At 66.6% G+C, this 43,155-nt stretch carries 39 protein-coding genes; 16 read left to right on the top strand and 23 right to left on the bottom strand.

Going from position 1 to position 43,155, the window contains the following annotated elements:
• Positions 1-315 precede the first annotated feature (315 nt).
• The 3 genes from prfA to rpmE all read right to left on the bottom strand — a co-directional run bounded on the left by prfA (position 316) and on the right by rpmE (position 2,600).
• Positions 316-1,389, bottom strand: a complete 1,074-nt coding sequence (gene prfA / locus MLE27_RS15855) for a peptide chain release factor 1 (protein WP_243313241.1) — start codon at positions 1,387-1,389, stop codon at positions 316-318.
• A 14-nt stretch (positions 1,390-1,403) separates the two neighbouring features.
• Positions 1,404-2,267: a DUF1385 domain-containing protein gene (locus MLE27_RS15860; protein WP_243313243.1), complete on the bottom strand. Its 864-nt coding sequence runs from the start codon at positions 2,265-2,267 to the stop codon at positions 1,404-1,406.
• 114 nt (positions 2,268-2,381) lie between these two features.
• Positions 2,382-2,600 carry a 50S ribosomal protein L31 gene (gene rpmE, locus MLE27_RS15865; RefSeq protein WP_243313246.1) on the bottom strand — a complete coding sequence of 73 codons (219 nt, stop codon included), beginning with the start codon at positions 2,598-2,600 and terminating at the stop codon, positions 2,382-2,384.
• A gap of 147 nt (positions 2,601-2,747) precedes the next feature.
• On the opposite strand from rpmE, the gene thiC reads away from it, so the two are divergent.
• Positions 2,748-4,049 (top strand): phosphomethylpyrimidine synthase ThiC, encoded by a 1,302-nt coding sequence (thiC, locus tag MLE27_RS15870; protein WP_243313248.1) that lies wholly within the window; start codon positions 2,748-2,750, stop codon positions 4,047-4,049.
• Positions 4,050-4,208: 159 nt separating this feature from the next.
• On the top strand, positions 4,209-4,955 hold the full coding sequence (gpmA, locus tag MLE27_RS15875; protein WP_243313251.1) for a 2,3-diphosphoglycerate-dependent phosphoglycerate mutase: 747 nt from the start codon (positions 4,209-4,211) through the stop codon (positions 4,953-4,955).
• A 310-nt stretch (positions 4,956-5,265) separates the two neighbouring features.
• Here gpmA and MLE27_RS15880 read toward each other — a convergent pair whose 3' ends face one another.
• Complete coding sequence (locus MLE27_RS15880) at positions 5,266-9,462, bottom strand: hypothetical protein (protein ID WP_243313253.1); 4,197 nt, start codon at positions 9,460-9,462, stop codon at positions 5,266-5,268.
• A gap of 69 nt (positions 9,463-9,531) precedes the next feature.
• On the opposite strand from MLE27_RS15880, the gene mutY reads away from it, so the two are divergent.
• Positions 9,532-10,623 (top strand): A/G-specific adenine glycosylase, encoded by a 1,092-nt coding sequence (gene mutY / locus MLE27_RS15885; RefSeq protein ID WP_279355876.1) that lies wholly within the window; start codon positions 9,532-9,534, stop codon positions 10,621-10,623.
• A 140-nt stretch (positions 10,624-10,763) separates the two neighbouring features.
• On the opposite strand, the gene MLE27_RS15895 is transcribed toward mutY, so the two are convergent.
• From MLE27_RS15895 to MLE27_RS15910, 4 genes are all read right to left on the bottom strand, one after another.
• The gene (locus tag MLE27_RS15895) at positions 10,764-12,983 is read right to left on the bottom strand and encodes a sensor histidine kinase (RefSeq protein ID WP_243313255.1); all 2,220 of its coding nucleotides are present in this window, start codon (positions 12,981-12,983) and stop codon (positions 10,764-10,766) included.
• 122 nt (positions 12,984-13,105) lie between these two features.
• Positions 13,106-14,140, bottom strand: a complete 1,035-nt coding sequence (locus MLE27_RS15900; RefSeq protein WP_243313257.1) for an ABC transporter substrate-binding protein — start codon at positions 14,138-14,140, stop codon at positions 13,106-13,108.
• Positions 14,141-14,192: 52 nt separating this feature from the next.
• Positions 14,193-15,107 carry a dihydroorotate dehydrogenase gene (locus MLE27_RS15905; RefSeq protein WP_243313259.1) on the bottom strand — a complete coding sequence of 305 codons (915 nt, stop codon included), beginning with the start codon at positions 15,105-15,107 and terminating at the stop codon, positions 14,193-14,195.
• Positions 15,108-15,116: 9 nt separating this feature from the next.
• Positions 15,117-15,896: an iron-sulfur cluster-binding protein gene (locus MLE27_RS15910; RefSeq protein WP_243313261.1), complete on the bottom strand. Its 780-nt coding sequence runs from the start codon at positions 15,894-15,896 to the stop codon at positions 15,117-15,119.
• 218 nt (positions 15,897-16,114) lie between these two features.
• Here MLE27_RS15910 and MLE27_RS18225 point away from each other — a divergent pair, with 218 nt between their 5' ends.
• From MLE27_RS18225 to MLE27_RS15940, 6 genes are all read left to right on the top strand, one after another.
• Positions 16,115-17,350 (top strand): cyclic nucleotide-binding domain-containing protein, encoded by a 1,236-nt coding sequence (locus tag MLE27_RS18225; RefSeq protein ID WP_243313263.1) that lies wholly within the window; start codon positions 16,115-16,117, stop codon positions 17,348-17,350.
• Complete coding sequence (locus tag MLE27_RS15920; RefSeq protein ID WP_243313265.1) at positions 17,347-18,126, top strand: motility protein A; 780 nt, start codon at positions 17,347-17,349, stop codon at positions 18,124-18,126. The genes MLE27_RS18225 and MLE27_RS15920 overlap by 4 nt, the downstream gene beginning before the upstream one ends.
• A gap of 9 nt (positions 18,127-18,135) precedes the next feature.
• Positions 18,136-18,948, top strand: coding sequence for an OmpA family protein (locus MLE27_RS15925; RefSeq protein ID WP_243313267.1), 813 nt, complete (start codon positions 18,136-18,138; stop codon positions 18,946-18,948).
• Complete coding sequence (locus MLE27_RS15930; protein WP_243313269.1) at positions 18,945-19,757, top strand: tetratricopeptide repeat protein; 813 nt, start codon at positions 18,945-18,947, stop codon at positions 19,755-19,757. Before MLE27_RS15925 ends, MLE27_RS15930 begins: the two co-directional genes overlap by 4 nt.
• A gap of 216 nt (positions 19,758-19,973) precedes the next feature.
• Entirely contained in the window at positions 19,974-20,600 is a 627-nt protein-coding gene (locus tag MLE27_RS15935) for an FMN-dependent NADH-azoreductase (RefSeq protein WP_243313271.1), read from the top strand.
• Positions 20,601-20,660: 60 nt separating this feature from the next.
• A complete protein-coding gene (locus MLE27_RS15940; RefSeq protein ID WP_243313273.1) occupies positions 20,661-21,863 on the top strand; it encodes a hypothetical protein in 1,203 nt (400 codons plus the stop codon).
• Positions 21,864-21,903: 40 nt separating this feature from the next.
• Here the strand turns inward: MLE27_RS15940 and MLE27_RS15945 are convergent, their stop codons facing one another.
• Positions 21,904-22,965 carry a tetratricopeptide repeat protein gene (locus MLE27_RS15945; protein ID WP_243313274.1) on the bottom strand — a complete coding sequence of 354 codons (1,062 nt, stop codon included), beginning with the start codon at positions 22,963-22,965 and terminating at the stop codon, positions 21,904-21,906.
• Between the two features lie 78 nt (positions 22,966-23,043).
• The gene (locus tag MLE27_RS15950; protein WP_243313276.1) at positions 23,044-23,790 is read right to left on the bottom strand and encodes an HD domain-containing protein; all 747 of its coding nucleotides are present in this window, start codon (positions 23,788-23,790) and stop codon (positions 23,044-23,046) included.
• A 145-nt stretch (positions 23,791-23,935) separates the two neighbouring features.
• Here MLE27_RS15950 and MLE27_RS15955 point away from each other — a divergent pair, with 145 nt between their 5' ends.
• Positions 23,936-24,334, top strand: a complete 399-nt coding sequence (locus MLE27_RS15955) for a response regulator (protein WP_243313278.1) — start codon at positions 23,936-23,938, stop codon at positions 24,332-24,334.
• A gap of 20 nt (positions 24,335-24,354) precedes the next feature.
• Complete coding sequence (locus tag MLE27_RS15960; protein ID WP_243313280.1) at positions 24,355-25,095, top strand: Tim44 domain-containing protein; 741 nt, start codon at positions 24,355-24,357, stop codon at positions 25,093-25,095.
• A gap of 78 nt (positions 25,096-25,173) precedes the next feature.
• Here MLE27_RS15960 and MLE27_RS15965 read toward each other — a convergent pair whose 3' ends face one another.
• The 5 genes from MLE27_RS15965 to MLE27_RS15985 are packed head-to-tail and all read right to left on the bottom strand — an operon-like array spanning position 25,174 to position 30,472.
• On the bottom strand, positions 25,174-26,076 hold the full coding sequence (locus MLE27_RS15965; protein WP_243313314.1) for an aminotransferase class IV: 903 nt from the start codon (positions 26,074-26,076) through the stop codon (positions 25,174-25,176).
• A gap of 42 nt (positions 26,077-26,118) precedes the next feature.
• Positions 26,119-27,138, bottom strand: coding sequence for an aspartate-semialdehyde dehydrogenase (locus MLE27_RS15970; RefSeq protein WP_243313281.1), 1,020 nt, complete (start codon positions 27,136-27,138; stop codon positions 26,119-26,121).
• A gap of 51 nt (positions 27,139-27,189) precedes the next feature.
• A complete protein-coding gene (gene metF, locus MLE27_RS15975) occupies positions 27,190-28,065 on the bottom strand; it encodes a methylenetetrahydrofolate reductase [NAD(P)H] (protein ID WP_243313283.1) in 876 nt (291 codons plus the stop codon).
• A gap of 32 nt (positions 28,066-28,097) precedes the next feature.
• Complete coding sequence (locus MLE27_RS15980) at positions 28,098-28,484, bottom strand: (deoxy)nucleoside triphosphate pyrophosphohydrolase (protein ID WP_243313317.1); 387 nt, start codon at positions 28,482-28,484, stop codon at positions 28,098-28,100.
• 23 nt (positions 28,485-28,507) lie between these two features.
• Positions 28,508-30,472, bottom strand: coding sequence for an ABC-F family ATP-binding cassette domain-containing protein (locus tag MLE27_RS15985; RefSeq protein ID WP_243313285.1), 1,965 nt, complete (start codon positions 30,470-30,472; stop codon positions 28,508-28,510).
• A gap of 129 nt (positions 30,473-30,601) precedes the next feature.
• Between MLE27_RS15985 and MLE27_RS15990 the strand changes: the two genes are divergently transcribed.
• Genes MLE27_RS15990 through MLE27_RS16000 form a run of 3 tightly spaced genes read left to right on the top strand, consistent with a single transcriptional unit; the run spans position 30,602 to position 32,917 of the window.
• Positions 30,602-31,822 (top strand): DUF2325 domain-containing protein, encoded by a 1,221-nt coding sequence (locus MLE27_RS15990; RefSeq protein ID WP_243313287.1) that lies wholly within the window; start codon positions 30,602-30,604, stop codon positions 31,820-31,822.
• A gap of 14 nt (positions 31,823-31,836) precedes the next feature.
• Positions 31,837-32,565 (top strand): acid phosphatase, encoded by a 729-nt coding sequence (locus MLE27_RS15995; protein WP_243313289.1) that lies wholly within the window; start codon positions 31,837-31,839, stop codon positions 32,563-32,565.
• Positions 32,566-32,590: 25 nt separating this feature from the next.
• Positions 32,591-32,917 carry a hypothetical protein gene (locus tag MLE27_RS16000; RefSeq protein WP_243313291.1) on the top strand — a complete coding sequence of 109 codons (327 nt, stop codon included), beginning with the start codon at positions 32,591-32,593 and terminating at the stop codon, positions 32,915-32,917.
• Positions 32,918-32,984: 67 nt separating this feature from the next.
• On the opposite strand, the gene leuB is transcribed toward MLE27_RS16000, so the two are convergent.
• From leuB to MLE27_RS16035, 7 genes are all read right to left on the bottom strand, one after another.
• Positions 32,985-34,058 (bottom strand): 3-isopropylmalate dehydrogenase, encoded by a 1,074-nt coding sequence (leuB, locus tag MLE27_RS16005; RefSeq protein WP_243313293.1) that lies wholly within the window; start codon positions 34,056-34,058, stop codon positions 32,985-32,987.
• Between the two features lie 63 nt (positions 34,059-34,121).
• Positions 34,122-34,619, bottom strand: coding sequence for a 3-isopropylmalate dehydratase small subunit (locus MLE27_RS16010; RefSeq protein WP_243313294.1), 498 nt, complete (start codon positions 34,617-34,619; stop codon positions 34,122-34,124).
• 220 nt (positions 34,620-34,839) lie between these two features.
• Entirely contained in the window at positions 34,840-36,099 is a 1,260-nt protein-coding gene (leuC, locus tag MLE27_RS16015) for a 3-isopropylmalate dehydratase large subunit (RefSeq protein ID WP_243313296.1), read from the bottom strand.
• Positions 36,084-37,619 carry a 2-isopropylmalate synthase gene (locus tag MLE27_RS16020; RefSeq protein ID WP_243313298.1) on the bottom strand — a complete coding sequence of 512 codons (1,536 nt, stop codon included), beginning with the start codon at positions 37,617-37,619 and terminating at the stop codon, positions 36,084-36,086. Before MLE27_RS16020 ends, leuC begins: the two co-directional genes overlap by 16 nt.
• Before the next feature lie 111 nt (positions 37,620-37,730).
• On the bottom strand, positions 37,731-38,492 hold the full coding sequence (gene pssA / locus MLE27_RS16025) for a CDP-diacylglycerol--serine O-phosphatidyltransferase (protein ID WP_243313301.1): 762 nt from the start codon (positions 38,490-38,492) through the stop codon (positions 37,731-37,733).
• 31 nt (positions 38,493-38,523) lie between these two features.
• The gene (locus tag MLE27_RS16030; RefSeq protein ID WP_243313302.1) at positions 38,524-39,168 is read right to left on the bottom strand and encodes a phosphatidylserine decarboxylase family protein; all 645 of its coding nucleotides are present in this window, start codon (positions 39,166-39,168) and stop codon (positions 38,524-38,526) included.
• Between the two features lie 96 nt (positions 39,169-39,264).
• Positions 39,265-39,885, bottom strand: a complete 621-nt coding sequence (locus tag MLE27_RS16035; RefSeq protein ID WP_243313304.1) for an HAD family hydrolase — start codon at positions 39,883-39,885, stop codon at positions 39,265-39,267.
• Between the two features lie 136 nt (positions 39,886-40,021).
• Here MLE27_RS16035 and MLE27_RS16040 point away from each other — a divergent pair, with 136 nt between their 5' ends.
• Complete coding sequence (locus tag MLE27_RS16040) at positions 40,022-40,984, top strand: YbgA family protein (RefSeq protein ID WP_243313306.1); 963 nt, start codon at positions 40,022-40,024, stop codon at positions 40,982-40,984.
• A 108-nt stretch (positions 40,985-41,092) separates the two neighbouring features.
• Complete coding sequence (locus MLE27_RS16045) at positions 41,093-42,289, top strand: anaerobic nitric oxide reductase flavorubredoxin (RefSeq protein WP_243313308.1); 1,197 nt, start codon at positions 41,093-41,095, stop codon at positions 42,287-42,289.
• 141 nt (positions 42,290-42,430) lie between these two features.
• Here MLE27_RS16045 and MLE27_RS16050 read toward each other — a convergent pair whose 3' ends face one another.
• Positions 42,431-42,811, bottom strand: a complete 381-nt coding sequence (locus MLE27_RS16050) for a hypothetical protein (protein ID WP_243313310.1) — start codon at positions 42,809-42,811, stop codon at positions 42,431-42,433.
• Between the last annotated feature and the right edge of the window lie 344 nt (positions 42,812-43,155).

Raw genomic sequence — 43,155 nt, forward strand, 5'->3', positions numbered from 1 at the left:
CAAGCCGATATATCGGAAGAATATCGTCATGCGCCGCCCCCGCCGCCCCACCAGGAAGACCACGTAGTTCACGGCGACAGGAAGGGGAACGCGATGAAAGCCCGGAAGCAATTCCGGTGATGGTCTCCGGGATCGGCGGGAAACGTCCAGGTGGATGGAACCGGGGTAGAACGCGAAGCTTATGTGGGATTGCAAAGGGAGTTCCTCCCTTTGCCCGCCGGAGGCCCTCCTCTCCACGCTCCTCCCGTTCCCAAAAGAAAACGCCCGCGCACTGTGCGTGCGCGGGCGTCCTGCTTTCGATTCCAACCGGGCGGGCTAGGCGTTGTCGGCCTGGGCCTTGAGCGCCTCGGTCTGGTAGTGGTTGATCAGGGCGTTCATCATGTCGTCGATGTCGCCGTCCATGATCTTGTCCAGGTTGTGCATGGTGAAGCCGATGCGGTGGTCGGTCATGCGGCCCTGGGGGAAGTTGTAGGTGCGGATGCGCTCGGAGCGGTCGCCGGAGCCGACCTGCTGGCGGCGGGTGGCCTCCACCTCCATGCGCTGCTTCTCCTGCTCCTGGTGCAGCAGGCGGGAGAGCAGCACCTTCATGGCCTTGGCCTTGTTCTTGTGCTGGCTCTTCTCGTCCTGGCAGATGACCACCAGCCCGGAGGGGATGTGGGTCACGCGCACGGCGGAGTCCGTGGTGTTCACGCTCTGGCCGCCGGGCCCGCCGGAGCGGTACACGTCGATGCGCAGCTCGTTGGGGTCGAGCTTCACGTCCACCTCGTCGGCCTCGGGCAGGATGGCCACGGTGGCCGCGGAAGTATGGATGCGGCCCTGGGTCTCCGTGGCGGGCACGCGCTGCACGCGGTGCGTACCGGACTCGTACTTCAGGCGGCTGTAGACCTTGTCGCCGGAGATGTTGGCGATGATTTCCTTGAAGCCGCCCGTATCGGAGGGGGACTCGCTGAGCACTTCCAGCTTCCAGCGCTGGCGCTCGGCGTAGCGCATGTACATGCGGAAGAGGTCCGCGGCGAAGAGCGCGGCTTCCTCGCCGCCGGTGCCCGCGCGTATTTCCAGGAGGATGTTCTTGTCGTCCAGGGGGTCCTTGGGCAGCAGCAGGATCTTGAGCTCCGCCTCCAGGTTGGGGATCTCCTCCTGGAGGGCCTTGATCTCGGCGGCGGCCATCTCCCGCATTTCGGGGTCGGAGTCCTCGAGGAGGAGCTTGTTCTCCTCCAGGTCTTCCCGGAGCTTCTTGTAGCGCCGGTACACGGAGACGACCCCGCCCAGGTCCGAGTGGGTCTTGGTGAGCTTGCGGTAGCGCTCCTGGTCGGCCAGGGCCTCGGGGGAGGACAACTCCTTCTCGAGTTCGACGAACCTGGTTTCAATGCTTTCGAGCTTGGCGAACATGACCTGCTTCCGGATTATTTGCGCCCGAGCGCCCCGTTGAGGGCCGCGATGGCCACCTCGATCTGGGCGTCGTCGGGCTCGTGGGTGGTGAGCATCTGCATGGCCAGCCCAGGGCAGGCCAGGGCCTTGCAGAGGATGTTCTTGTGGAACTTCCCGGAGAACTTGATGATCTCGTAGGATATGGCGCTGATGGGCACCATGAGCACGAACTTCACGCCGATGATGTAGGCCTGCTTGAGCACCCCGTTCTCCGGCGCCCAGAACTGCAGCAGCAGGGGCACCAGGAAGGTGTAGAGCACAATTGAGACCGCCAGCACGAACAGCAGGAAAGTCGTTCCGCAACGCGGATGCAGGCGGGAGAAGTCCCTGACGGCCTCGGGCGAGAGGGTCACGTTGTTCTCGAAGGCCCAGATGACCTTGTGCTCCGCCCCGTGGTACTGGAACACCCGCCGGATGTCCGGAATGAAGGAGATGCACAGGATGTAGCCCACGAACATCACCAGCTTGAACAGGCCGTCCCACATGTGGAAGGACAAGGCCTCGGCCCCGCCGGAAAGCCCCAGCCACTTCATGCCCAGCGAGAACATGTGCGGGGCCACCACGAAGAGCAGCAGCGCGAACCCGATGGCCGAAACCATGGTCAGCGTCATGGCCCAGGGGGAAATCTCCCCCTCCTCCTCGTCCAGCGCCTGCTGGGCGGAGAAGTTCAGGGCCTTGATGCCGTTGACCAGGGTCTCCAGCAATACGGGAAAGCCGCGCACGAAGGGCTTCTTGAGCCACTTCGCGTCGGTGAGGCTGAACCAGGGCCGCGTCTCGACGAATATCTCGCCGTCGGGGCGCCGCACCGCGATGGCCAAGCAGTTCTTGGAGCGGATCATGACCCCCTCCATCACCGCCTGCCCTCCTACGGTCTCATTGGCGCCAAGCGCATTGGGCATGGGCATACTTGAAAGAAAAAGCGGCGCACAAGGCGCCGCTTCGTGCTTGCTGGCCTAGGCCGTCTTTTCTTCGAACTTGGCGTATTTCTTACGGAAGCGGTCGATGCGGCCCGCGGTGTCGATCAGGCGCTGCTTGCCGGTGTAGAAGGGGTGGCAGTTGGAACAGATTTCCACGGAAACCGTCTCACCCTTGGTGGAAAGCACTTCGGACTGATAGCCGCAGTTGCACACGACCTTAGCCTTGAACGTCTTGGGATGGATGTCGCTCTTCATCAGAAGCTCCTTGATCTAATCGAAGAGGGGCTCTATACACCCGGGCATGCCACTTGGCAAGCGCAATCAGCCCCTTTTCCGCGCGATATTGTCGTGGTAGGAAATGGCGCACATCACGTCACTACCCCCACCTGAAGGATCACCCATATGTCTCTGACCCAGAAAAATAGCATCGTTTCCAACTATTTGAAAACGCACGGCCAAGCCCTTTCCACCCACGAGCACGTAAGCGTCGAGCAGATGCGCTCCGGCTTGGACGGAGGCACCATGGTCCTGCTGGGCAACCCCGCCCATAAGAATGTGTCCGTCACCCTGATCGGTCAACCCGGCCGGGTCAAGGTAAACGCAAACATCGGCACCTCCCCCATGATCAACAACGTGGAGATGGAGCTGCAGAAGCTGCGCCTGGCCGAGAAGGCCGGGGCGCACACCGTGATGGACCTCTCCACCGCGGGCGACCTGGACGATGTTCGCGTGCGCATCCTGGCGGAATCGGGCCTGCCCCTGGGCACCGTGCCGCTCTACTCCGTGGCCCAGCCCTACGTGGCCCGCGGGGAGGACCCCAGCGACTTCAGCAAGGCCGAGCTCTTCGAGGAGATCGAGAAGGAAGCCGAGCAGGGCGTGGACTTCATGACCCTGCACTGCGGCGTCACGGCCAAGGCCGCCCGCCTGGGCTCCGACGGCAGGCGCATCCTGGGCATCGTCTCGCGCGGCGGCTCCCTGCTGGCGCGCTGGATGAAGCGCCACGGCAAGGAAAACCCCATGCTCGAGCACTACGACGAGCTGCTCAAGATCTGCCTCAAGCACAACGTGACCATCAGCCTGGGCGACGGCCTGCGCCCCGGTGCGGGCGCGGACGCGGGCGACTCCGCCCAGTGGGAGGAGGTCGCCGTGCTGGGCGACCTGGCCCGCCAGGCCCTTGAATACGGCGTTCAGACCATGATCGAAGGCCCCGGCCACGTGCCCCTGCACCTGGTGCAGAGCCAGATCCAGGGCATCAAGCGCCTGACCAACAACGCCCCGCTCTACGTGCTCGGGCCCCTGACCACCGACGCGGCCGCCGGGTACGACCACATCGCCGGGGCCATCGGCGGCGCGCAGGCCGCCTACTTCGGCGCGGACTTCCTCTGCTACCTGACCCCGGCCGAGCACGTCACCCTGCCCGGCCCCGACGACGTCTGGGACGGCGTGAAGGCCAGCCTGATCGCCGCGCAGAGCGCCGAGACCGCCCTGGGCCGCCCCTGGGCCGTGGAGCGCGACCTGGCCATCTCCAAGGCCCGCGCCGCCCTGGACTGGGACGCCATGGCCGCCAACGCCCTGGACCCCCACACCCTGGCCAAACGCCGCAAGGACTTCCATAAGGAAAAGGAATGCGCCATGTGCGGTTCCTTTTGCGCCATCCGCATGTTAGAAGGCCTGGAGCCCGAAGGCGGCTGCAAGAAGTCCTAGCCGCCAGGGATGCAAGTCAGCGGCCCGCCTGGGCACAGGCCGGTACGATTGAGAAAAAAGCCAGGTCCGAAGCATAGTTGCCATATGTAAGGGCTTGGCTTTTTTTTCGTATCGCAACCAGTCTGGCTTCATGGGCGAGAAGTCCGCAAGGAGGCAGCCATGTTCAAGCTCGTGCTCGTGCGCCACGGCCAGAGCCAGTGGAACCTCGAAAACCGTTTCACCGGTTGGACCGACGTGCCCCTCTCCCCCCTGGGGGAGGCCGAAGCCGCCGCCGGGGCCAAGGCGCTTTTGGAGGCGGGCCTGGGGTTCGACGCGTGTTACACGTCCTACCTCAAGCGCGCGGTAAAGACGCTGGACATCGTGCTGGAGGCCATGGACCTCATGTGGCTGCCGGTGCACAAGTCCTGGCGGCTCAACGAGCGCCACTACGGAGCCTTGCAGGGCCTGAACAAGGCCGAGATGGCCGAGAAGTTCGGCGAGGAGCAGGTGTTCGTCTGGCGCAGAAGCTACGACGTGCGCCCGCCCGCGCTGGAGGCCGACGATCCGCGCCACCCGCGCTTCGACCCGCGCTACGCCGAACTGACCCAGGACGAACTGCCCGGGGTGGAGTGCCTCAAGGACACGGTGGCCCGCGTGCTGCCCTACTGGCATGAGGTCGTTGCTCCGCAGGTGCGCGCGGGCAAGCGCGTGCTCATCGCGGCGCACGGCAACTCGCTTCGGGCGTTGGTGAAGTATCTGGACGGCGTGAGCGACGAGGCCATCACCAAGCTGAACATCCCCACCGGCGTGCCCCTGGTGTACGAGCTGGACGAGGCCCTGAAGCCCGTCAAGCACTACTACCTGGGCGACCCGGACGAGATCGCCCGGCAGATCGAGGCCGTGGCCAGCCAGGGCAAGGCCAAATAGGGTCCGGCGGCAGGAAGAGAATACGAAAGGCCGGTGGAGCACAGCTCCACCGGCCTTTTTATTGGAATGGTGATGGAGAGCGTGGGGCTCCGCCCCACACCCCGCCAGGGGGATGATCCCCCTGGACCCCGCAATTAAAAATCCGGGAAGGCGACGCCTTCCCGGATTTTATTTACCTTGAGAACAACGAGACGCCCCCTGTGGGCGCAAAGCTATTGGGGGTGCAGGGGAGTCACTCCCCTGCCGGAGGGGTTTGGGGAGGCAGCGCCTCCCCAAGAATCTCCCCCGGAACCAATGCTCTACAGCCGGGCTACGCCCCTCCGCCCTTACCGCCTTCCTCCGTCGGGGCGGGCTGCCCTTCCTGGCCGCCCTGCCCTGCCTCGGCAGCGGCGGCTGGCTCTTCCGGCTTGCCTCCCTTGGAAGGTGCAAGGGGCTTCAAGGGCTTCAGCTTGAGATCGGGCTTGCGCCAGGCCCCGCCAACGCAGAAGCTGTCCCAGGCCCAGCGCAGCCAGCCCACCAGGGAGAAGGCCAGCCACAGGGACCAGGCCAGCATCAGCCCCCGGTACCACCACACGGAGACGGACCAGACCTTCGCCACGGGCAGGGCCGAGGGCGTGCGGTCGAACAGCCAGACCAGATGGTGCGGGTTGGAGCCGTTGCCCTGCACCATGCCCACCGCCGCGCCCAGCAGGCCGTCGCGCACGGCCTCGAACAGGCAGCTCAGCCCGGCCAGCACCAGGCAGACCAGCAGCACCTGCACCGCGTTGAAGGCGAACCAGCCCTCCCGGATCTGGTAGTTCCGGCGCAGGCCCAACGCCACGAGCCAGGCCGCCGCGCCAAGGGCCACGACGCCACCGGGCTGCACCAGCCCCAGCCCCAAGAGCATCCACTGCGCGAAGCCCAGCGGCGTCCACGGCAGGCGGGAGAACAGCGCCGCAACGATCAACACCACACAGAGCGTGCCCCAGAACACCACGGCTGGGCCCATGGGCGTGGCCCCGGAGACCCAGAGCACCCAGCGGTCCCGCGGCAGGTCCAGGGTGACCTCGGCGTTCACGGCCGGGTGCCCCACGTCCACGGTGGGGCTGGCCCCGGCGAAGAAGCCGTCCCTGGGCTGCCGCCAGTTCACCGTGACCTCCTGCACGCCGGGCGAAAGGGCGATGCCCACTTCTCCGGGCTTGTCGGACGACCAGGGCGCGGGCTGCCCCCCGATCTGCAACCCGGTGAGCTGCGCGTCGGCGGGCAATGCGAGGGTGTGCCGCCCCCCGAGGGAGGAGCGCAGGTGGAGCATGAGCCGCACCTCGTCCTGCCGCGCCCCCAGGGCGGAGCGTAAACGGACACGGTCGATGGTCAGGCTCTCGCCCGGCGCGGCCTCGGGCCTCGTGAGCTTGATGGAAGCCTTCTCGCCGGGCCAGGGCCGCCACATCGGGCTCCAGGCCCCGGATTCGTCCTGGCTGGCGGTGACCGGGATGCCCGAGAGGGCCACGTCCCACACGGGGGAGGCCCTCAGCCGCCAGGTCTCCACCCAGGGGGCGTCAGTCGGGGCTTCAAGGGTCACTTCGGGGGATATGTCCAGGCGGGAGCGCCAGGAGAGTTCCTGCCGACCGGCCGCCAGGGAGACGACGGCCTTGCCGTTCTCCACGGGCACGCCGCCCTCCAGCACGGATTCGCCGGGCATGAGCCCCACATGGACCAGCACGGGCTGGTCCGCCGGGGTCATGCGCCGCACGGTGGTCCGCGCCTGCCAGGCCAGCCCGAGCTCCAGCGTGCGCCGGACCTCCAGGAACGGCGGGTACACGGGCGTGAGCGAGGCCTGCTCCTTCCGGCCCGCCTCGCCTTGGCGCGTCAGGCGCAGGGAGCCCTGGAACACGCCGTCCTGGTCGATGCCCAGCACGGCCCAGCCCGGAGCCTCCACCCGGCAGGTTCTGGGTTGGAGCGGCGCGGAGATCGTGACGGCCACGTCAGCCGGTACGGGGCCGCTCATGACGACCTTGTGCGCGCCCTCCTCCAGCAGCGCCCAGAGCCCGGCCTCGGTGGCATACAGGGGGACGGGCTTGCCGTCCGCGCTCAGGGACGCGGGCCGCCAGCCGCTGACCACGGGCAGGGGCATGGCCAACTGCGTGGCCGCTCCGGCCTCCAGCGTGAGGGTGAGGCCCTTGGCGTCCAGATTGACAGCCATGGAGGATACGCCCGCGCAGGTGGGGAAGCACTCGGCAGGGGCCAGCAGGCGCGTGCGCAGCTCGTCCAGCACTTCCTTGGGGGGCGCCTCCCCGGCCTGGGCAGCCCCTGCCGAGGCCAGTGCGGCCAGGCAGAGCAGCACGGCCGCCACGGATTTGCCGGCGCGCAGGGTGGAGCCGATCATGCCCCCGGCCACCAGCCAGATGCCCGCCAGCAGCAGCGCCACCCGGACGAAGCAGAGGGCCGTGTTGCCCGCGGGCGGCATGAGCATCAGGCGCAGGGTCTGGTTGGCGTCCACCGGGCCGTTCCAGGTCAGGCGGACGCTGTGCCACCTCCAGGCGGGTATGCCTGGGCCGGTCTGCACCAGGCTGGAGGGGTCGGACCCAAGGAAGACCGCCCCGCCCTCCGCCTGTGTTCGGGGAGCCTTTTCCTTGGCCAGTCTTTCCATGGAGACGGACGGGGACACGGGCGGCGCGGCCTGCGGCCTGGGCACGGGGGATGCCTCCTGAGCCTCCATTTCGTCCGTCGCCTGCATGGGCGACATCTCCACCCTCTTCACTGAAGCTGGGCCTGGGGAAAAAAAGGACGGTGTGAACTGCGGATGCAGGCCCAGGCGGATCTGGTCCGCCGCGAAGGCCAGGGCCGCGAGGCACAGCGCCAGCACCGCGCCCGCCCGCAGGATGCGCAACGCCCCGGCCACGCGGGGCCAGTCCCCGGCTTTGGAGCTGGATTCGAATGCCCGGGACACTCCCAGCACCGCCAGCAGCACGAGCCAGGTGTCCACTGGCGCGCCGGGCTCGTGCTGCGCCAGCAACAGGAAGGCCAGCAGCGCCGCCCCGGCGGCCACTCCGCGCAGTTTCCAGGCCCCGAGCGCGGCCAGCATGGTGATGAAGATGTCCAGCAGGTTCCACTTCCCGGCCCAGGATTCGCTCAGGGCGTCCGGCCCGGAGGCGTCCAGCAGGGTCCAGCCCGGCGGCAGGTGCAGCACCGCCGACAGGGAGGAGACGCCCGCCTCCCAGCCTGTGGCCGGGATGGCGATGGAGGCGTCGGGGTAGCGGGCCTCGGCCGTGACCGCCAGGGGGGACTGGCGCAACTCCACGCCGCGCCGCTTCTCCGGCCCGAGCAGCACCACGGGCAGGTCACGCCCGCCCGAGCTCACCCGGCCCAGCTCGCCGGGCTCGCGCATGGCCAGCACGGGCGAGCGGCGCAGCGGCCCCGAGATGGTGTCCTGGGCGGTGAGGCCCTTGCCGTCGAAATCCAGCCAGAGCTCGCGGCCGACCTTCAGGTCGTCCCCCGGCGGCAGGGATTCCCCGCGCCGCACCAGTTGCAAGGCCACGGTGGCCCCCTTCTCCAGCACGTAGGCCGGGAAGCGCTTCCAGTCCTGGGGCAGGTCCGAGGTCTGGGGGTCGGTGGAGGGCGGGCCGGAGAGCTTCACCTCCCGCAGGGCCTTGTCGGCCTGGAAGGCCCAGGTCTCCCGCCCGAAAGGAGCCGCCACCGGACCCACGGACATGATCCCGCCGGGCAGGCGGCTGACGATCTCCACATCGTACCTGCCCGCCCCGGCCTGCACCAGCACCTTGCCGTCCGGCCCGAAACCCACGGGGATGGGCGAGTTGACGCCCAGCGGCTCGGAGCCGGGCAGCAGCAGGCCGTCCAGGGTCATGGTCCGGGAGCGCCCGGAGACCTCCAGGCGGGCCAGGGTGGTGAGGGTCATGGGCTGGCCGTCGCGCAGCAGGCGCATGACGGTCACGCCCAAGGCGTCGGCCTGGGCTTTGGCCGTGTCCGCGCCGGAGACGTCCAGCGCGCCGTCGGGGGTCAGGCGGGGGTTCTCGACGGGCTTGCCGTCCACGGTCAGCTCGATCAGCCCGGTCTGGGCGGCGATGCGCACGGCCTGAGGCTTGCGCTTCCAGGGCAGTTGGCCCTCCACCTGCCATTCTCCGGGCTGGAGCCTCAGCCCGGGCCTGCCGTTCATGTCCAGCACGGCGGCGGGCTTGCCGCCAAGCGTCACGGCGGCGGGCCAGAGCCCCTGCGCCCACGGCAGGGGCACGGTCTGGGGGGCGAAAACCCTGAAGTTCTGCTTGAAGGTTGCGCCGTCCGCGGCCACGGCCAGCTTCAGCCGGGTGGGATACGCGCATTGCCGCTGGGCGGGGTCCAGGGCCTGGGGCGGGCATTGGGCCGCGTCCTGCCGGTAGAGCGTCCAGCCGGCCCAGGGGGCGAGGTCCGGCGGCAACCAGGGCTTGTCCTGCGCGGGGGCGGACTGCGGGCTGAACAGTGCGGCGGCAGCCTGCAGCAGCAGGCACAGAGCGATGGCGACGGTCGGTCTCGGCATGGCCTCTCCTTCTATCGACGGCGTCCTTGCCCTGTGCTATAACCCAGCCTGCCCGAATTGGAAACGAACATGCCTGACGCATCCCGCTTTTCGTCCCTCCTGCTGGACTGGTTCCGGCAGGCCAAACGCCCCCTGCCCTGGCGCGACGGCTACGATCCCTATCAGGTCTGGCTCTCGGAGGTTATGCTCCAGCAGACCCAGATGGACAGGGCCGTGGAGTATTTCAACCGCTTCCTGGCCCGCTTCCCCGACGTGCACAGCCTGGCCCGCGCCAGCGAGGAGGAGGTGCTGCGGCTCTGGGAGGGGCTGGGCTATTACGGCCGCGCCCGCAACCTGCTCAAGGCCGCCCGGGCCATCGTGGATGTGCACGGCGGGGCGGTGCCCTCCTCCGCCGCCGAGCTTTCGGCCCTGCCCGGCGTGGGAGCCTACACCACCGGGGCGGTGCTCTCCATCGCCTACGGGCAGGACATGGCCGCCGTGGACGCCAACGTGGAGCGCGTTCTGGCCCGCGTGTTCGACATCGCCCTCTCACCCAAGGCGCCGGAAGGCCGCAGGCGCTTCGCCGGGCTGGCGCTCTCGCTCATACCCCAGGGTCAGGCCCGCGACTTCAACCAGGCGCTCATGGAGCTCGGCGCGCTGGTCTGCACCCCGCGCGACCCGGCCTGCCCGCGCTGCCCCCTGGCCTCCATCTGCCTCGCCCTGGCCAAGGACACCGTGGACCTGCGCCCGGCCCTCCCCCCAGGCAAGCCCGTGGTTCCCATTGGCATGGGCACGGCGGTCATCCTGCACGAGGGGCTGATCTACGTGCAGAAGCGCCTGCCCGGCGGCGTATGGGGTGGATTGTGGGAGTTCCCGGGCGGCCAGATCGAACCCGGGGAGGAGCCCGAGCAGGCGGCCCTGCGCGAAGTGCGGGAGGAGACCGGCTTCGTGGTGCGCAGCCTGGGCAAGCTGGCGGTCATCAAGCATTCCTACACCCGTTACCGGGTGACCATGCACGCCTACCTGACGGGCTTCCCCGAGGGCGCCGCGCCGTGCGAGCCCGTGCTCACGGCGGCCAGCTCCTTCCGCTGGCTGCCCCTGGCCAAACTGGAGGGCCTGGCCTTCCCCACGGCCATGCGCAAGCTGGCCGAGGCCATCGCCCGCGACCCGCGCCTGGCCTGAACCCAGCGCCATGGCCGCTGCGGCGCCGCCCGCAGCCTGGCTGGCCGGGCTGCCGGGCCGGGCATTCCTGAAAAATTGAAAGTGACGATTGAACAAACCGCGCCGGGTAGGCGCGGGATTCCGAACTGACGGGAGCGGTTCTACAGCCCCCGGCGGTAAGGGAGCCGGATCAGGAAGCGGGTGCCCTGCCCGGGGGTGGACTCCACGTCGATGCTGCCCTTGTGATTCTCCACCACGATGAAATAGGCCACCGAGAGCCCGAGGCCGGTGCCTTCGCCGATGGCCTTGGTGGTGAAGAAGGGCTCGAACACGCGGCGGCGGACCTCCTCGCTCATGCCGGGGCCGTTGTCCTCGATGATGACAAGGGCCGCGTTCTTCTCCGGCTGGGTGCGCAGGGTCAGCATGGGCGAGGCCAGGGACACGGCAGGGAGCGCGCCGTCCTGCGCTTCCGCAGGCGCGCCTTCGGGCGCGGGCAGGCCCTTGCGCCCCTCAGGCGCGGGCGCGGGCTTCGGCGGGGAGAAATCCTTTGATTTCAGGGCCTGGGCCGAGTTCTTGATGATGTTGAAGAAGACCTGCTCGATCTCCATGGGCTGGCATTCGACCTTGGGCATGTAGGTGCTGTAGTCCCGCACGATCCTCACGTGGCGGAAGTCGTACTGCTTCTTGAGGTCGTAGTCGCCCCCGGCCAGCTCCAGCGCTTTCTCCAGCAGGTCGCCGGGGTCGCAGGCGGCGTAGTCCCTGCCCGACTTGCGGGCGAAGCCCAGCATGTTGCTCACGATCCTGGAGGCGCGCACCCCGCCCTCGCGGATGCCCTCCAGGAACTGGTCCAGCCCCCGCAGCCGCATGTATTCGCGCATGGCCCCCAGATCCAGCCCGGCTTCCTGAGCCACCCGGATGTTGGCGGGCTGCTCCGGGTCCAGCCTGCGGGTGACGACCTGGAGCGCCTGAAGGATGGAGGCCAGGGGGTTGTTGATCTCGTGGGCCATGCCCGCGGCCAGTCCGCCCACGGACATCATCTTCTCGGTCTGGACCATGATCTCCTGGATGCGGGAGCGCTCGGTGATGTCCTCGAAGGCGGCCACCGCCCCGGTGACCTGCCCGCTCTCGCCCAGCAGGGGCGCGGCGTTGAACAGCAGGGCCTTGCGGTTGCCCGAGCCCAGGCGGAACCACACGTTCCTGCCCAGCACGGGCTTCTGGGAGGCCAGGGCCTGCCCCGGGGGCAGCTCGGAGAGGTTCAGCGGCGCGCCCTCCTTGTTCTCGAACAGCTCCGTCCAGTTTCTGGGCCGGGGGGCCTCCTCGGTGGGGGCGAGCTCGAAGATATGCTGGGCGCGCTCGTTGAGGTAGTCCGGCCTGCCCGCGGCGTCGAAGGTGGCGATGCCCACGGGGGTCGTTTCGGCCAGCGCCCTGTACCTGCCCTCGGAGCAGCGCAGCCGGGCGATGGCGTTTCTGAGCGCGTAGAGCGCCACGGCCACCAGGGCCAGCACGCACAGGGACACCAGGGCGTTGATGGCCGCCAGCCTGGACGCCGGGCGCAGCAGTTCGTCCGCGTCGGCCTCCACCACCAGCACCCAGTCCGTGTCGGGGTTGACGGCGGCCACGGCCATGCGCTCCGTCTGGGCGTTGTGGTAGCGCACCACGCCGACGCCGTTCGCGGCGCGCAGCTTGCGAATGGCCTCCTCGCCGGGGTGGAACTGCCCGGCGCGGCCCCAGGAGGGCGTGCCCAGCAGTTGGTTGGCCTCGTCGAGCAGGTAGGCTCCGCCGCTCTTGCCGATGCGGATGCCGTCCAGGATCTCTCGGGAGAACCTGCCGATATCCACCACCAGGGCCATGACGCCCACGGCCTGCTTGTCCTGCCCCTGCACGGGGCCTGAGACCACCATCACCGGCTTGCCCGAGTAATAGCTCTTGAGGATCGTGGAGGTGACCACCTCGTTCTTCAAGGAACGCTTGAAGTAATCGCGCTCCACCACCTTCACGGAGGGGTTCCCCGCCGGGTCGGAGGAGGCCACGACCAGTCCGTCCGGCCTGGCCAGTATGGCCCGGTCGTAGTAGTCGCGCACAAGGCGGCCGGAGAGGCGCTTTTCGGCGGCCTGACGCGCGGAGCGGCCCAGGTAGGTGTCGGACAGGGCCAGCCTGAACACGTCCTCCTGGGACCAGAGCGCCAGGTTGCCGCGCAGGGACTGCACCTTGCCCGAAACGTCGCGGTTGAGCGAATCCAGCGCCTGCGTCATCTGGCCCACCGCCATGTCTTCGGCGGCCTGCTTGGTGTGGAAGTAGGAAGTGGCCGTGGTCAGGAGCATTCCCAGAAAGACCAGGAACAGGATGGGTACGAGGTACGGCCGGGACAGATTGATGGTCATGCGGAGGCCCTCGGGCAGGGGACGCCGGCGCGTCCGGCCGGTTCGCCGGTCCGGCGCGTAGAGAGTGTCCCGCATTGCCAAACCATGTGCATGCCTTTTACGACCGGTGAGAGCGCGCCGCCTCAGTGCACGACGACGGCGGCCGCCTCGATGACGTCATAGGGGATGTCCAGCCCCAGGCTCTCGGCGGTTTTGAGGTTGAGCATCACGATCCCCGATTCGTTGACGCGCATGGGCAGCGCCCCCGCCGCGATGCGCCCGACCAACACTTCCCGGACCATCTGCCCGGCCAGGAATCCCTGTTCGTAGCCCGACTCGAGTACTCCACAAAGCACGTGATGGTCCACGGAGAAATCGGCGAATCCCAGCGTGGGCTTGGTGTTGACCGAGTGCGTCCATTCCGCCACCTCCGCCGCGGGGACCGCCCTCCCGGTCTGTTCGTCCTTGAGGCTGTGGTAGAGCGCTAGGCCCAAAACGTCGGCCTGGGCCTGCAGGTCCAACACCCTGCGCTGCCACTGCTGGTAGGTGACCGCGCAATTGAGCGATTGCTGGACAAGGGCGTAGGGGCCGCCTTCGGCCACGTCCCGGGCCATGTCCTGCCGCAGGAACAGGGAGGTTTCGGAGGCGTCGAACAGGTAGGCGATGTTGGTTGCCTGGGGCAGGATGCGCTTGGCCAGGGCCACCCCCTCCCGGAAGTGGAAGCGTTCCCGCACGCCGGACACGTTGGCCGCCGGGTAGCCGTAGCGCTCCGGCGGGGCGTTGACGCCGCAGAAGATCACCTGCGGGGTGATGCCGCCCTTGAGATGGGGGGAGACCACGTACTCCTGCACGGCGTCATCCGCGGCGACCACCGCATCGGGCTCCATCCCCGCTATGGTCCGGGCCATTTCCCGCCCTGCCTGCTGAAGCCGCTGCAGTTCGTGCTGACGCTTGGCGTCCAGGTAGAGGACGGAGTAGCTGATGTTGAGGCCGGCCAGGGCCTCGTAGACGCCCTTGTTGATCTGCTGGGTCCAACCGTAGTCGGGGTGGTAGCTGTGCACGATGCACACCCGCAGGGGACCGCCCGCCCCCTGCGACACCTGCGCCCAAGCGGCGCCGGGAGCGGCTGAGAGACAGGCGCACACCACGATGAGCATCTGGAACAGCGTGGAGACCAAGAGCCCCGCCCCGGGACGCGAAGCCCGGTCGGCCTGACTGAAAGGCGGCTTCTCAGCCCACATCCAGGCTCCCTCTGAAACTTTCCCAATCGGTGACTCCCATGCTGGCGGCCACCTGGGGCAACTCCTCCACGAGCCTGAAGGCGAAATCGGGACGGGTGAAATTGGCGGTGCCCACCTGGACCGCGTGCGCCCCAACCAGAATGAATTCAAGCACGTCCATGGCCGAGCTGATGCCCCCCATGCCCACGACCGGGATGTTGACCGCCCGGCTGACCTGCCACACGCAGCGCAGGGCCACGGGCTTCACCGCGGGGCCGGAGAGGCCGCCCACCACGTTGGCAAGGCGGGGCTTGCGGGTGCGCACGTCCACGGCCATGCCGGTGAGCGTGTTGATGAGCGAGAGGCAGTCCGCCCCGGCGGCCTCCACGGCCCTGGCGATGCCCACAATGTCCGCCACGTTGGGCGAGAGCTTGACCATCACCGGCTTGGAGCCGCAGCGCTTCTTGACCGCCTCCGTGACCTTGGCGGCCTGGGAGGGGTCCTGCCCGAAGAGCACGCCGCCCTCCTTCACGTTGGGGCAGGAGATGTTCACCTCCAGCGCGGCCACGCCCTCCTCGGCGGCCAGCACTCCGGCCAGCTCCCCGAACTCGTCGGGGTCGCAGGCGTAGAGGTTGGCCAGGATGGGGGTGGCCTTCCAGGGCAGCCGGGGCAGCTTGTCGCTCAGGAAGCGCTCCACCCCGCAGTTCTGCAGCCCGATGGCGTTGAGCATTCCGGAGGGCGTCTCCGCTATGCGCGGCATGGGGTTGCCTTCGCGCGGCTTGAGGGAGAGGCCCTTGACCACGATGCCCCCCAGGGCCGCGAGGTCGCCGTAGGGGGTGAACTCCAGGCCGTAGCCGAAGGTGCCCGAGGCGGTCATCACCGGGTTCTTGAGGTTCAAACCGGCAAGGCTGACGCTTTGGTCCATGATCTCTTCCTAGAGGGTAATTTCGTTGGCCCAGAAGACAGGCCCGCGCGTGCAGCTCTGCACGTGGTGGCCTTCGGAATCCGTGGCCACGCAGCCCAGGCAGGCCCCGATGCCGCAGGCCATGCGGTTCTCCAGGGAGAGCTGGCAACGCACGCCCAGCTTGAGCGCGGCGTTGCGCACCGTGCGCAGGAAGGGCGTGGGGCCGCAGGCCAGGGCCAGCCCGCCGGCGTGGTCGGCCATGGCCTCCTCGATGCGGGCCACGAACAGGGGGATGTCCTGCGGGGAGGTCTCCCGGAAGGCGGAAGCGGCCGCCAGCCGGGTGATGTCTTCGTAAGGGTAGCAGGAGAGCGGGGGCCGGTGCCCGAAGAGCAGGGTCAGGTTGGAGGGCGTCGGGTGCGCGGCGCTGTACTCCACGAAGGGGGCGATGCCCACGCCTCCGGCCAGCATCAGGGTGCGCACTCCCGGCTCCGTGTTGAAGGCGTGGCCCAGCGGGCCCCAGACCGTCACGGTGTCGCCCTGCTTGAGCCCGGTGAGCAGCCTGGTGCCGCGCCCCACCGCCTGGATCAGGAACGCCAGCCGCTCCGGCGTGGCCCGGCAGATGGAGAACGGCCTGGCCCAGAGGGGTTCGAAGCCCCAGGCCGTGGGCCTGAGCATGGCGAACTGCCCGGGGCGCACTGCCTGCCAGCCGGGGTTTTCCAGTTCGATGAGCCACAGCCCGTGGCTCAGGCCTTCCGGGCCGTGCGGGGTGATTCTGAGGACTGAGACGTCTTGGCAGGTCGGTTTCGGCATATCGCGCTCCTCCGGAGGTTCTACCCGCATGTCACGCCTTAGTAAATATTTTCGCCGGAGCCCCATTGTCTTGAATTCTGGACGGTTTGCGGCTAGTCTGAAATGTGTGCCGAATCCCGGAGCGCAGCGTCCCTCCCGGCGCTCGCGGCCCCGCGTGGCGGGTCGCCGGCAACACACCGACACCATACGCATATCGACCAGAACGCCGGAGGCTCGCAGTGGAGCGGAAACCCGAAACAAGGACGCCCGACGTGGGGGACAAGACCAAGAGCTTCCACAAGGGCCAGGTCATCTACAAGGAGGGCCAGTCCAGCAACGAAGCCTACATCATCAAGCAGGGCTCGGTGGGCGTGTACCGCCTCTCGGGCAACAAGCGCATCACCCTGGGCATCATGCGCCCGGGCCAGATTTTCGGCGAGATGGGCGTCATCAGCGAAGAGAAGCGCACCGCCTCCGCCGAGGCGCTTGAATACACCGAAGTCATCGTGCTGGACCAGAACCTCCTGCACACCCTGCTGCTCAAGTGCCCCCGCCCGGTGCAGATCATCACCACCTACCTCGTGGAGCGCATCCGGGCCCTCAACGCCCGCGTGACGGAGCGCAGCTGCTCCAACACCTTCTCGGCGGTCTGCAACATCATCCAGCTGGCCTGGAAGGGCCTGCCCAGGCCCTCGGCCGCGCCGGGCGCGAAACCCGGAGCCAAGGGGGAGGCCGCGCAGCTCTCCACGGTGGAGCTCTCCCGCACCATCAAGGACATCCTGCTCATCTCCCAGGTGGAGATCGACGACATCCTGGAGAAGCTGGCCAAGCTGCACGTGGTGGAGATCACCGACGTCAAGGGCTCCCGCTACCGGCAGGATCCGCTGCTCGGCACCAGGAAGAAGACCGGCGAATTCGTGCGGGAGCGCCTGCTCTCCGTGCCCGACTTGGAGCGCTTCGCCAACGTGACCCGCAACCTGGCCAAGGACAACCAGGACGACACCGCCTGCGAGCTGGAGTTCATCGACCTGGACGACTTCGCGGCCCTGGTGCAGGCGCAGCCGGAAACGATCCTGAAAAAGATTTCCTACGGCGAGATGCCCCCCACCTCCTTCTTCTTCCACAAGCGCTCCATCACGGACTACGCGGAGCAGGTGGGCGGCGAATTCTTCCAGCGCGCCAAGCGCCCGCGCCTCAAAACCGAAGACCTGGCCACCGTGCAGGACATCGTGGCCGTGGACAACGCCACCCTGGGCGAGGCGCTCTCCAAACTGGGGTTCTACAAGGTGTCGGTGCTGGCCTCCCTGGCCGGGCCCGAGGCCAGGCAGAAGATCATGGCCAACCTCTCCAAGAAGATCGCGGCCGTGGTCACCGAGGAGGTCGGACGCCTGGGCGCGGTGGACCCCGACGAAGCCTCGGACATCGAGGACGAACTCCTGGCGCTCATCAAGACCATGAAGGGGCTTAACGGGTGAACATAGCCACAGTCATCGGCTTCACGGCGGGCATCATCATCCTGGGGACGGCCACGTTCTTCGCCACGGATTCCGCGCGCGTCTTCATCAACTTCCCGGGCCTGGCCATCGTGCTCGGCGGCACCCTGGCCTCCACCTTCATCTGCTTCCCGCTCAAGGAAGTCACCCGGGTTTTCAACATCTTCCTCACGGCCCTCAAGCGCGAGGAGCTGCCCATCGGCAACTACATCGAGGCCATCGTGCACATCGCGCGGGAGGCCTCGGCGCGGGGCAAGGTCCACCTGGAGAGCGCCCTGCCCGGCATCGAGAACGAATTCCTCCAGAACGCCATCCAGATGCTCGTGGACGGCTACTCCCGCGAGGAGATCAAGGAAATCCTGGAGACGCGCATCGAGCAGACCTACCAGCAGGAGATCTCCTCGGCCGGCATCTACCGCACCATGGCCAAGCTCTCCCCGGCCTACGGGCTCATCGGCACGCTCATCGGCTTCATCGGGCTGATGCAGGTCATGGGCAGCGGCGGCCTCTCCACCCTGGGCCAGCATATGGCTGTGGCCCTGACCACCACGCTCTACGGCATCCTGCTCTCCAACCTGATCTTCCTGCCCATCGCCGTGAAGGTGGAGAAGCGCATCGAGGAGCGCGTGCTGCTCATGTGCGTGATCCGCGACGGCGTGCTCTTCATCAAGGACAAGACCCCCGCGGCCATCGTCTACGACAAGCTCAAGGCCTACCTGCCCCCCAGGCGCTGGGCCTCCATCGGCAAGCGCCCCTAGGCCTGGCCCATGCTCAACCTCAGCAAACTGCGCGGCCGCCAGAAGGACGAGGACGAGGGGACCTGGTTCGTCTCCCTGGCGGACCTGCTCACCCTGCTGCTCTGCTTCTTCGTGCTCATGCTCTCCGTCTCCCAACTGGACCAGGACCGCTACAAGAAGGTGGCCAGCGCCCTGGAGGAGTCCCTGAAGGCCGAGAAGGCCAAGCGCTCCGCCCTGCCCCAGGGAGTGCCCGTCAAGCAGGACATCAACCTGGGCGGCCAGCTCTACCCCGTGGTGCCCCCCGCCCTGCCCCCGCAGGTCTATGAGAACAAGATCCCGGCCGGGGGCCTGAACCCGCCCGCGCAGACCGGGCAGCCCAAGCCCGGCAAGTCCATCGACGAGGTGCGCAACGAGCTGGGCCTGCGCTTCGCCCAGGACCCCGCCGGGGTGCAGATCGAACAGCGCGAGGGCGGCTTCGCCATCACCCTCAAGGGCGCGGTGCTCTTCGACAAGGCCAGCGCGGACCTGACCGCCAACTCCATCCCCTATCTCGACTCCATCGCCGCCTCGCTGCGCGGCACGCCCTACGCCGTCACCGTGGAGGGCCACACGGACAACCTGCCCATCCAGTCCTTCGTGTACCCCTCCAACTGGGAGCTCTCGGCGGCCCGGGCCTCCCGCGTGGCCAGGCACCTCATCGACCGGGGCGTGGCCAAGGAGCGCATCCACGTGACCGGCTACGCCGACACCCGCCCCGTGGCGCCCAACGACACCCCGCAGGGCCAGCCCATCCCCGAGAACCAGGCCCGCAACCGGCGCGTGGTCGTCCTCATCAATCCATGAGCGGCGCGGACACCCTGGACATCGGGCCGGACACGGCCCAGCCCAAGCTCAAGGGCGTGTTCTCCTCTTCGGCGCTGCCCGGGCAGGAGCCCGACCCGGCCGTGGAAAAGCACTTCTGGTTCGCGCGCGAGAGCGTGCCCGGCGTGGTGAGCATCCAACTGCTCGACGAGCACCAATTGCCCACGCAGCGCAAGATACAGGTGCCCAGGGACGAATTCCTGCGCGATTTCACCCTGGAGCCGGACCTGGGCTACAAGCTGCTCACGCAGCGCGTGCTCATGGGCGACTACTACCGCAACCAGGGCATGAACGTTGAGGCCAAGATCGAGTACCAGAAGGTGTTGCGCGTGGACGAGGAGAACATACGCGGCAACTTCGGCCTGGGCCTGGCCTACCTGGCGCTCAACCAGTTGGAGAAGGGGCGCTACGCCTTCGAGAAGCTTGTGCGCCTGGACGAGAGCTTCAGCGCCGAGCACAAGCACCTGTTCAACGATTTCGGCATCGCCTTGCGCAAGCGCGGCCTCTTCGACGAGGCCCTGGCCTTCTACCACCGCGCCCGCGAACTCTGCGACGACGACGAGCACCTGCGCCTGAACATCGCCAGGGCCTGGTTCGAGAAGGGCGACACCGAGATGGCCTTCACCGAGCTGCGCATCTGCCTGGAGCTGGACAACAACTTCCGGGAGGCGCTGGCCTTTCTGGCCTACCTGCAGAAGCACGAGATCATGCCCCAAAAGCCTGAGCTGCGGGAATACTTCCAGCGCATGGCGCTCAAGCGGAGCGAGTTCGGGTCCCTGCTGGAGGATTGATCCGCCGGGGCGCGATTCCCGCACGATCCCAACCGTTTTTGCGCTGCCGGCCGTGTCGCGGCGCAGCCATCGCCTGCTCTCTTGTCCCCGCGCCGTCCGGGGATTGTCCTGCCGAAGCTCGTTATTCGCGCCCTGCTTGCCTTTTTCGCGCCCTGCGGACTATGCTCGCGGCGTATCATTCCAATACGCCCGGCCGAACCGCCGCAAGGAGCTCCCATGTCCACCATCCTCTACATCAAGGCCTCGCCGCGCGGCGCGCGCTCGCACTCCATCGCCGTGGCCGACGCCTTCCTGGAAGTCCTGGCCGAGCGCGACCCCGATATCCTCATCAAGACCCGCAACCTCTTCGATGGCGACCTCCCCGCCTTCGACGGCCCCACCCTGCAGGCCAAGTACAACGTGCTGCACGGCCTGACGCACGACCCGGAGCAGTTCCGCGCCTGGGAGGCGGTGCGGCGCCTGGTGGAGGAGCTCAAGATGTGCTCGAGGCTTGTGATGGCCGTGCCCATGTGGAACTTCAGCCTGCCCTACCCGCTCAAGCACTACATCGACCTGATCGTGCAGCCCGGTTTGAGCTTCGAGGCGGACGGGGACGGGGTGCGCGGGCTCATCCCGGACAAGCCGGTGTTCGTGGCCTACGCCAGCGGCGGGCAGTACCCGGCGGGCACGGCCGCCGCCGCGCTGGACCACCAGAAGCCCTACCTGGAGATGATTCTGGGCTATATCGGGCTGATGGACATCCGTTCCGTGCGGGTGGAGTCCACCCTGGCTTCGGACGACGTGGCGGGGGACAGCAGGAACCGGGCGATCGCGAAAGCGAGGGAGATGGCGAAGGAGTTCTAGTCGCCGCGCCTGCGGATCAGTTCTTAATGAACAGGAGTTGTGTGATTTCAGATGAACAGGATGTCGATTCTCGCCGTAGTGGCCTTGGTCGTGATGTCGCTCCCCGCTATGGCCGCAGACCTCGGGCCTGCCTGCGCCGGAGTTCGCTACGAGCGCATCGGGTCCTACACCGTGGAGCGGTTGAACCGGATCATGGGCAAGGAGCTGTCGGAATTCAGCGCGTTCAAGACGGCCTATCCCGCCGCCAAGAATGCCGTCGATCTGTACCGAGTGACATACGATACCGTCATACCCGAGCAGAACAACCGCCCGGTCAGGGCCTCGGGCCTGCTCGCCGTACCTCGGGTGGCGAAGAGGACGCTGCCGGTGCTCTCGTATCAGCACGGTACGGTGTTCAGCAGAACGGCGGTGCCCTCCAACCCGGAGGAATCCATGGAGACGCGGCTGATGATAGCGCGTTTCGCCGGGGACGGTTATGTCGTGATCGGGGCGGATTACATCGGCAAGGGGCTCTCCGCTGAGCCGGACAGCTACATGGTCAAGGAGGCCACCGCGCAGGCCTGCCTGGACATGCTGTTCGCATCCAGGGCGGTGTGCCGCGCCCTGAATATCGAACAGGGCGACCTTTTCCTGAGCGGGTGGTCGCAGGGGGCGTGGAGCACCATGGTGTTCCGCCACAGGCTGGAGAGCCTGGGCATTTCGGTAAAGGCCGCAGCCACGGCGAGCACCCCCAATGATCTCTACATGCTGCTGACAAGGTGGATAAACAACCCCACCGCGTTGGATGCGAGCTACCTCGTCGCGCTGCCGGTATTGTTCATCAACTCCTACGAGCGCTATTACGGGATGAGCGGCCTGAGCCGTACGGCCATAAAACCGCAGTACTGGCAGGCCGCCAACGATTTTTACGAGAACAGGATCGGCTGGGATGAGGCCGCCAAACTGCTGCCCGCCACAGTGGCGGACTTGCTGCAGCCGGAGTTCGCGGCGGCCAGTTCGATGGCCGCAAGCCCTTTCTTCAGGCAGCTCCAGGACAACCAGGCCTACCGCTGGCGCTCCGCCACCCCCAGCCGCTATTACTTCGGGAAGGCGGATGAGGTCATGCCGCCCGCCATAGCGACGTTGCCGGTGGAGTACACGCGCGCCCTGGGCGGGGCGGCCGCCGAGGCCGTGTACGCCGGCGACGAGGCCGACCATCGCGGCACGTTCCTGTACGGAGCGTACGACCAGAAGGTGTGGTTCGACAGCCTGCTGAGGCGCTAGAATCGTGGGGAACCGCCCTGGGTCACGCCGGGGCGGTGGATCAAATATCCTGCACGCTGTCCAGCGTGCCGGTCGACGGCGCGCCGCCCTTCATCCCCGCGCCCTTGGGCGGTCTGAACTCGCGGGAGAAGAGCTTGAGGTGCAGCTTGCGGCCTTCGGCGAAGTTGGGGTTGATCCACAGCGCCTTGAGGATGGCCTCCTGCGCGCCCTTGGGGTCGCCCATGAAGAACATGGCTTTGGCCATGTTGAAGTGGATGTTCTCGTCGTCGGGGGTCAGCTCCAGGGCCTGGCGGTAGGCGTGCAGCGCCCCGGGCAGATCCCCGGCCTTGCGCAGCTTGACGCCCAGGGTGTTGAAGGGGTTGGGGCTGTCGGCGTCGTACTTGAGCACCTCGATGAACAGCTCCTTGGTCTCCTCCAGCCGGTTGAACTGGGCGAAGGTCTCGGCGGCCTTCTGCAGGTAGGACTTGTAGCCGTCCAGATCGCCCTTGCCCCTGTAAGCCTCGGCCAGGCCCTTGTAGGCCTCCGCGAACAGCTCGTTGATCTTCACGGCCTTCTTGAAAGCGATGATGGCCTGGCCGTACTTCTGGCGGAGGAGGTACTTGCAGCCCATGTCGTAGTACTTCTGGGCCTGGTTCTCCTCGGAGACGAGCTCCTCGAAGGCCTCGATGGCCTCGTCGTACTTGCCCGCCGCCAGGAGCCGCTTGCCCTCCTGCAACTGGGACTGCTCGATGTCCGCCAGGCGGTCCACCTTCAGGGCGCGCAGCATGTGGTTCTGGAAGGTGTCCACCGTGTAGGGGCGCAGCACGTAGCCGTCCACCCCGGCGGCGATGGCCTCCAGCACCTTGTCCTTCTGCCCCTCCTGCGTGACCATGATGACCGGCGTATCGCGCAGGTCCATGTTCAGGCGCATGAGTTTGAGGAACTTGAGCCCGTCCATGTCCGCAAGCTGGGAGTCGAGCACCACCAGGTCCGCGCTTTGCGCGCCCAGGAAGTCGATGGCCTCCGAGCCGGAGGCGAAATGCTCGATGAGCGCTGCCTTGAGCTGCTTGAGGCACTGCCTGTCGCGGCGGGCGTGATCCTCCACCCCGGTGACGGTGATCACGACATCCAACCTGATGGGGGAAGAGACCTTTTCCGGCACCTGGCGCTCCGCAATATTGATGGGATGTTGAAAAATACTCTATCGACTGAGGTGACTATAAATCCCGTCTTTCAAAAGCGTCAACTGGGGGTCGCCCGGCAGGATGGCGAAAAGGCTCTCCACGTGGCCCCGCTCGAGAAAGGCCTTGCGCGCGGCCCGGCTGGCGAGGTCGAAGACCCAGCTGAGCAGCAGGAGGGTGAAGTCGTTCTCGTAGCGCATGAGCCCGTAATCGCCGATGGACCCGGACCTGATCTGGTCCACGATGGCCTGGGTGTAGCGCTCGGGCTCGTTGCGCACGTTCAGCACGACCACCTCGGAGCGCTTGCCCCCGGGCTGCAGGTACTCGAGCATGATGCGCACGATGTCGAGCTTGTCGCAGTCGCGCACCAGGCGGGTCACCGCGGCGAGTTCCGGCCCGGCCCCGCGCGGGATGGCCCGGCGATTGTGCAGCACCACGGCCCCCAGCACCAGGGCGCGCATTTCAGGGTCCAGCGCCCGGATGTGGCCCAGGCCGCGCAGGGCGCGCACGCCCAGGAAGGCGTGGTTGTCGGAGTCGGGGTCGCGGAAGGTCTTGTAGGTTCTGTACTGGGGAAAGCGCCCGGTGTCGTGGTAGAGCGCCCCCAGCAGGCAGGCTTCCTCCAGATGGGCGGGCAGGCCCAGCGTGGGCGTGATGGCCCGGGCCTCCCGCAGCACATTGAGGGAGTGCTCCAGCTTCAGGTCGATATGTTCGTCATCCTCGGGGACGCCCGTCCGGAATTCCGCAACGTACCCCTTGAACCAATCCACATGCCTCTCAAGCACAGAACACCTCGCCTTGGTCCATTGCCCGGGTTCACTGCATCATCCGCCCGGGATTTTCAAGACATAACCCTTGTGTCCCAAAAGCGAACTCTGTAGAAATTCAGCCTAGCACGCCCGTTGGAGGAAGTTAATGAAAGCTTTGGTCGTTGAAGACGATTTCGCCAGCAGGAAGCTTTTGCAGAAGATTCTCGCCCCCTATGCGGAGGTGGACATCGCCGTCAACGGGGTCGAGGCCATTGAGGCGTTCTCCCGCTCGCTGGACGAGGGAACCCCTTATGACCTGGTCTGCATGGACATCATGATGCCCGAGATGGACGGCCAGACCGCTCTCAAGCGCATCCGGGCCATCGAGCGCGACAAGGAGATCCCGCCCGCCAAGGAGGCCAAGGTCATCATGACCTCCGCCCTGGACGACCCCAAGAACGTGGTGGAAGCCTACTACAAGGGCGGCGCCACCTCCTACGTGCCCAAACCCATCGACAAGCAGATGCTCCTGCACCTGCTCAAGAACCTGAGCCTCATCGACTGAGGCCCGGACCGCCACCAGCCATGAAACGCGCATCGGGACTCCCGGCCCTGCTGACCCTGGCATCCGCCCCGCTCCTGGCCGCAGGCAACGCCCTGGCCGCCGCGGCGGACCCGCTGGCCACGCCCTCGCGCGCGTCCTACAGCATCATGGACTTCCTGCTCATGGCCCTGCTGGGCTACCTGGCCTGGCGGCTCATCTCCCGCATCGCCAACCGCGACAAGGACAAGGACGACGAGCCCCCCACCTACGACGTCACGCCGCGCGACAACGAGGAGGACGTCTCCCCGCAGGAGCGCCGCAGCCGCGCCGCCCAGGCCGCCTGGGAATACCTGACCGGCGAGAAAGGGGCCGACCTCCACCCCGAGGGCAAGCAAAAGACCGTAAGCGACGGCGGGTTCGACGAGCGGGATTTCCTGCGCGGAGCCAAGCTGATGTACGGGCGCGTGCGGCAATCCTGGGCGGGGCGCGACATGGCGGACCTGCGCCAGTTCGCCGCGCCGGACATGATGCGCGAGTTCGAGCGCCTGAACTCGGAAAACCCCGCGCACGAGAAGGTGGCCGTGCTGCTGGTGGAGGCCCAGGTGCTGGAGGTCAAGAAGGAGGAGAAGCGCACCGTGGTCCGCGTTGGCTATGAGGCCACCCTCTCGGACGACCCGGCCAACACGGCCTCCCGCAAGGTCAGCGAAACGTGGGTGTTCTCCCGCGACGACACCGTGGTGGACGGCCACTGGCTGCTGGAGAGCATGGAGACGGTGCAGTAGCCTGCTCTTCATCGCTCAACGCAACAGAACGAAAAAAGGGCCCGAAGGCCCTTTTTGTTTTTCAGTCGATCTTCCCGGCTACAGCGGCACGCCGCTCTTCACCACGTCCTGCGCCAGCAGTTCCTTGAGGCGGCGGCTCACCGGGCCGACCTTGCCGTCGCCCACGGGCCTGCTGTTGTACTCCACCACCGAGATGCACTGGGAGGTGGTGCCAAGCACCAGGAGCTCCTTGGCGGCGTAGATGTCGTCCTCAGTGATGGACTTGTAGCAGTGCGGCCGTTCGGGCGCGGCCAGCTCCAGCGCGCGCAGCAGCGTGGTGCCCGACAGCGCGTTGTGCAGCTTGGGCACGGTGATGCAGCCCTCGGCGTCCACCAGGGCGATGTTCTCGGTGGCGCCTTCGGCCAGGTAGCCCTCCTGGTCGAAGCAGATGGGGAAGTCCTTGCCTTTGGCCTTGGCTTCCTGGCGCATGAGCACGTTGGGCAGGTAGTCGATGCTCTTGATGGTGGCCAGGTAGCTCTGCTTGGCCGGGATGGAGGTGCGGAAGGCGCTGACGCCCTTCTCGTAGAACTCCGCCGGTTTGGGCTTGTAGGCGTAGGCCGCAACGTAGAGGCTCGGCTCCGGGCACTCCCAGGGGTCGATGCCGAACCCGCCGGGGCCGCGCCCCAGCAGCATCCGCAGCAGGCCGTTGGCCTGGCCGGTGCATCGGGCCAGCTCCAGCACGATCTCGCGCACGCGCTCCCACGGACAGGGGGGCGTAAGCCCGATGGCCTTGCCGGAGCGGCCCATGCGCGCCAGGTGCTCGTCCAACTGGTAGACGCGCCCGTCCACCCACTTGATGGTCTCGAACACGCCGTCGCCCCGGTGCACCAGATGGTCGTCCCAGGGCATGAGCATCAGGGCAGCATCCTTGCAGATGGCCCCCACGCGATGCTCGTAAAAGGCAAGCACCTGCCCCGCGCCGGGGCGCGGGGCGGCGAGCATGCGTTCCAGATAGGCTTTTGAATCGAGAATATCCACGTCGACCTAGACCCTCAGCTTGCCCTTGGCCAGCAGCAGTTCCGCGATCTGCACGGCGTTGAGCGCCGCGCCCTTGCGGATGTTGTCGGCCACGATCCACATGTTCAGGCCGTTCTCCACCGTGTTGTCCTGGCGGATGCGGCCCACGAACACCTCGTCCTCCCCGGCGGCCATGATGGGCATGGGGTACATCTTCTCGGCCGGGTTGTCGTAGACCTGCACGCCCGGGGCGGCGGCCAGGGCGGCCCTGGCCTGCGCGGCGGTGACCGGCTTCTCGAACTCCAGGTTCACGGACTCGGAGTGGCCGTAGAACACGGGCACGCGCACCGTGGTGGCCGTGACCTTGATGGAGTCGTCGCCCATGATCTTGGCCGTCTCCTTTATCATCTTGATCTCTTCGTAGGTGTAGTCACCCTCGGAGAACACGTCGATCTGGGGCAGGCAGTTGAAGGCGATCTGGTGCGGGTAGACCTTCACCTCGGGGTCGATGCCGTTGAACATCTGGCGCACCTGGGTCTCCAGCTCGGTGATGGCCTTCTGGCCCGTGCCCGAGACGGCCTGGTAGGTGGAGACCACCACGCGCTTGATGGTGAAGAGGTCGTGCAGGGGCTTCATGGCCACCACCATCTGGATGGTGGAGCAGTTGGGGTTGGCGATGATGCCGGTGTGCCAGTCCACGTCGCCGGGGTTGACCTCGGGCACCACCAGGGGAACCTTGGGGTCCATACGCCAGGCGCTGGAGTTGTCCACCACCACGCAGCCGGACTTCACGGCGTGCGGGGCGAACTTCTTGGAGGTGGAGCCGCCCGCGGAGAACAGGGCCAGGTCGACGCCTTCGAAGCTCTTCTCGGTCATCTCGGCAACGGTGAGCTCGCCGTCCTTGAAGGGCACGGTGGTCCCGGCGGAACGGGAGGAGGCCAGGGCGCGCACCTCGGTGGCGGGGAAGTTGCGGTCTTCCAGGGTCTTGAGCATCTCGCGGCCAACGGCCCCGGTGGCTCCTGCGACGGCGACGACGAGCTTGGACATGGTATCGGCTCCTTTGAGACAGGGCATGCCCGAGGCTGCCCCGATGGTTAGCTATTCAAGCGAAAGTCCCTTCACGATATCCAGACAGGCCTGGGCCTTGTTGAGCGTGTACAGGTGCACGCCCGGGGCGCCGCGCGCAACCAGGTCCTGGCATTGGGTCCGGGCGTAGTCCACGCCCAGCTCGCGCACGGCGTCCGCGCCGCCCTTCACGTTGGCGGCCTCCAGGCGCTCCAGGTAGTCCTGCGGCAGGGACGCGCCGCACAGCCCGAGGATGCGCTTGATGGAGGCCAGGTTCATGATGGGCAGCACGCCGGGGATGATGGGCACGGTGATGCCCCTGGCCCGGCATTTTTCGACGAAAGCGAAATAGTGGTCGTTATCGAAGAAGAGCTGGGTGATGGCGAACTTGCCGCCCTGCTCCACCTTGAGCTTGAGGTAGTCGATGTCCTTCTCCAGGCTTTCGGCCTGGGGATGCTTCTCGGGGTAGCCCGCCACGCCGATGCAGATGTCCGGGTAGGCTTGGCTTATGAAGCCCGCCAGGTCCGAGGCGTGCTGGAAGGCGGCGTTCTCGGGCTTGAAGTCCTCCTGGCCCTGGGGCGGGTCGCCGCGAAGGGCCAGCACGTTGTCCACCCCGGCCTCCACCAGGGAGTCCAGGAAGCCGCGAAGATAGTCCTCGGAGGCGCCCACGCAGGTCAGGTGCGCCATGGGGTTGAGCCCGAAATCCTTGCTGAAGCGGCTGACCAGCTCCAGGGTGTTGGCCTGGGTGGAGCCCCCGGCTCCGTAAGTCACCGAGACGAACAGCGGGGAGAGCGTGGAGAGCTTGCCCACCTCGTAGAAGAAGGCGGGCCAGGCTGCCTTGTCCTTGGGGGGGAAGAATTCCAGAGAGACGAATTTCTTGCCGGATGAAAGCAGGTCGTTGATGCGCAAGGAGGGCTCCGTATGGGGGTGGGTTCGGGCGGTCAGACGCCGCGAAGCGCCGCTAATTCCTCGACGATGTCCCTGTCCGCGGCCAGGAACGGCAGGGCCAGGCCTTCGGAAGGCGCCAGCCAGCGAAGGCCTTGGCCTTCAAGTGGACGGGGAAACCCCTTGAAAACATGGATATGGAAAAAAGACAAGTTTACGGTGAAATCCGGGTAGGTATGAGTCTTTTCCTTCCAGAAGTCCGCTTCCCGCACCTCTATGGCCAGTTCTTCGCGCAACTCGCGGACAAGGGCCTCCAGGTGGGTCTCACCCGGCTCCACCTTGCCGCCGGGGAACTCCCACAGCCCGGCGTGGCGCTTGCCCTCGGGCCGCCGCACGCCCAGGTAGCGCCCGCCGCTCCAGACGACGCCCGCCACCACCTGCATGGCTGGCAATCCCTTCCGGGCGCTCACAGGGCCTCCCGCCGCTCTTCGAGCACCGCGACCCTGTCCTCCAGGTCGGCCAGGTCCGCCACGAGGCGGTCGCACTCCTCCTTGAAGGCGTGGTACTCCTTGGAGAGCTCGGAGAATCGGCTGGCGTCGGCGTAGGTGGCCGGGTCGGCCATCTCCTGCTCCACCATTGTCTGGTTGAGCATCACTTCCTCAAGCCGCGCTTCGAGCTTCTCGTAGCGCTCCTTCATGGGCTTGAGCTCGCGGGAGATGGCGTTGCGCTCCTCGGCCTTGCGCCGCTTCTCGGCCTGCCGGTTCTCGCGGGACTCGGACTTCACGCGCGGCTCGCCGTCCAGTTCGCAGGCCGCCTTGGCCTGCTCCTTCAGGTGGCGCTCGTAGGCCTCGTACCCGCCCAGGAACTCGCTCAGGCCATCGGGGCCGACGGTCCAGACCACCTCCGCCACTTCGGAGAGCAGGTAGCGGTCGTGGGCCACGAAGAGGATGGTGCCCTCGTAGTCCACTAGCGCCGAGACCAGGGCCTCGCGGCTCTCCAAGTCCAGGTGGTTGGTGGGTTCGTCCAGCACCAGCAGGTTGGCCCGGGCCAGGAACAGGCTGGAGAGCACCAGGCGGCTCTTCTCGCCGCCGGAGAGGTCGCGCACGAAGCGCTCGAAGTAGCTCTCGCCGAGCATGAACAGGCCCAGCACGGAGCACAGCTCCTCCGTGGAGGCCTTGGGGTCTGAGAGCCGCCTGATCTCGGACATCACGGTCTCGTTGGGCCGCAACACATCCGTGGAATGCTGGCTGAAATAGCCCATGCGCACCAGCGACCCGAACTTCACCAGCCCGCCCGTGGGCTTGAGGTCGCCCGTGAGGCACTTGAGCAGCGTGGTCTTGCCCGCGCCGTTGGGCCCTGCCAGGGCCACCTTCTGGCCCCGGTACAGGTTGAAGGTCAGCTTGGGCCACAGGGGCTGGCCCCCGGGGAAGGCGAACTCCAGCTCGGCCGCGGAGAGGATGTTCTTGTCCGCGCGGCTTGGCTCGGGGAGCTTGAAATCCAGGGTCTTGCGCTTGCGCTCGATGTTGCCCGCCACCCCGGCCAGCTCCTTCTGGAGCTTGTCGACCGCCTTCAATTTGCTCTGGGCCTGGCGGGCCTTGGTGGCCTTGTAGCGGAAGCGGCTGACGAAGGCCATCTGCTGGTTGATGGCCTGGCTGAGTTGCGCGGCCTTCTGCTCGATCTGCAACTGGTTCTGGGCGCGCCACTCCAGGAAGCCGCTGAAGGAGCCGGGCCGGAAAAAGGGCTTGTCGCCCCCCAGGAAGAGCACGTGGGTGCCCACCCGGTCCAGAAAGATGCGGTCGTGGGCCACGAACACCAGCACGCCCTTGAAGCAGAGCAGGTATTCCTCCAGCCACTCCACGGCCTCGATGTCCAGGTGGTTGGTGGGCTCGTCCAGCAGGAGCACGTCGGCCCCGGCCACCAGCACGCGGGCCAGCTTGGCGCGCTCGCGCCAGCCGCCGGAGAGCAGGCGCACCGGCTTGGGCCAGCTCTCCTCCGAGAACCCGAGGCCGGAGAGAATGGCCTTGGCGCGGTGCTCGGGGTTGTAGCCCAGGGAGTGCTCCATCTCGGCCTGCCGCGCGGAAAGCTCCGCCAGGAGGCGCTCGTCGTGCTCCAGGCTGGCGTGCTCCCACTCGCGCCAGAACTCCTTCCAGGAGGCCAGCGCGGACATGACCCAGGCCAGCAGGGGCTCGTCCAGCTCGGAGCCGGCCAGTTCCTGCGCCACGTAGCCCAGGCGCACCCCGGCGGGCAGGATCACCCGCCCGGAGTCGGGCTCGGCCTCGGCGGCCAGAAGTTTGAGAAACGTGGACTTGCCGCAGCCGTTGGGGCCAACCACGGCCAGGCGCATCCCGCCGGTGACCTCGAGGCTGAAGCCTGCCAACAGGTCGCGGCCGCCCAATGACTTGGAGAGGTTTTGTATGCTTATCTTGGACATGACGGAATAATAAGGAGGAATTGTCTGCGGCGGGACTATGCGCCCGAGGGCGGCCGTTGTCAAACGCGCCTTATTGACAATGATTTTCATTTTCATTAAGACCCGGCCATACCGATCACGGAGGCATCCATGACGACCGCCATGACAGCACCCGCACGCCGCAAGCTCTGGCAACAGCAGGACTTCCAGTGCCCCATCCTGGGCACCTGCCTGAGCATGGCCGAGCTGCGCAAGCTCGCCCGCAAGCTCGGCATCTCGTTCTCTCCCGGGGCCACCGACTACGAGATCCACGTCCGCTTCGTGCGCGAGGCCAGCGCGGAAAGCCCCGTCTCCCACCATCTCAACAAGTATCTGGACAAGAAGTACCGCACGCACATCCGCCAGTTCGCCAAGGCCCAGGATGCGGCAACGCTTGAGGCCATGTGGAAGTTCTCGCTCAAGTCGGGCGACATCCCGGGGCCGTTCTGGGCGGTGCTCAGCCACCCCGGCCTCGGCTCAGAGCTCAGGGCCAGGGTCTTCGGGGATGTGCACATGCTCTCGCACCTGATGGGCGCGGCCAACCGGGCGGACATCAAGCGCGTGGGCGCGCTGGAGCGCCGCCTGGACGAACTGGGCCAGGCCCTGACGAGGGTCCAGGCCGCCAGGCGCTCCCAGAAGCTGGAGTGGGCCGTGCGCGTCAAGGACCTGGAGGACCGCCTGGAGGCTGAACGCGGCGAGCGCCTGAAGCTTGCGCGCAAGCTACGCGAGTCCATCCACCTCGCGGGGAGCGACCCCGCGCCGGTGCGGGAAGCCGCACAGGCCGCCGCCCAGGAGGCGGACGCCGCCAGGGAGGAAGCCCGCCGCCAGGCCGCCATCATCGAGGATATCTACCGCGAGAACGAGGCCCTGCGGCAGCACGTGGGCGAACTCACCGCCGAGTTGGAGCGCGCCGACAGCGAACTGGCATGCGCCCTGCCCTGCGCCGGGGAAGGCTGTAGCGGAGAAGGCTGCGACGGGGGTGGCTGCCAGGCCGGTTCCGGCCAATGCCCCTTCCCTGAACTGTGCGGCAAGAACGTGCTCTACGTGGGCGGGCGGTGCAGCCTGGTGCGCCATTACCGCCAGTTGGTGGAGCGCGCCGGTTGCCGCTTCCACCATCATGACGGCGGAGTGGAGCACTCCCCGGGCGAACTCTACGGCAAGCTGGCCTCGGCCGACGTGGTGCTCTGCCCCGTGGACTGCGTGAGCCACGACGCCTGCCAGGCCGTGAAGAAGGCCTGCAAGCACTGCATGAAGCCCTTCATGATGCTGCGCAGCTCCGGCCTGTCGGCTCTGGCGCGCTCCCTGGACCAGTTGGCGGCCTGCGTGAATTGATGCTAGGTCAGGCAATGAAACACCACATCCGCCCCCCGATGCGCTTCCTTGGTCTGGCCGTGCTGTTGTGCGGCCTCCTGTCCGGCCTGCTGGCTGGCAACGGCCTCGCCGCCAAACCGCACTTCCTGCCCGCCGCTTCGCTGGACCTAGCGGCCGTGCTGCCGCCGCCCCCGGCCGACGGCTCGCCCCGGAACAAGGCGGAGTTGATGGAAATGCTCCGCCTGCAGCGCACCCGCACTCCGGCCATGGTCGCCTTCGCCCTGGCGGATGTGGAGCGCTCGCCGTTCCGCTTCGCGGACGTGCTGGGGGCGGCGTTCAACAAGCAGAATCTTCCCGGGGTCGAAGCCCTGTTCGCCGCCATTCTGGAGGACGCAACCCTCCAGATCGATCCGGCGAAGCAGCGCTGGAACAGGCTCCGCCCCTTCCTGCTCGACCCCATGATCGAACCGTGCCTGCCCGAGCCCCAGAGTGCCTCCTACCCCAGCGGACACTCCACCTTCGGGCATCTGGCGGCCATCGTGCTCTCGGCCATGGTGCCGGAGAAGGCAGAGGCGCTCGCCAAACGCGGCGAGGCATTCGCCCGAAACCGCGTGATCGGCGGGGTGCACTACCCCAGCGACATCGCAGCCGGGGCGCAGGCCGCCGAAGCCATCGCCAAGGCGCTGTTCAACAACCCTGAATTCCAGAAGGCGTTCCAGGAGGCCAAGGCCCAGACCCGCCAGGTTCTGGGGCTTGCGCCCTGAGGATGCCCGACGAGGATACGCGACTATGAACCGTGTGCTTCGCTACCAGACGCCCGAAGGCCTGGAACCCGTGACCCTGTGGATCGAGGGCCTGCCCGACCCCGGAACCCGCAAGGCGCTCAAGCGCCGCGTGGAGGCCGTGGGCCTCATCGCGCCCTCGCCAGGCCAAGCCGGCCCGGTCCGGGAGGCCGTGTTGGACTTCGGGCCGGGAGTCCGGCTCTACTACGCCCCCGTGGCCGAGGGGCTGCTCCTGCTGCTCTGCGGGACAGACCCGCGCGCCCTGCCCATGGAGCGCGACACGGCCAGCCGCTTCCTCGAAGAATACCTCTCCCGCACGGCCCTGGCCGCCTGATTTTGGCGGCACGCCAATAAAAAAGGGGGCCTCGCGGCCCCCTTTTCAATGGCGTAGCGGTTTGTGCTTACATCCGCTCAAGAACGAGGTCGCCCATCTTCTGGCAACCCACCAGGGTCTTGCCGGGCTCCATGATGTCGCCGGTGCGGAAGCCGTCCTGCAGAACCTTGGTCACGGCGGCCTCGATGCTGTCGGCCTCGGCGGCCATGGCGAACTGGTAGCGCAGCATCATGGCCACGGAGAGGATGGTGGCCAGCGGGTTGGCCTTGTCCTGCCCGGCGATGTCCGGGGCGGAGCCGTGGATGGGCTCGTACAGGCCCGGGCCGGAAGCGCCCAGGGAGGCCGAGGGCAGCATGCCGATGGAGCCGGTGATGACGGCGGCTTCGTCGGAGAGGATGTCGCCGAAGAGGTTCTCGGTGACGATGGTGTCGAACTGGCCGGGGTCGCGCACCAGCTGCATGGCGGCGTTGTCCACGTAGAGGTGGGAGAGCTCCACGTCGGGGTACTCCTTGGCCACTTCCAGAACCACCTCGCGCCACAGCTGGGAGACGTCGAGCACGTTGGCCTTGTCCACCGAGCAGAGCTTCTTGCCGCGCTTGCGGGCCACCTCGAAGCCGACCTTGGCGATGCGCCTGATCTCGGACTCGGAGTAGATCATGTTGTTGAAGGCCACGCGCTCGCCGTCGCGCACTTCCTCGCCGCGAGGGGTGCCGAAGTAGGCGCCGCCGGTGAGCTCGCGGATGACCATCACGTCCAGGCCCTTGCCGATGATGTCGGGGCGCAGGCAGCAGGCGTGCTTGAGCTCCTCGAAGAGCTTGGCCGGGCGCAGGTTGGCGAAGAGGCCCAGCTCCTTGCGGATGCCGAGCAGGCCGCGCTCGGGGCGGATGGACTTCTCGATGGTGTCCCACTTGGGGCCGCCCACCGCGCCCAGCAGCACCGCGTCGGCGGCCTTGCAGGCGTCCACGGTGGCCTTGGGCAGGGGGTTGTTCTCCGCGTCGATGGCCGCGCCGCCGATCAGGTGGTAGCTGGTCTTGAACTCGTGGCCGTACTTCTTGCCGATCGCCGCCAGAACCTTCTCGGCCTGGGCCATGATCTCGGGGCCGATGCCGTCGCCGGGCAGGATGACGATGTTCTTGATCATTGTCTTGGGGTCTCCTTGTATTCAAAAAAAGGCCGCCCATTCGGACGGCCTTTTCGCGCAGTCTTACGCCTGGGCCGCCTTGCGGTCCTTCACGTAGTTGACCAGGCCGCCCTTATCCAGGATCTGCTGCATGAAGGGGGGCACCGGGGAGGTCTTGATGACGTCGCCGGAGGTCTCGTTCTTGATGGTGCCGTTGACGGGATCGATGATGAGGTCGTCGCCGTCCTCGATCTTCTTCACCGCGTCGCCCACTTCCAGCAGGATCAGGCCCATGTTGAAGCCGTTGCGGTAGAAGATGCGCGCGAAGCTGTGGGCGATGACCACGGGGATGCCCGCGCCGATGATGGCCAGGGGGGCATGCTCGCGGGAGGAGCCGCAGCCGAAGTTCTCGCCCGCGACCATGATGTCGCCCTTCTTCACCCGCTTGACCCAGCCGGCCTGCAGGCCTTCCATGCAGTTCCTGCCAAGCTCCTCGGTGTCGGTGGTCACCAGGAAGCGGGCCGGGATGATGGCGTCCGTATCGATGTGAGCGCCGACTTTGTGAGCGCGTCCTTTGTACATGTGATTCTCCTTGGGTGGGGGCGCCGCCCCCACACCCCCGCCAGGGCTCTGCCCTGGACCTGCCGGGGGGAGAGCCTCCCCCCGGACCCCGGCAATGGGGGTCTTGGGTTCACCTGAAGCTTTGCGCCGTGGACGCGAAGCCCATTGAAGTTTTTTGGAAGGGGGTCCGGGGGGAACCTTTTGTTCACAAAAGGTTCCCCCCGGTCTTCCCGTCTTCCTCTTAGATCTTCTCCGGATGGACGATCTCGCCCGCGATGGCCGAAGCGGCGGCCACGGCCGGGCCGGAGAGGTAGACTTCGCTCTGCAGCGAGCCCATGCGCCCCTTGAAGTTGCGGTTGGTGGTGGCGATGGAGCGCTCACCGGCCGCCAGGATGCCCATGTGGCCGCCCAGGCAGGGGCCGCAGGTCGGCGGGCCCACCACGCAGCCGGAGTCCATGAAAATCTCCAGCAAGCCTTCCTTGAGGGACTGCTTCCAGATCGCGGGGGTGGCGGGCAGCACGATGCAGCGCACGTGCTTGGCCACCTTGCGGCCCTTGAGTACCGCGGCGGCTTCGCGCATGTCCTCGATGCGGCCGTTGGTGCAGGAGCCGATAATGGACTGGTCGATGCGGATGCCGACGCACTCGTCCACGGGCTTCACGTTGTCCGGCAGGTGCGGGCAGGCCACGCGGGGGGTGAGCTTGGAGCAGTCGATGACCACCTCGCGCTCGTAGTGCGCGCCCTCGTCGGCGTACAGCTCGGTGTCGCCGGTGCGGCCGGCGGCCTTGGCGTAGGCCAGGGTCTTGGCGTCCACGGGGAACAGGCCGACCTTGCCGCCCGCCTCGATGGCCATGTTGGACATGGTCATGCGCTGCTCGATGGAGAGCTGCTCCACCACGGGGCCGGCGAACTCCAGGGCCTTGTACAGCGCGCCGGACACGCCGATCATGCCGATGAGCTCCAGGATGATGTCCTTGCCGCCGATCCACTTGGGCAGGGTGCCTTCGAGCACCACGCGGATGGTGGGGGGAACCTTGAACCAGGTTTCGCCCATGACCATGGCCGCGGCGATGTCCGTGGAGCCCATGCCGGTGGCGAAGGCGCCCAGGCCGCCGTAGGTGCAGGTGTGAGAGTCCGCGCCGATGACCACGTCGCCGGGGCCCACCAAGCCGAGCTCCGGCAGCAGGGCGTGCTCCACGCCGCAGTCGCCGCCCTCGTAGTAGTGGGTGATGCCTTTGGCCATGGCGAACTCGCGCACCACCTTGACCTGCTCGGCGGAGTCGATGTCCTTGTTGGGGGTGAAGTGGTCGCACACGAGGGCGATCTTGTCCTTGTCGAACACCTCGGTGGCGCCCATCTTGTTGAAGCTCTTGATGGCCAGGGGGGCGGTGATGTCGTTGGCCAGCACGAGGCTCACGCGGCAGCGGACGATCTGGCCGTCCTGGCTGACGGTCTCGTCCGTGTGGCGCTGCAGGATCTTCTGGGCTAAAGTTTGGCGCATTCCCTTTCTTCCTCCTTTTTGGCCAACCGGTTGAGGGCGTTGATGAAAGCTTTGGCGCTGGCGACGATCACGTCGCTGTCCGAGCTTCGGCCGACAGACTTGTGGCCGCCCTCTTCCAGTCGCACGGTCACCTCGCCCTGGGCGTCGGTGCCGCCGGTGACGGCGTTGACCGCGTACTGTTTGAGCACGGGGTTGCGCCCCGTAAGTTGGCTGATTGTGTTGAACACGGCGTCGATGGGGCCGACGCCGAAAGCCGCGAGCTTGCGCTCCTCGCCGTCCACCTCGATGGACAGGGCCGCCGTGGGGGGCATGGCCATGTTGCCCGAGAGCACGGAGAGGTGCTTGAATCTGTACTTGTCCGGCATGCGGTAGATCTTCTCCAGCACGAGGGCTTCCACGTCCTCGGAGAAGATGTTCTTCTTCTTGTCCGCCAGTTCCTTCACCGCATCGGTGACCTCGTTGACCTGCTCATCCGTGAGGGTGAAGCCTAGCTCGTCCAGGCGGGCCTTCACGGCGTTGCGCCCGGAATGCTTGCCCAGCACCATCTCGTTGCCCGCGCGGCCAACGGACTGCGGGGTCATGATCTCGTAGGTCTCGGCGCACTTGAGCACGCCCGCCTGGTGGATGCCGGACTCGTGGGCGAAGGCGTTGCCGCCGATGATCGGCTTGTAGGGCGGGATGGGCTGGCCGATGATCATGGAAAGCAGGCGCGAGGAGGGATAGATCTGCTCGCTCTTGATGCCCGTCTCCAGGTTGTAGTAGCAGCCGCGCGTCTTGAGGGCCATGGACACCTCCTCGATGGAGGCGTTGCCCGCGCGCTCGCCGATGCCGCACAGAGTCACCTCGGCCTGGCGCGCTCCGGCGGAGAGGGCCGCCAGGGTGTTGGCGGCGGCGAGGCCCAGGTCGTTGTGGCAGTGCACGCTGAATATGGCCTTGGAGGCGTTGGGCACCGTCTCCAGCAGGAACTTGATGAGCTCGTAGAACTCCTGCGGCTGGGCGTAGCCCACGGTGTCCGGGATGTTGATGGTGGTTGCCCCGGCGGCGATGGCCTTCTCCACGGCCACGGCCAGGAAGGGCCGCTCCGAACGGGAGGCGTCCTCGCAGGAGAACTCCACGTCCGGCGTCAGGGAGGAGGCGAAGCTCACGGCCTTCTCGATCATCTCCAGCACCTGCTCGGGGCTCTTGTTCAGCTTGTGCTGCATGTGCAGGGGCGAGGTGGCCAGGAAGGTGTGGATGCGCGGCCGGTTGGCGCCCTTGATGGCGTCGTGGCAGCGCTGGATGTCGGAGGTCAGCGCCCGGCACAGCCCGGCCACGGTGACGTTCTTCACGGTGGCGGCGATGGCCTGCACGGCCTGGAAGTCGCCCTCGCTGGCGGCCGGGAACCCGGCCTCGATGACGTCCACCCCGAGGATTTCAAGCTGCTGGGCAAGCCGGATCTTTTCGCCCTGGTTCATGGTCGCGCCGGGAGACTGCTCGCCGTCGCGCAGGGTTGTGTCGAAAATGATGACACGATTGGACATGCTGTTTCTCCACATTAGAGGAAACGAGGTATGGAGCCGGGCCGGAAGGCTTTACTAGCTGACTCGCTTCCGGTTGACAATTGCCTAAATCGCAAAAAAGAGGGTGTTCGGTTAGGATGAGAGCTCTTCGGAAGGCTCTCGTAGCGAGGTGCGGCGAGGCAGAATCACGTAGGTGTAGAAAATGCCGGAGAGGATGTACCCGGCGAAGAGGATGAAGCCCAGCAGCTTGGGCTGCGAGGCCACGAGAACGAAGATGAGGATGGCCGTGACCATCATGGAGAAGGGGTGGGCCTTGATGAGCCCGTACTCCTTGAAGGAGGCGTAGCGCACCCGGCTGACCATCAGGAAGGAGAGCACGTACACCAGGCCCAGGCAGAACTTGGGCATGAAGGTGCTCCACTCAGTGGGCAGGTACTGGGCGAAGAGGTAGAAGGTGGCCACGGTGCAGGCCTGCGCGGGGATGGGCAGGCCCAGGAAGAACTTCTTGTTGGCCGTCTTGGTGATGACGTTGAAACGGGCCAGGCGCAGCGCGCCGCAAGCCACAAGCAGGAAGGAGGCCATGAGCCCCAGGTGCCCGAAGCGGGAGAGCTCCCACTGGTAGACCATGATGGCGGGCGTGACGCCGAAGGCCACCAGGTCGGCCAGGGAGTCGTACTGCACGCCGAAGTCGGAGCTGGTGCCGGTCAGGCGGGCCACCTTGCCGTCCAGCCCGTCGAACACGCAGCTCACCAGGATGGCGATGGCCGTCTGCTCGAACTGGCCGGAGATGGCCCACAACATGCCCATGAACCCCGAGAACAGGCTCGCGGTGGTGAGCAGGTTGGGGAGGATGTATACCCCCCGGGCGGGCGTTTTCTTGGCGGGTTGTTCCATTATGCCTTCATCGTGGCCGCTGGCCGGGGCTTCAGCCCTGACGCGTGGCGATCACGGTCTGTCCGGCCGCTGTGCGCGTCCCGACTGTTACGGCAGGATGATAGTCCCTCGGCAAATAGACGTCAACCCGCGAACCGAACTTGATCATGCCGTAGCGCTGGCCGCGCTCCAGGTGGTCGCCCATCTGGGCCCAGGGGATGATGCGCCGGGCGATGAGCCCCGCGATCTGCACCATGGTCCAGGTGTCGCCCTCCTCGCCGGTGAGCTGCAGGGCCATGCGCTCGTTGTGCTCGGAGGCCTTGTCGAAGCTGGCGTTGAAGTATTTGCCTTCCCAGTAACGCATGGCGCTCACGCGCCCGGTCACGCAGGCCCTGTTCACGTGCACGTTGAACACGTTCATGAAGATGCAGACGACGGTGCGCTCCTCCCCGCTGATGGGGTCTTTGGCCGGGCAGACCTTGATGACCCTGCCGTCGGCGGGGGCCACGGCCAGCCCGGGCTCCGCGGGCACGAAGCGTTCGGGGTCGCGGAAGAAGTTCACCAGCAGGGCAACCACCGCGAGGCCCGCCAGCGCGGCCCAGCACCAGCCGAGCACGGCGAAAACGAACGTGGCCGTGGTGGCCAGGAAGATGGAAGGCCAGCCTTCCGGGGTCATGGAGATCGAGGGTTTGCGCATCGGGGCTATCCTTCGAGATTATTGGTACAGATATTTGGTGGCCTGGCTGTTGGGCTGACTGATTTGCCTGAACCGTGTGCCGCCTCTCAGCCGGGCCTAGCCCAGTGCCTCGGGGCAGATGGTCCGCAGTTCCCTTTCGAAACCGGCCCGTGTTTCATAGAGGATTGCCTTGAGCCCCAGTTCGCGGGCCCGGGCCACGTTGCCGGCGTTGTCGTCCACGAACAGGGCGCGCTCGGGGCGGACACCCAGGTCTTCCAGGGCCATGAGGAAGAAGCGCGGCTCCAGCTTGCTCATGGCATGGTTGTAGCTGTTGTACACCTTGTCGAAATGCCTGAAGAACCCGTAGCGTTCGTCCATCAGCGCCAGCCAGTCCGTCTGGTCGGAGAGGATGGCCGTGCGCACGCCCATGCCGCGAAACCGGTCGGCCAGTTCCAGCATCCAGGGCCGCAGCACGAAACGGGAGAGGATGTCCTCGCGCCAGGCTGCGCTGTCGCCCTCCAGGCCGGTGCGCTGCTTGAACAGATCCCAGAAAGCGGCCTCGCCGGCGCGCCCGAACACGTAGCCGCTGTCCCACACGGCCTTGAGTCCGGCCTGCCAGAGCGCGTGCGGTTCAAGGCCGTGCTCGGCAGCCAGGGCCTTCACGCCCCCGGCGAAGCCCTCCTCGGCGATCACGCCGCCGAAATCGAGCAGCGCGGCTTCTATCTGGCATACAGGCATCGAGAGTTCCACTTACAGCGAAAATTGGGTAGGAAGGGCTCTCTACGTGCTTCCGCGCCCTATTGCAAGGAGCGCCAAGCCTGTTCACCCGCCCCATCCCGGCAGGCGCACGCCGCCGGACAAAGGAGCGCATCAGATGGAATCCCCCCTGCGCCTCGGCGTGAGCGCCTGCCTGCTCGGCCACCCCGTCCGCTACGACGGCGGCCACAAGCACGACCGCTGGATCACCGGCGAACTGGGCAAGCACGTGGCCTTCGCACCTGTGTGCCCCGAGGCCGAGGCGGGCTTCGGCATTCCCCGCGAGGCCATGCGCCTGGTGGGCGACCCCGCCGACCCCAGGCTGGTCACGATCCAAACCGGGCGCGACATGACCCCGGCCATGAAGGAATGGGCCGCCAAACGCCTGGATGAGCTCGCCCTCCAGAACCTCTGCGGGTTCATCTTCAAGAGCCGCTCGCCCTCATCGGGCATGGAGCGCGTGAAGGTCTACCCCGAGAAGGGCGGCCCGGCTGTCAACAAGGGGGTGGGCATCTTCGCCGCGGCCTTCATGAAGCGCTTCCCCCTGCTCCCCGTGGAGGAGGACGGCCGCCTCAATGACGCCCGTCTGCGCGAGAACTTCATCGAGCGCATCTTCACGCTGCGCCGTTGGCGCGAGACGGCCCGCACAATCAGGGAGGGCGCGAGCGCCAGGGAGCTTATCGGATTCCAGGCCCGGCACAAGCTGCTGCTCATGGCCCACAGCCCGGAGAACGCCCGCCTCATGGGCAAGCTGGTGGCCGCGGCCACGAGGGAGAACCTCCCCGGCACCTTGGAGCAATACGAAACACTGTTGCTCAAGACCACCGCCGTTCTGGCAACGGTCCGCAAGCACGTGAACGTGCTGCAGCACATGGCCGGATATTTCAAGAAGCTCATATCGCCCGACGAACGCCAGGAGCTGGCGGAGGTCATCGATGAGTACCGCCAGGGCCTCACGCCTCTGATCGTGCCGCTCACGCTCGTCAACCACCACGTGCGCAAGCACGGCGTCGCATACCTGGCGGAGCAGGCATACCTCCGGCCTCACCCTGTGGAACTCAAGCTGCGCAACTATTATTGATGCTAGACACTGGGTGGTTCATGCGCCGGGCCATCGCCAAGCCGCGCAACCACCGCTTGGATGCAAAACGGCGGGTCAGAGCCCGCCCCAACCCGCGAGGAGAGAACGATGCCCGTTCGGATCAGCGACGTCGTCACCTGGGTCGGCAAGACCGACTGGGAACTGAGGAAATTCCACGGCGAGGAGTACAGCACGCACAGGGGTTCCTCCTACAACTCCTACCTGCTCCGCGCGGAAAAGACCGTGCTCATGGACACGGTGTGGTCGCCCTTCTCACATGAATATGTGGCCGCTCTCGCTGCCGAAGTGGATATGGACAGCATCGACTACGTGGTCGTGAACCATGCCGAACCCGACCACAGCGGCGCATTGTGCGAAGTGATGCGCCGCATCCCTGACGTGCCCATCTACTGCACGGCCAACGGCGTCAAATCCATGCGCGGCATGTACCACAAGGACTGGAACTTCCACCCGGTGAAGACGGGCGACACTTTGAACATCGGCAAGGGCCTGGATCTCGTGTTCGTTGAGGCCCCCATGCTGCATTGGCCCGACACCATGATGAGCTACCTCACTGGAGAAGCCATCCTCTTCAGCAACGACGCTTTTGGGCAACACCTTGCCAGCGAGGGCCTCTACAACGACACAGTGGACACCTGCGAGCTGTATCAGGAGGCCATGAAATACTACGCCAACATCCTCACGCCGTTCAGCAAGCTGGTGACGAAGAAGATACAAGAGTTCGTGGGATTGAACCTGCCGCTGAAGATGATCTGCCCGAGCCACGGCGTCATCTGGCGCGACAACCCCATGCAGATCGCCGAGGCCTACCAGAAGTGGGCGCTGGACTACCAGGAAGACCAGGTGGTCATCCTCTACGACACCATGTGGAACGCCACCCGGCGCATGGCGGAGTTCATCGCGCAGGGGATCAAATCGGCCGCTCCGGGGCTGGCGGTGAAGTGCCTGAACATCGGCAAGAGCGACAAGAACGACGCCATTACGGAGGTCTTCAAGTCCAAGGCCGTTCTGGTCGGCTCTTCCACCATCAACAGGGGGTTCCTCAGTTCTGTGGCGGCCATCCTGGAGGAAATGCGCGGTCTGGCCTTCAAGAACAAAAAGGCGGCGGCCTTCGGCTCCTACGGCTGGAGCGGCGAATCCGTGAAGCAGATCGAGGAGGCCTTGGGAGGGTGCGGATTCGAGGTGATCCAGCCGGGGCTCAAGATGCTCTGGCAGCCCGATGCCGACGGTGAGCGGCAATGCTTCGAGTATGGCGAGTCGATCGGGAGTTCGCTGGCAGGCTGAGGCGTTGAACCCGGGCGCGGCGCATCCCAGGCTGGACGTAAGTCCGGTGCGCGATGCACGCGCCCGGCCAGATCGCGGACCGGGGCCCCTGCCCCGCTGGCGGTCCGAAGGCGCAATACCAGGGAGAGATCAAGCCCCGCCCTACCCCGTCTTGTCAGCGACTTCTCCACCGGGAGCCTCGATCCGCGCCAGGCGGAAACACAACCAGGCTGCGGCGGCCGAGAGAATCCAGATCATCCTGGCCAGGTTCCTGCCCTGCCACAGGCCGCCGAACCAGATGGCGAACTGGTACATCATCACGCCCATCTTGCCGCCGTAGAGTTCCATGCTGCGCATCTGCTGCTTGGAATCGAACGGACTGAGGGGATACGCGCCGCTATCGCTCAATTCGTAGCCGGACACGGGGCCCTTGGCGGAGCCAGCGGTCAGGTACACGGCCAATCCGGCTCCAATTCCGACTATAAGGATGCATGCACCCAACAGCTTGAGCTTTTTGCTCCGGTCCATCTTGGCAATGTTCATACTTGTTGGCTCCAAGCGAGAGGTAGTCCGGGGAGCCTGACGATGCAAGAATGATCGGTTGGTCATGAACACGCAACCCGCTCTGACGCGGCAACGTGGCGAATTCCCGCAAGATACCTGGCGGCCCGGCCCAACGACGCCCTGCCGTTTGTCCAACCGGCATGAGCGTTCCGGCCGCCTGGGGCCTTCACCGCGCCCGCGCCTTCATTTTGCCGCCCCAACGCAGAAAGGCCCGTCTTTCGACGGGCCTTTCTGTTTGGGAAAAGGATCCTGGCAGCGACCTACTTTCCCACCAGCGGTCCTGGCAGTATCATCGGCGAAGGAGGGCTTAACTTCCGAGTTCG

It is taken from the genome of Fundidesulfovibrio agrisoli, from assembly GCF_022808715.1.
Lineage (GTDB): Bacteria > Desulfobacterota > Desulfovibrionia > Desulfovibrionales > Desulfovibrionaceae > Fundidesulfovibrio > Fundidesulfovibrio agrisoli.

Bases quoted from the DNA above. Each gene is read 5' to 3' on its own strand.
- prfA (WP_243313241.1), bottom strand. From the start codon at position 1,389: ATGTTCGCCAAGCTCGAAAGCATTGAAACCAGGTTCGTCGAACTCGAG.
- MLE27_RS15860 (WP_243313243.1), bottom strand. From the start codon at position 2,267: ATGATCCGCTCCAAGAACTGCTTGGCCATCGCGGTGCGGCGCCCCGAC.
- rpmE (WP_243313246.1), bottom strand. From the start codon at position 2,600: ATGAAGAGCGACATCCATCCCAAGACGTTCAAGGCTAAGGTCGTGTGC.
- thiC (WP_243313248.1), top strand. From the start codon at position 2,748: ATGTCTCTGACCCAGAAAAATAGCATCGTTTCCAACTATTTGAAAACG.
- gpmA (WP_243313251.1), top strand. From the start codon at position 4,209: ATGTTCAAGCTCGTGCTCGTGCGCCACGGCCAGAGCCAGTGGAACCTC.
- MLE27_RS15880 (WP_243313253.1), bottom strand. From the start codon at position 9,462: ATGCCGAGACCGACCGTCGCCATCGCTCTGTGCCTGCTGCTGCAGGCT.
- mutY (WP_279355876.1), top strand. From the start codon at position 9,532: ATGCCTGACGCATCCCGCTTTTCGTCCCTCCTGCTGGACTGGTTCCGG.
- MLE27_RS15895 (WP_243313255.1), bottom strand. From the start codon at position 12,983: ATGACCATCAATCTGTCCCGGCCGTACCTCGTACCCATCCTGTTCCTG.
- MLE27_RS15905 (WP_243313259.1), bottom strand. From the start codon at position 15,107: ATGGACCAAAGCGTCAGCCTTGCCGGTTTGAACCTCAAGAACCCGGTG.
- MLE27_RS15910 (WP_243313261.1), bottom strand. From the start codon at position 15,896: ATGCCGAAACCGACCTGCCAAGACGTCTCAGTCCTCAGAATCACCCCG.
- MLE27_RS15925 (WP_243313267.1), top strand. From the start codon at position 18,136: ATGCTCAACCTCAGCAAACTGCGCGGCCGCCAGAAGGACGAGGACGAG.
- MLE27_RS15930 (WP_243313269.1), top strand. From the start codon at position 18,945: ATGAGCGGCGCGGACACCCTGGACATCGGGCCGGACACGGCCCAGCCC.
- MLE27_RS15935 (WP_243313271.1), top strand. From the start codon at position 19,974: ATGTCCACCATCCTCTACATCAAGGCCTCGCCGCGCGGCGCGCGCTCG.
- MLE27_RS15940 (WP_243313273.1), top strand. From the start codon at position 20,661: ATGTCGATTCTCGCCGTAGTGGCCTTGGTCGTGATGTCGCTCCCCGCT.
- MLE27_RS15955 (WP_243313278.1), top strand. From the start codon at position 23,936: ATGAAAGCTTTGGTCGTTGAAGACGATTTCGCCAGCAGGAAGCTTTTG.
- MLE27_RS15960 (WP_243313280.1), top strand. From the start codon at position 24,355: ATGAAACGCGCATCGGGACTCCCGGCCCTGCTGACCCTGGCATCCGCC.
- MLE27_RS15965 (WP_243313314.1), bottom strand. From the start codon at position 26,076: ATGCTCGCCGCCCCGCGCCCCGGCGCGGGGCAGGTGCTTGCCTTTTAC.
- MLE27_RS15970 (WP_243313281.1), bottom strand. From the start codon at position 27,138: ATGTCCAAGCTCGTCGTCGCCGTCGCAGGAGCCACCGGGGCCGTTGGC.
- MLE27_RS15980 (WP_243313317.1), bottom strand. From the start codon at position 28,484: ATGCAGGTGGTGGCGGGCGTCGTCTGGAGCGGCGGGCGCTACCTGGGC.
- MLE27_RS15985 (WP_243313285.1), bottom strand. From the start codon at position 30,472: ATGTCCAAGATAAGCATACAAAACCTCTCCAAGTCATTGGGCGGCCGC.
- MLE27_RS15990 (WP_243313287.1), top strand. From the start codon at position 30,602: ATGACGACCGCCATGACAGCACCCGCACGCCGCAAGCTCTGGCAACAG.
- MLE27_RS15995 (WP_243313289.1), top strand. From the start codon at position 31,837: ATGAAACACCACATCCGCCCCCCGATGCGCTTCCTTGGTCTGGCCGTG.
- MLE27_RS16000 (WP_243313291.1), top strand. From the start codon at position 32,591: ATGAACCGTGTGCTTCGCTACCAGACGCCCGAAGGCCTGGAACCCGTG.
- leuB (WP_243313293.1), bottom strand. From the start codon at position 34,058: ATGATCAAGAACATCGTCATCCTGCCCGGCGACGGCATCGGCCCCGAG.
- MLE27_RS16010 (WP_243313294.1), bottom strand. From the start codon at position 34,619: ATGTACAAAGGACGCGCTCACAAAGTCGGCGCTCACATCGATACGGAC.
- leuC (WP_243313296.1), bottom strand. From the start codon at position 36,099: ATGCGCCAAACTTTAGCCCAGAAGATCCTGCAGCGCCACACGGACGAG.
- MLE27_RS16020 (WP_243313298.1), bottom strand. From the start codon at position 37,619: ATGTCCAATCGTGTCATCATTTTCGACACAACCCTGCGCGACGGCGAG.
- pssA (WP_243313301.1), bottom strand. From the start codon at position 38,492: ATGGAACAACCCGCCAAGAAAACGCCCGCCCGGGGGGTATACATCCTC.
- MLE27_RS16030 (WP_243313302.1), bottom strand. From the start codon at position 39,168: ATGCGCAAACCCTCGATCTCCATGACCCCGGAAGGCTGGCCTTCCATC.
- MLE27_RS16035 (WP_243313304.1), bottom strand. From the start codon at position 39,885: ATGCCTGTATGCCAGATAGAAGCCGCGCTGCTCGATTTCGGCGGCGTG.
- MLE27_RS16040 (WP_243313306.1), top strand. From the start codon at position 40,022: ATGGAATCCCCCCTGCGCCTCGGCGTGAGCGCCTGCCTGCTCGGCCAC.
- MLE27_RS16045 (WP_243313308.1), top strand. From the start codon at position 41,093: ATGCCCGTTCGGATCAGCGACGTCGTCACCTGGGTCGGCAAGACCGAC.
- MLE27_RS16050 (WP_243313310.1), bottom strand. From the start codon at position 42,811: ATGAACATTGCCAAGATGGACCGGAGCAAAAAGCTCAAGCTGTTGGGT.